The following is a 50,071-nucleotide window of genomic DNA, read 5'->3' as shown; positions in this document are numbered from 1 at the left end:
TGTTGGAAGGTTTCAAGGTTTGAAAGTTGGCATCTTCTGATTGAATGGTTCAAGTCTCAAGACTTGGAGGGTACCATCTTCTTAAGAATTGGATTCAAATTTTCAGCTTGAGTGTTTGTTTACATGATGAATATAGAAATTTGGAAATGGTTAAGAATGATCAAAAAAGTAACGGTAATTAAGCTGTTTTTACTATTTTTGATAAGCTATCAACTTTAACTTGATTTAATTAAAGTAATGTTTGAATTCGACCCTAAAAAGAGTGAATTAAATAGAATTAAACATGGCATTGATTTTAATCAAGCGAAGCAATTATGGGATGATCCAAACAGGATAGTTATACCGGCAAAAACAGTAGATGAAAAACGCTTTTTATTAATTGCCAAATTCAATCAAAGTATTTGGTCGGCTATATTCACCATCAGGAATGATATTACAAGAATAATTTCGGTAAGAAAATCAAGAGAAAATGAAAGAGCAATCTATTACAGCAGCTGAATTTGACAAAAAGTTTGAGGATAATGAGGATTTATCAGGTTTTTTGAATCTAGAAAAGGCAAGCAGACCAGGATTAAAGCCTAAGCGAGTAAGTGTGGATTTTCCAGAATGGATGGTTCAGGAGTTGGATAAGTCAGCCCAACGATTAGGGATTACCCGACAAAGTCTTATCAAGGTTTTTATATCTGAGAAATTGAAGGAGACATAGAATTTTCACAAGACTCAATTCCTTTTACTCCTTTGGTTCAAGTCTCCGGATTTGGACCTCCCAGGGAGACCGAAGTCGGAAGACTGATGTAACGGACATCTCTGAATCCTGCCGTAAATTATTTTGAATTTACAATTCACCGGCATCATTGCGTGTATACAAATAAGAAAAAAACAGTTTAATAAGCTCAATCCGGAAACAGAAAAATCCTAATTAACACCTTTGATAATAAAACGATAACTTCCAAATAATATACTCCTCGCATGATTGGCTTAATTTCATGACTTGAAAAATAAACATCCAATCCAACCATGAAAAAATACATACTACTCATCGGACTCTCTTTGTTGAGTTTGTCTGGATATGGCCAAAACACAGTCACTGGCTACGTATATGAGGACCTCAATGCAAACGGAAAAAAGGATAGACGTGAAAAAGGACTCTCAAATGTATCCGTATCCAATGGGATAGAAGTAGTCAAAACAGATGACAAGGGTCAATATGTACTTCCAATAAAGGAAGACCAAACCATATTTGTGATCAAGCCGTCAGATTACGCCCTGCCAAAAACCGAAAACAACCTTCCCCGATTCTTTTACAGCCATAAGCCAAAAGGTTCTCCCACCAACTTGAAATATGCAGGAGTCAGTCCGACAGGAGCGTTGCCCAAATCAGTGGATTTCGGACTTTTACCGTCCACGTCCGAAAGCAACTTTACTGCTTTGGTATTCGGAGACCCGCAGCCTTACAACATGACTGAGATGGGGTATTTTGAAAAAGGGGTAGTCAATGAAGTCGCCGGCATTCAAGGAATCCGCTTTGGGATTTCGGTGGGCGATATCGCCGGAGATGACCTGTCCTTGTACCCGGCCTATGCAAATGCGATCGGAAAAGTCGGTGTGCCTTGGTTTTCGGTTATGGGAAACCACGACATGAACCTTGACGCGCCGACAGACGAGCTGACAGATGAGACTTTTGAATCCTTTTTTGGCCCCGCTACTTATGCTTTCAATGAAGGTGATGTCCACTTTATGGTGTTGGAAAATATCCTCTACCCTGATCCAAGAGATGGACAGGGATATTGGGGAGGGTTAAGGCCAGATCAGTTAAAGTTTGTCGAAAACAACCTCAAATTAGTCCCAAAAGACAAATTGGTTGTGGTATTCATGCACATCCCCTTGTTTGAAGAGGGAGAAAGCTACCGAGACGAAGACAGAGAAAAACTATTGGAACTGCTGTCGGATTTCCCAAATACTGTGTCGCTCTCCGCACATACGCATTATCAGAAGCAGACTTTCTTCGGAAAAGAGGAAGGGTACAACCAAAGCAAAGCCCATCACCATTATAACATCGGCACTCCCTCGGGAGATTGGTACAGCGGAAGGATGAGAGAAAGCGGCGTGCCCGAATCCACCATGCGTGACGGTTCGCCGAACGGTTATGTGTTCATGGATTTTGAAGGCAACCAATACAAAGCGAGATACAAGGCCGCCGGAAAACCCGCTACCTATCAGATGGAAATTTTTGCCCCGAAAGTATTGGAGAAGGGAAAAAGAACCTCCACGGGGATTATTGTTAACTTCTTTATGGGCACTGCCAATGATGAAGTCCGCTACAGGATCGACAATGGCGAATGGAGAAAAATGACCAACCTCACAGATTACGACCCTTCTTATTTGCTCAAAATCTTCGAATGGGATACCACCGAAACACTCCTTGACGGAAGAAGGCCTTCCAATGCCGCTCGCACGGACCACCTGTGGAGGGCTCCCATATCTTCAGGCTTAGAGTTGGGAGAGCACTCCATCGAGGTCGAGGCCACGGACATGTTTGGTCAAAAACATACCGGAACCAAAACGTTTAGGATTGCAGAATAAGGTTTCTCGAATCCATAGATCAATTCGATATTAATTGGAATTGGATATTGATTGATATTAGATATTAATTAAAATTGGATATTGATGGATATTAGATATTAATTGATACTGGTTCAGAAATCAGCGTTTAGTATAATTTTCATAGCTTCTTGCATTTGAGGGTATAATATTGATGGATACCTGCTGGTTGGATATTGATTGATATTGGATATTGATTGATATTGGATATTGATGGATATTATGAGGTGAATTTTAAGTTTAATACTAGAACCCATTGTCAATAATAATCTCAGATAATTGAAAATCGCCAAAAACACCCCAATCCTATTTGGGGTGTTTTTTTATTCCTCCAATGACTTGTTTGCGCCCGTCACACTTCTCCGCCGCGGCGGAGAAATGTCTCAGTTAAGAGAGATTCTTCACCTTCGCAGGCTACGGTTACCAATGACATCACCGGATCTTAGGATATCTTGATTCTGATTTCAATAAAACTTATTTTTTCGATTAAATTTCCTCCTGCTTTAGCTGGAGGGGAAATAAAAGCACCGATCTCCCCGGCTTTAGCCAAATCCTATCCACCTTCATAAATCCAATCTCATTGTTTTGGCTAAAGCCGATTTTTTGCTCGGCATTTATTTGTGAATGGGCTTATTCCTATTCAACCTCAATATTCCAAAATGTCATTCCCCATTCTGAACATTTTTAAAATTGTTAAAAACTCAGGATGACGGGAATTCGATCGTCATTCCTATTCTAAGCATTTTACAAATGTTGAAAACTCAGAAGGATGCTACAGGAAATTGTCACAGTATTTTTGAATTTCCGGGAAACCTTCATTTTTCTTCCTTTTTGGTATTGAAAATATGTTTAAATTATAAACATTAAAATGTTTATTAAATTGACATAGTATGGAAAGGAAGAGGAGTATTGTCCACATGGACCTGGATTCATTTTTTGTATCGGTAGAGCGGCTGTATGACAGCAGGCTGAATGGAAAGCCCATTCTCATCGGCGGTTCGGGAGATCGGGGAGTCGTGGCTTCCTGCAGCTACGAGGCGAGGAAGTTTGGTGTGCACTCTGCCATGCCCATGCGTACGGCACGGCAACTTTGCCCGGAGGCGCTGATCATCCGGGGTGATTTTGAGAAGTACAGCCAAAAATCCCATGAAATCACCGAGATCGTCCGGGAGGATGTGCCGCTGTTTGAAAAGTCCTCCATCGATGAGTTTTATATCGATTACACCGGTATGGACAGGTTTTTTGGTTGCTTCAAGATGGCACATGAACTCCGCCAAAGGATCATAAAGGAAAGCGGGCTACCGATTTCTTTGGGGCTTTCGGAAAACAAAACTGTCTCCAAAGTAGCCACCGGAGAAGCCAAACCCAACAATGAAAAGGAAATTCCCTATGGGATGGAAAAGCCTTTTCTTGCGCCATTATCCGTCCGCAAGATTCCTATGATCGGGGAAAAAACTTCGCACACCTTGTACAATATGGGAGTCAAAAAAGTGCATACCCTACAGGTCATGCCCGCCGAACTGCTGGAAGCCACTTTTGGTAAAAACGGCACCATGATCTGGGAAAAAGCCAACGGCATAGACCGCTCGCTCGTGACGCCCTATTCCGAAGCGAAGTCCATTTCGACCGAAAATACCTTCGAGCAAGACACCATCGATGTCAAGATGCTCGAAGCCAACCTCATCGCCATGACCGAGCAGATTTCCACCAAACTGCGCCAAAAGCAGCAGTTGACCGCCTGCGTGAGTGTGAAGATCCGGTACTCGGATTTTGACACACATACTGTACAGCAGCGCGTGCCCTACACTTCTGCAGACCATACACTGATCCCGATCGTGAAGGAATTGTTCAAAAAACTGTACAACCGCCGTATGCTGATCCGCCTGATCGGGGTGCGCTTCAGCCACCTTGTTCATGGCAATTACCAGATCAACCTCTTCGAAGATACGCAGGAGCAGATCCGACTTTACCAAGCCCTCGACCGCCTCAATACAAGGTACGGCGACAAAACCGTCTGCCGTGCCATTGGCATGTCCGTAGGCAGAAGGCGGTTCAATCCTTTTAATGGGGTGGCGATGTGAGGAATTCTTCTACTCCTAAGTAGTTAAATATTGTCTGAAAAAATAATCGGTTGTGGATTAGAACGGTTTGAAACTTTGATTCTTTATGAAGCTTTTCCTCCTAACCGAAAATAAACATGTAATTCTTCGATCGTAACCGAAAAATTACATGTTTAAAAGCGGATTAGAAACAAATTGGATGAATTGATCCTGCTTAGGATTTCAATTCTTCCTATTTAACTTTTTCCGGCTTTTCTTTATAAACCCGCACATAATCCACTTCCATTCTTTGCGGCCAAATATCCCCGGCAACACCTTTGCTGCCTCCCCAATTTCCCCCGACAGCAATATTCATGATCAGGTGAAATGGCATATCAAATGGCCATTCGGCGGTATTCTTTCCTGTATTCACAAAAGTGTGATACAGCTCTCCGTCGATATAAAAATCAATTTTCTTTTCCTGCCAATCAATGGCATAGGTATGAAATGCCTCGGAACAGGTAGGCACTGATTTGGTTGCTCCCATCTGGGTTCCAATCCTATGGTTGAATGCTTCGGTGTGCACGGTCCCGTGGACAGTCCCCTGGTCATAGCCTACATGCTCCATGATGTCGATTTCGCCGCTTTTGGGCCATCCACCGTATTTGCTTTCCTCGGGCAGCATCCATATCGCCGGCCACGTTCCCAAGCCGGAGGGTAGCTTTGCCCTGATCTCAATGTAGCCATATTGCCACGAGGCGTTACCTTTTGTAACCAATCGTGCTGAAGTGTAAGCCTTAGAAAACGTGCTGTCTTGATGAGCCTCTATGATGAGGTTGCCATTTTCAACCCTCGCGTTGGCAAGGGTTTCTTTGGTATAATATTGGAGTTCATTATTTCCCCAACCGTGATCACCGACATCATAGCCCCATTTTTTGGGGTCAGGAAGTCCCTCATTTTCAAATTCATCTGACCAAACAAGATTTTGATCTATATTATTAGATTCGCAGGCTAATAACAACAGAATTGGAATTGTTTTAATAACATTTTTCATGGTAAATATTTTATACTTTGTCTTTTGGAATGGTCTTTGTTTAATTTATTATATATTTTATGTTGAACCTAAACTAAAACTATCATGTCAGAGAACCTAAAGCTTAAAGGAAACTGGAACCAGTTAAAAGGTAAATTAAAAGAAAAATATGGGGAACTCACAGATGATGACCTTGTTTATGCTGAAGGGCAGGAAGATCAACTTCTCGGGAAGCTGCAAAAGAAAACAGGAGCTGCAAAAGACGAACTAACCCAATTCCTTTTTGGAAAAGACTGAAAAATACTAAATCAAGATAGAGCGGCACAAGCCGCTCTTTTTTTTTGCCCCGACTTTAATTCTAATCCACAAAGAATGGTATTTCATTTTTTCTAAATTTGCTGGATACATAAACCCAAATACAAATGGCTTACTACCACAGATTGGGGAATATTCCCCCAAAAAGACATACACAGTTCAGACAGCCCGAAGGCAGCCTATACAAAGAGGAGCTGGTCAGCTCCAAAGGATTCTCTGGTATCTATTCTAACCTTTACCATATCTACAATCCCAATGATGTCAAATCCATCGGTAAACCTACACCCTATTCATGGGAACCGGCCCAAGCCCATGGACTGCAACAGACGCATCTAAAAACCTCCGGAGTGGGCATTACCGGTAAGGATTACCTTTCAGCACGCAAAATGCTCATGATGAACAATGATGTCATGATGGGCATTTGCACACCCGAACAGCGTAAAATGGACTTTTTCTTCAAAAATGCGGATGGGGACGAATTGATCTATGTCCATGATGGGGAAGGTGTGATGTATTCCCAATTTGGAAAATTGGAAGTAAGACAAGGAGATTATATCGTCATTCCCCGTACTACGATTTACAGGTTTGAATGGAAAGAAGAAGGACCACTGCGACTATTGGTGATCGAATCTCAAGGTCCGATCGAAACTGTCAAAAGATATCGAAATGAAGTCGGGCAATTGTTGGAACATTCTCCCTACTGCGAAAGGGATATCCGCACGCCAAGTGAATTGGTGATCGAATCAGAAAAAGGTGATTACCTCGTTCAAATCAAAAAAGGAGGAATGCTCCATCCCTATACTTATGGACACAGCCCCTTAGACATTGTCGGATGGGATGGTTATTTATATCCTTATGCACTTTCGATCCATGATTTTGAACCCATTACAGGAAGAATCCACCAACCGCCCCCTGTACATCAGACTTTTCAGGCTTGGGGATTTGTGATCTGTTCTTTTGTTCCAAGGCTCTTTGATTACCATCCTTTAGCCATTCCGGCACCCTACAACCACAGCAATATCGATTCGGATGAAGTGCTCTATTATGCCGAGGGAGAATTTATGAGCAGAAAAGGAATTGACCGGGGTTCCTTCACCATCCATATGGGAGGACTTCCTCACGGCCCGCATCCGGGAACTGTTGAAAAATCCATCGGTGCAAAATCCACAGAAGAAATCGCCGTGATGCTTGACACTTTCAAACCTTTGCAGGTCACTACGCAAGGTCTTGAATTTGTTGATCCAAATTATCCTATGTCTTGGAAGGAGTAGGTTAATGGTTATTTGGTTAATTGGTTAAAGGTTAATTGAGTAGGTTTTGAAATCAAAACAGCTTCCCGTTAAAAATGGGAAGCTGTTCTTTTTTTTTGAAAATGATTAAATCTAAATATCCTAGTTATGTATTTACACTTTCTTTCCTTAACCATTTAAGACTCGGAGTTAGGTTCAATTGAAGTGGCTATGGACTGTCGACTGTGGTCTATGGACAGATATTATCCAAATATCCCAATATCTATCTTTTTAGATCATTTCTTATCCACTATTTCCAATATCGGCTGTCCGGTAGCACCGTTTGGAAGTCGGATATCAAGCATCATGGAAAGTGTCGGAGCGATGTCTGTCACGGTCGCATATCTTGAACTTTCCCCCTGTGGAACATTCCATCCCATAAATACGATAGGCACATGGGTGTCATAAGTATATCCTGTCCCGTGGGTCGTGCCTCTATATGAACTGCTCAACCAACCGGGTTCGAGGAGTAGCAACAAATCTCCTGAAGCTTTGTGGTTATACCCCATTTGGAGAAGTGACTTCCTTCCTGTCAAATAGTCCATTCTTCGCATATCTGTTGCAGTATAGACTTCTTTGATTCCCGGAAACTTCAACAAAAATTCAGCAAGATCCCTCTGCATTTCCTCGATGTTTACTCCTTTTTCCTTTGCGAGATCATAGTTTAGAAAAACCTGCTCATTGGAAAAATTTGAAATCCAATTGCCTTCACCATATTTCAAAATAGAAAATCCACGCATTTGGGTTAAGATATAGCGGGTGTTGAAATTGCCCGCAGGCACGTTTTCGCTCAACATATATTCCACTATATCCGCAACTCCATGGTCAGCTGTCAGGAATACGAGGTATTCATCTTTCCCGTATTCTTTGTCCAAGTATTTAAAAAATTGCTCCAACTCCCTGTCCAGCCTTAAGTAGTTGTCTTCCAATTCCACAGCCGTCGGTCCAAAACGGTGTCCGATGTAATCGGGTGAAGAGAAGCTTACCGCCAACAAATCGGTCTCTCCACTTTTTCCCAACTTCTCACCTTCGATGGCAGCATATGCCATGTCCAATGTAAGGGTATTGCCAAAAGGTGTAACCGAAATCAATCCAAATCCGCCGTTATTTTCCCTCAGACTTGGCAGGTCATATGGAAAAACTGTTTTCTCTTGTCCTATAAACGGCCCCTCAAAATCATTATCATCTGCAATGCTCTGCTTATAAGTATCTATTGGGAATAGGGTTTCCCATTTTTGGGATAGGTACTTGTCTGCTAACTTTCTTTCATTGAATTTTTGCACCCACGCCGGCAAAGAGTCATAATAATAGGTCGAGGTCATAAAATTACCGGTATTGCTATCAAACCAATAAGCATCTCCCAAATGCCCTGCAGGCAAAGATGCCCCCCTGTCCTTGATGGCAATAGCCACCACTTTGGACCTTTTGTTTGATGCAAATCTCAATTCATCCGAGATAGTGGTTGAATACATATTTCTTGGAGAAATTTTCCCATTCTCAACCGAACCTCCGACTGCATTGACAGTGCTGTCTTCAGCACAATAAATTGTTCTGTTCAATCTTCTTACATACCAATCATTGGCAATAACCCCGTGTGTAGCCGGTGTTGTCCCTGTATAGATCGACGCATGCCCTGGTCCGGTGTATGTTGGAATATAATTATAATGCGCATTTTTCATCATGAAGCCGTCTCTCATCAACCTCTTGAATCCACCTTCGGTATACCTGTCCTGAAACTTGTAAAAATACTCCTGCCGCATCTGATCCACCACAATCCCCACGACAATCTTAGGTTTGGAAGCAGGTGCATTTTTTTGGTTTTGGGCAAATGCCGGAAGGCTAAAAAGTACAAACATGAAAACGGCTATCAATTTTTTCATTCTCAAATGGATTTAAATTTAGGCGAATATAAGGATTTCAAATTTGGGAGCTTTTTACCTTTATGTTAAGAGGTATAGAATTGACAGGGATGTGACTCAATATTTCATGACTGGTTTACTTTTTGATAAAAGGGACCCTATATTTCCAGCTTAATCAAATGTTAACATTCAATGAAGAATAAATTCACCTTTATTTTCCTTTTTGCTTTAATTACTTTCCTTTTATCTGAAAACAACCTCATTGCCCAATCTTTTTTCAATGATGGCTTAAGCCCCGAATTCCACAAAGGCCGAAGGGAGGCTTTAAGAAATCTTTTGCCGGAAAACTCAGCTGCAGTTTTTTTTAACAATCCGGTCAAAAACAGGTCAAACGACACTGATTTCACCTACAGACCAAATTCCGACTTTTATTATTTCACTGGTTTCAGGGAACCAAATTCTGCCTTGATCGTCTTCAAAACACCTCAAACCATCGATGGCAAATCAGTCAGCGAAATCATCTATATCCAACCCAAAGATCCTGCAAAGGAACAATGGGACGGTGAAAGACTCGGTGTGGAAGGCGTCAAAGAAAATCTCGGATTTGAGCATGTATATCTTTATTCAAATTTTCTCAAAACTCCCGCAATAGACCTCAAGCAGTTGAAAAGTGTTTTTTCTTTTGACCTCGGTGAAATTGAAAGAAATGATTACAACAATCCTCTGAAAGCAATGGTCGCTGCATTGAGATCGGCCCATTCCACGCCTTTGAAGCCAGCTGACATAGCGCTGAACAATATAATGGAAAGATTGAGAGTGATCAAAACTGAGGAAGAAATCCAGATCTTACGAAAAGCAGTAGCCATCTCAGGCTATGGACATATGGAAGCCTTTCGTTCGATCCAACCCGGCACTACCGAAAGAGGAATCCAAGGTGTACACGAATTTGTGCACAAAGCCATGGGGGCAGAATATGTAGGATATGGCTCTATTGTCGGTTCGGGCAACAATTCTACCATCCTTCATTATGTAGACAATGGCGTGGTCGATCTTAAAGAAGGAGTTGTCTTGATGGATGTCGGAGCAGAATACAGAGGATATTCCGGCGACATTACCCGGACAGCGCCGGTAAAGGGTGTTTTCTCTCCTGAGGAAAAAGCGATTTATGAAATTGTCCTGAAAGCCTTAGAAGCTGGCACCAAGGCTTGTACAGTCGGCGGCGATTTCAGAGATGTCGGTGCCGCTGCCAGTGAGGTAATAGACGAAGGACTTATCAAGTTGGGCTTGGTCAAAGCCGGTGAACGCCATCCCTATTTTCCCCACGGTATCGGCCATCATCTTGGTTTGGATGTACATGACAGAGGTGCTTACGGTATATTGGAACCCGGTATGATTTTGACTGTAGAACCTGGTATTTACATTCCTGAGGGAAGTCCGGTAGATCCCAAATGGTGGAAAATCGGCATTAGGATCGAAGATAATATCCTGATCACCGAGGATGGTAATGAAAACCTGAGTGAATTTGTACCCAGAAAAATAGCTGACATCGAAAAATTGATGAAAGAAGATGGCCTCCTCCAAAAAACAGGACTTCCCGTTTTGAGTGGCACCAAGTAAAATAGCGAAAACCTAACGGCTTAAAATAAAGTTGATTGAGGTCAGGAATTTATCCAAGTTCCTGACCTTTTTCTCTTAATTTTGAACTATGAACGCCACAACCAAAGCCCAAAGACTTTCCTTTTGGAGTCTTCTCAAAATCAGCAGACCACTCAATCTGGTGATTGTGGCTTTTGCACAGCTGATGACGGCGTATTTTTTGGTAGAGACCACCCGACAGGGACTTCCTGTCCTACAAGATATCAACCTTTATCTGATCATTATCTCTACAGTCATCCTGACAGCTGCCGGTTATATGATCAATGACTATTATGATGTCAAAATAGACTATGTCAACAAACCTGATGAAGTCATTATTGGCAAGGGGATGAAAAGACGCATGGCTATTTTTCTCCATTCTATCCTCAATGTCACCGGCGTCGGGATCGGGCTGATTGTCAGTCCAAGAATTGCGTTGATCAACTTCATCGCTTCGTTCTTACTTTGGCTTTATAGTAATTCCTTGAAACGGTTGCCTTTTATTGGAAATTTCACCGTGGCATTGCTGACGGGGACTGCCATTTGGATGATAGGTTATTATTATCAAAAATCAGAATTATTGGTACTCACTTACGCCATTTTCGCTTTTTTCATCAACCTGATCCGAGAAATCATCAAAGACATCGAAGACCGGCAAGGCGATAGAAAACACGGTTGCCGCACGCTTCCAATTGTTTTTGGCTTCCGCAATACCAAAAGGATCATTTTTACGATCGCCTTTTGTTTTATCAGTGCTATTTTGATAGTTACTTTCAAGATCAATAATACCCAGCTTTATTTTTACTTTGGGGGCTTGAGCATCCTCTTTTTCATCTTTATGTACAAAATATACATGGCTGACCGCAAAGCTCATTTCACCCAACTGAGCATTCTTTCCAAAATGCTGATGTTCACCGGGATTTTGAGCATGGCTTTTTTGTAGGTTAGATTTGAGACGTGAGATTTGAGATTTGAGAAGCAAGACATTAGAAATTGTTTTGAGTTCAAGACAATTGTGGGTTAAAATTGTATTGGGTTCAGAACAATAATTATCAGAAAAAACCTGGGATGATTTATTCTAGGATTAAAAAGGAATTTTAGACACCAATCCTCTATTTTTACAGCTTCAAAAAAACCTAGCAACTTTGAAAAAAATAGCCATCCTTGCTTCCGGTAGCGGTACCAATGCCGAAAAGATCATGGAGTATTTCCAAAACTCCTCAAAAGGCCAAGTGGTCCTTGTGGCTTCAAACAAAAAAGACGCATTTGTATTGGAAAGGGCTAAGAAATTCCAGGTTCCTACAATCATTTTTTCAAAATCAGAACTTGAGGCCGGAATACTGACTGACCAACTCCAAGATTTGGGGATAGATTTGGTAGTCTTGGCAGGCTTCCTTCTCAAAATTCCTGACAATCTCATTCAAGCTTACCCAAATCAAATCGTCAACATCCACCCTGCCCTCTTGCCAAATTATGGAGGAAAAAGCATGTACGGTGCCCATGTACACCAAGCGGTGAAAGATGCAGGGGATGCCGAAACAGGCATTACCATCCATTTGGTAAATGAACATTATGACGAAGGAAAAATCATCTTTCAGGCCGCTGTATCGGTGAGTCCTACCGATAGCCCTGACGACATCGCCCACAAGGTCCACCAACTCGAGCACAAATACTTCCCAAATGTGATTGAAAGCCTGCTATAATCCCTTGGTTTTCCTACCTTTGCGACTTCAAAAAATTCTCCATATAACTCATCCTCTCTGCACACTATTTTCTTTTTGACTTAGTGTGTCCGTGGGATTTATTTAAACATGGCTACCAAAAAAATACAATCCGCCCTCATTTCGGTCTATTACAAAGACAATCTCGAACCTATCATTGCCCAATTGAAATCCCAAGGAGTAACCATATACTCCACCGGCGGCACCCAGGCTTTTATCGAACAACAAGGTGCTGAAGTCATCCCTGTGGAGGAACTGACGGGTTATCCTTCCATCTTTGGAGGTAGGGTTAAAACACTTCATCCAAAAATATTCGGAGGAATCCTCCACCGCAGAGACCATTCAGGGGATATTTCTCAAGCTGCTGAGTTTGATATTCCTGCCATTGACCTAGTGATTGTGGACTTGTATCCATTTGGAGAAACGGTCGCTTCAGGAGCATCCGAAGCTGATATTATCGAAAAAATAGACATTGGAGGAATTTCCCTCATCCGTGCTGCCGCTAAGAACTTCAAGGATGTCGTCATCATCGCCTCCAAAAGCCAATATGCTGAACTTGAGGAAAGACTAAGCCGACAAGATGGCGCAACGACTTTGGAAGATAGGCGTTATTTTGCAGCGCAGGCATTTCAGGTTTCCTCCAATTATGACACCCATATTTTCAACTTTTTCAACCAAACGGAAAATATCCCTGCCCTCAAAATCTCCGAAACAAAAGCAAAGGCTTTGCGCTACGGAGAAAATCCTCATCAAGCTGCTCATTTCTATGGAGACATGGAGGCATTGTTTGACCAATTGAATGGAAAAGAACTTTCCTACAACAACTTGGTGGATGTGGATGCAGCGGTGGCTTTGATTGCGGAATTTGAAGGAGAAACGGCATTTGCCATTCTAAAACATACCAATGCCTGTGGTGTCGCTACAGCAAACACTGTTCAGGAAGCTTACAAGAAAGCATTTGAAGCGGATACGACTTCTGCTTTTGGAGGAGTTTTGATCACCAACCAAAACGTGGACCTTGCGTCAGCAGAAGAAATGCACAGCCTTTTCTTTGAAGTGTTGATCGCTCCATCTTTTGACGAGGAAGCTTTGGCATTGCTCAAAGGAAAGAAAAATAGAATCCTTCTGAGGCAGAAAATACAGATCGAGGGCATGAAGCAAATCAAAACTTTGCTCAATGGCATCATCGAGCAAGACAAAGATTTGAAAACAGAAACCAAAGCCGACTTTAAGTTGGTGACCAAAATCACTCCAACGGACGAAGAACAGGACGCTTTGGTATTTGCTGCCAAAGTCTGCAAACATACCAAATCCAACACCATCATCCTGAGCAACAGTAACCAATTGTTTGCCTCGGGAGTAGGACAAACATCAAGGGTAGATGCATTGAGACAAGCGATTGAGAAGGCAAAATCCTTTAATTTTGAGCTGAAAGGAGCCGTGATGGCTTCAGACGCATTTTTCCCATTTCCAGATTGTGTGGAAATCGCACATGAAGCAGGCATCACGGCTGTCGTCCAACCAGGCGGATCCATCAAGGACCAAGACAGTATCGCCTTTTGCGATGCACATGGAATGAGTATGGTGATGACGGGTGTGAGGCATTTCAAGCATTAAGAGGCGAGAAGCGAGAGCCGAGAGGATGAACCCTTTAAACTTTAGTCAGTTTGAAGGGTTTTTCTTTTTTAGAACTATAGAAAATGTAATTTTTTTTCTTTTAAAATGCTTTCCTGCTTAATCCATGAACCACCAAAATTTTTTTTTTTCGTATATTTAAAATGAATTTCAAAAAATGAGTGGGTATGCAAACTTTAAATATTAAAGCGTTTACTAAAGATGATGCTCAGGTAAAAGCTATCAAAGAATTTCTAAAATCCCTGAAAATTGATTTTGAGGTAATCGATCAGAAAGAATATCAAGAATTCTTGTCAGAAGTCCAAAGCAGTTTAAATCAAGTCAACAAAATCCAAAAGGGTGAATTACCTAAACAGTCAGCAAGAGATTTTTTAAATGAAATATGAAGTTTTACTCACAGAGGATTTTAAGAGATACTTCAACAGACTTTTAAAAAAATATCCATCTCTTAAAAATGATTTGTCTCAACTTATTGAGTTACTTGAAATCAATCCAAAAAACGCAATTCCCTTAGGAAACGGCCTTTTTAAAATCCGCCTAGCGATCAAATCAAAGAACAAAGGGAAATCCGGTGGTGCCCGTGTGATTTATTTCTTGATTGCAAATAAGTTCGAAATCTACCTTATCCACATTTTTGACAAAAGTGAATTTGAAAATATACCGTTATCAATTCTCAGTGAAATGTTGAAGTCTGTGGGTTTGATTAAGTAAGGATTGTAAAATCGAATTCATTTGCCTTTGGAACAACAATAGCTTAATTAAACCCTTATCCCAACCCAATTCTTTTCATTCCCGATTTCTATTTTCTATTTTGCGTCCTCATTTTAAATACCTTTATTCTTTGGTATTCCGTACCCATCATATATGACCCATAATCTAAAAATCTACAACACTCTTTCCCGCAAGAAAGAAGATTTTGAACCGATCAACCCTCCCTTTGTTGGCATGTACGTCTGCGGTCCCACCGTATATGGTGATGCACACCTTGGCCATGCCAGACCGGCAATTACTTTTGATACTGTCATTAGATACCTTACCCATATTGGCTATCGAGTGCGCTATGTCCGCAACATCACAGATGTAGGACATTTGCAAGGCGATGCGGATGAAGGCGAGGACAAGATTGCCAAGAAAGCAAAAATGGAAAAGTTGGAGCCGATGGAGGTGGCGCAGCAATATACGGACACTTACCACCGTGATATGGAGGCGCTCAATACTTTGAAACCGAGCATTGAACCAAGGGCGACAGGACATATTCCTGAGCAGATCACCTTGGTAGAAGATATTTTAAAAGAAGGATTGGCGTATGTGGTCAATGGTTCGGTGTATTTTGATGTGTTGAAATACAATGAAACTTACGAATACGGAAAGCTTTCAGGCCGGGTTTTGGATGAGTTGATCAGCGGAAGCCGCGACCTCGATGGACAGGGTGAAAAAAGAAATTCTGTTGATTTTGCTTTGTGGAAGAATGCTTCTCCCGAACACCTGATGAAATGGGAATCTCCGTGGGGCATAGGCTTCCCGGGTTGGCATCTGGAGTGCACCGCAATGAGCTCCAAGTATCTCGGAAAGCAGTTTGATATTCACGGAGGCGGGATGGATTTGATGTTTCCGCACCATGAATGTGAAATCGCCCAAGGAAACGCCTGCAACCATCAGGATCCGGCTAAGTATTGGATGCACAACAATATGATTACCATCAACGGGCAGAAGATGGGCAAATCATTGGGTAATTTCATTACACTTCAGGAGCTTTTCACCGGAGACCACAAACTCCTGGAGCAAGCCTATAGCCCGATGACAATCCGGTATTTTATATTGACGGCACACTATCGGTCCACTTTGGATTTCTCCAATGATGCCCTGAAAGCCGCCCAAAAAGGTTATAAGAAAATTATCAATGGTTTAAGAATTGCGAAGAAACTGGAATTTTTAGCCGACGATACCATTGCTTTGGATACAGAACAGATCAAGCAGGTCCAAAGCAGCATCAGCAGCGCCTATCGTGCGATGGAAGATGACTTCAATACAGCGCAGGCCATTGGTCATATTTTCAATTTGTTGAAAAAAATCAATTCTGTCTATACAGGTCAGATGAATGTAGCCCTATTTGGCAAGGAAGTCTTTGACCAAATGATCCAGACTTATGTGATTTTTGTGGAAAAAATATTGGGTCTAAAAGAAGAAGTTGCCAATAACCAACATGGACTTTTAGATGTTCTGCTAAAGCTTTATACCGAAGCAAAAACCGCCTGCAATTATGCCAAAGTGGATGAAATAAGACTTGGATTGAAGGAATTGGGAATTGTGGTCAAGGATATGAAAGACAAAATCGATTGGGCTTATGAAGAGTAATTGGGGATTATACATTCTTGCAGTCATTTTCTTTTGGTCCTGTGGCGGTGACAAGACTACGGACACAGCGCAGGTCAAGGTTACCTATAAGCCTGTTCCTGATTTTGTGGCTGATTCTGCTTATGCCTACATCCAAAAACAAGTAGATTTTGGCCCAAGAGTTCCCAATACAGAACCGCATAGAAAAGCAAAAGAATGGTTTGTCCAAAAGTTTGAAAGCTTTGGATTGGAAGTTCAGACCCAGGATTTTCAGGCCAAGACCTATGACAACCAACTCTGGAATCTAACCAATGTCATTGCTTCCTATAATCCTTCAGCCAAGAAAAGAGTCTTATTGGCGGCCCATTGGGATACAAGGCGAATTGCCGACAAAGACACCGAAAGAATTGACGAGCCTATAGATGGTGCCAATGATGGCGGATCGGGCGTTGGTGTGCTTTTGGAGATTGCCAGGATTATCAGTATTTCTGAGCAAAAACCTGAAATAGGAATAGACTTTATCCTTTTTGATGGGGAGGATGACGGTGAACCAGAGCATACCAATAGGCCAAACAATTCCCAGATTTGGTGGTGCCTGGGTTCTCAACATTGGTCCAAAAATCCACACCAAGCAGGATATTCAGCTTATTATGGAATATTGGTGGATCTTGTTGGAGCCAAAGGGGCAAGGTTTTACAAAGAGGGCCATTCCATGCGATATGCCAAAAACATTGTAAACAAAGTGTGGAATTTCGGTTCAGAATTAGGATATTCAGACTTCTTTATCATGGAAAACGCTCCTGAAATCATCGATGACCATTTTTTTGTCAACCGTGACGCAGGGATTCCAATGATAGATATTATAGAGTTTTCTCCAAGGGCAGGATTCGGTCGTTACCATCATACCCATATGGACAATATGGAAATCATTGATAAAAGGTCATTGAAAGCCGTTGGTCAAACTGTCTTGTTTACAATTTATCAAGAATAATTACCCCATAAAACCCACCAACAAATCATGAAAAAAGGCCACCAGGTTACAATGAAAGAGATAGCCAAAAAACTTGGCGTGTCAGTCTCAACTGTTTCCCGGGCGATGAAGGACTCTCCCGAGCTTCATCCGGATACCAAAAAACGTATCGTGGATATGGCCAAAAGCATGAATTACCAATACAACCTATTGGCACAAAGTCTCAGGATCAGCCGAAGTAAGGTTTTGGGCGTGATAGTGCCGGAATTGACATCCCACTTTTTTTCGAGCAACATCAGCGGCATACAGGACACCGCTTACAAGCGCGGCTATAACATCATGATTTGCCAATCCAATGAATCCTTTGATCAGGAAAAAGCCAACATTCGGACTTTGGTTTCCTCTCAGGTTGACGGTCTGTTGATTTCTCTCAGCAGAGAAACCAAAACGTACGAGCACCTGCAGGACATTTATGACCGGGGAATTCCTTTTATCATGTTTGACAGGGTGACTGAAGAAATCCCTGTTTCCAAAATCACGGTTGACGATGCCCATGGTGCATATTTGGTGGTCAAGCACCTTTTGGATCAGGGATGTAAAAAAATTGCCTACTTCTCGGGACCGGAGGATTTATATATAAGTAAAAAGAGAAAAGAGGGATACTTGGAAGCCTTGGCGGAATACGGCATTTCAGAAAAAGACAGCAAAGTTTATTTTACAGATCTTACACTTGAGATGAACCGACAAGTCACATTAGATATGCTGGATAGCGGAGATTTACCTGATGCTATATTTGCCATGATTGATCCTGTGGCGGTCGATGTCATGATTGTGTTAAAAGAAAAGGGCATCAAAATCCCCGATCAAATCGCACTTGCTGGATTTACCAATAATCCTACCTCAGCTGTGGTTGAGCCGTCTTTGACGACGGTATCACAGCCAGGATATGAAATGGGCCAACTTGCTGCTAACCATTTGCTAGACCAATTGGAAGAATTAGTGTCGGATGATCCACAGTCATTTGTGTTATTGACCACTCTTGTTCCACGAAATTCTACCAAGAAAAAATCATAAAGCCTTAAATGGCTTTTTTTATATCCAAATTGAACCACTATGCAACCTTTATTAACCTCCAAGACATTTGGATTTACTCCCAAAGGAGAGGAAATCCACCTTTTTACTCTCAGCATTCCCAACCAAATTGAGATTTCTGTGATGAACTATGGCGCAACTTGGACCCATCTTTTGATCCCGGATAGAAATGGGAAAATGGAGGATGTGGTTTTGGGGTTCGATACCTTGGAGGGTTACCTTCAAAAAGATTATCAGGACCATTATTGCTATATCGGATCGACAGTAGGGAGGATTGCAGGAAGAATAACCGGAAACCAATTTCATTTAGATGGAAAAACCTATGAGCTCCCTGCCAATTTAGATGGCATTCACCTACATGGTGGAATGGAAGGATGGGATAGGAAGGTTTGGAAGACGGAACCATTTGAAACCCAAAATTCAGTAGGAGTTACCTTTTATTATCAAAGCCAAGATGGTGAGGAAAATTATCCCGGCACCATTGACATTTGGGTAACCTACACTTTGGATGAAACAGGGCGAATGGAAATAAGCTATCAAGCAAGTTCTGATAAGAAAACCATCCTCAATCCCACCAATCACGCATATTTTAATTTAACGGGTGATTTCTCCAAAACTATCGAGGAGCATGGATTCTTTGTGGATGCTGAAAATTACCTCCCCATGAATAAAAACAGCTTACCCACAGGTGAAATCGCAAACGTTGGCGGGACCCCTTTTGACTTTAGAAACCTGAAAACAATCCAAGAACCAATTCAGAGAGAACACCCTCAATTGCAAATTGCAGAAGGTATTGACCACTGCTTTGTACTGAAACAGCCTGAAGATTGTGCTGTACTTTACGACCCAGAATCAGGAAGAAAATTGACACTTTCCACTACCGAGCCGGGCATTCAGGTCTATACAGGAAATTACTTGGGGAATAATTTTAAGGGAAAAAATGGTGTGACTTATGGTAAAAGAACAGCCATATGTCTCGAAACGCAGCATTTCCCTGACTCCTGCAATCAGCCTGATTTTCCATCAATCCTGCTTATGCCGGAAGAAATATTCGAGTCTAGAACACAATTTGTATTTACAGCGGAGTGATTTTTTGAAATCAACTACTTTCTCTAACAATAAGGTTTGGTTTAATTATTTCAGTTTTATAAATGAAATCAATTTCCTCCTCTGAGTTGATTTCTTTCAAGATCAACCGTGCTGCAAGCTGACCTATCTCAAATGAAGGCTGGGCCATTGTGGAAATTGAAGGGCTGACATATTTAGTAATGTCATCATTGCCAAATCCGGCAATTGCCAAATCCCTAGGGATTTTTATTCCCAATTCTTTGGAGACGGCTAAAACTCCTATCGCAAGAATATCCGCAAAGCAAAAAACTGCATCAGGTTTGTTTTCTAATTTCCAAAGTTCCTTAAATGCCTCGCTTGAATTGTCAGTATTGAAATCAGAAATTTCAACAACCCAGTCTTGGTTAAATGGAAGGTTATTGTCTGACAATGCACTCTGATAGCCTAAAAATCTATCCATGCAGACAGTCAATGACAATGGTCCCCCGATATAGGCTATTTTTTTTCTACCCCTTTCTATCAAATGATTTACAATAGTTTTTGACCCAAAAAAATCGTCAGTTTTTACTTTGGAAAGTTGAAGAGCATCGCAAACCCGTTCAAAAAGTAAAACCGGGATTCCCCTATCAACAATATGCTCTATGTGGGCAAAATCCTGTGTTTCTTTTGAAAAGGCAATCAAAATTCCATCCACCATACTATTGGCAAGGATTTCCACAATTTCGACTTCTTTTTGGTAAGATTCCGCGGATTGGAATATCATCACTTTATAGCCTTTTTTATACGCGACACTTTCGATACCAGAAATAGAATTGGACCAAAATTGCCGGTTAATGGTCGGTACCACTACGCCTAGGACTTTGGATGATTTACTGATTAAACTTCTCGCCAAAAGGTTAGGATGATAATCCATCTCTTTGGCGATCTTCATCACTGCTTGCTTGGTTTCTTTACTTATTTCACTTGAATTTCTCAAAGCACGAGAAACAGTTGCAGTAGAAACATTAAGTTCCTTGGCAATGTCCTTAATGGTGATGCTTTTTTTCATGACCCAAGCAATTTGATGAATTAATTTAGAAATTTTACGGGAATAAAAAATTCGGAGTAATAATTACCCAGTAATACTATCTATTTTTTGCATCATTATCACCTTTTCGCAATGTATTTGAATGGTTACTCTCCTACGAAATAAAGTCAATCCACAAGAATTTACCCGAGAGAAGAAAAAATGGAAAAATTCCAATTATCAAATCATTAACAAATCGTTTAAATCATTGCCAAATTTTCAAATGTAAACGTTATCGGTAACGTTTACGATATAATAATTTATTTTTTTAAGATTTTTCATATTTATATTTTACCAAATGTTCATACATTGAAATATAATTCTGGTTTGTGCTTAAGTACATTTTCCCAGAACCTTAACAATTAACCTAAATGACCAAATTATGAAACAAAAATTACTCATGCTGATACTTATTTTAATAAGTATTGGTATCCACTCAGCCTCCGCCCAAGAGGTATTGGTGCGAGGTAAGGTGTTAGATGAAAAACAATTGCCATTGCCGGGTGCCAACATCCTGGTTAAAGGAACCACAGTAGGAACGGTCACTGATATTGATGGCAATTTTTCTATTAGTGCGCCCAATTCTTCATCGGTTCTTGTGATTTCTTTTTTGGGGTATTTTACCCAAGAAACAACCGTAAATAACAGGAATGCCATCTCTGTCTCCATGGTACCCAATCTGGATGAGTTGGGTGAGGTTGTTATCGTCGGATACGGTACCCAAAGGAAAATTGAAACTACAGGAGCAATTTCTTCGGTAAAATCTGCGGAAATCATGCAAACACCCGTTGCCAATGTCGCCCAAGGACTTCAAGGAAGGGTAGCCGGACTTCAAGTGGTCCAAAACTCTGCAGCACCTGGGGGAAATGTGAGTGTGAGGGTAAGGGGAACCAACTCGATTAGAGGAAGTTCAGAACCATTATTTATCGTTGACGGAGTACAGTTCAACAACGGAGGTGGAGTCAATGACCTAAGTCCCCTATCCACTATCAACCCAAATGACATTGCTTCAGTTGAGGTCTTAAAAGATGCCTCATCCACAGCTATTTATGGCGCAAGAGGTGCAAATGGCGTTGTTATCATTACTACTAAAAGGGGTAGCGCAGGTAGGACCGTATTTTCTCTAGACAGTTATTACGGTATCCAACAACCCACTAGGCAGATTGAAATGTTGAATGCATCCCAATTTGCAAGATTGGAAAATGAGATCTATAAAAGAGATGTATTCCCTAATCCCGACGCCGAGGGAGAAGGAACAAACTGGCAGGATATAATTTTTAGAAATGCCCCTATCCAAAGCCATCAACTTTCCTTATTGGGTGGAAATGAAAAAACCCAATTTGCCATTTCAGGTAACTTTTTTGACCAACAGGGAATCGTTATCAGCTCTGATTTCAGAAGGTATTCCCTAAGGATCAACCTTGATCATAAAATCAATGATAGGTTTAAAGTAGGTACCAGTATACTGGGAAGTCAAAACATCAACAACACCATTCCTACGGGATCAACAAGCTTGGACGGTGCCGCAATCACTACAAGCATAGTAGGCGCTGCCTTAGGTGCACCTCCGACACTAAAACCTTACGATGCCAATGGGAAATTATGGCCTTTTGGAGATCAGGTCGCAGGTGGCTACCGTGAAGTGACCAACCCATTGGGACTGGCAGAAATCCTGAACAAGACAAATATTCAGCAGGTTTTGACCAATCTTTATGTAGAGGCAAAGCTTGCTGAAGGCTTTACCTATACCGCTTCATTCAATGCTGTTTTGAGAAATGACCTGAACGATTTCTATTCCCCGATCTCAATAATTGCCCTTGGAGACAGGAATTCTACCTCGGGAAACGGAAGGAAGTTCAACCGGGATCAAAGCACTTTGCTGCATGAAAGTATCTTCAGCTATAGCAAGAGGTTTGGGTCGGACCATAGCCTGAGATTCACTGGATTATTCTCCACTCAATCGGACGAAGTAAGAACCAACCAAGCGACAGGGGCCGGATTTCCCAATGATGCAACCACCAATGAAGCACTTCAAGTTGCCACCATTTTTTCTTCAAGCAGTTTTCGAGCTACTGAAAGATTGGACAGTTATATGGCAAGGGTCAATTATGGCTACAAAGACAAATTGTTTTTTGACTTGACAGCACGGGCAGATGGATCAAGCAAATTTGGTAAAAACAACAAATACGGTTTTTTCCCGGCCGCATCAGGCGCCTGGAGAATCAGTGAGGAGTCATTTATGAAATCAAGCTCAGTCATATCTGATTTTAAACTTCGGGCCTCCTACGGAATTACAGGAAATTCAGGGGCTATTTCACCATACCAATCATTGGCAACTGTAGGACCAGGCTCTTCCTACAACATAGGCAATGCATTTGTAACAGGTCTTGCACCGACAGGAATCGCAAACCCTGATCTCAGGTGGGAAAAATCCTACCAATCAAACATTGGTATTGATGTGAGCTTTTTGGATGACAGGTTCAGTTTGGTCGCAGATTACTATAATAGGACCACAAGGGATTTGTTATACCTGAAAAATCTACCAATCAGTTCAGGCTACAGCTCTATTATTGGCAACTTTGCTGAATTGGAAAATGAAGGGTTTGAAATAGCCATCAATGCCAATCTCGTGAATAAAGCTTTGAGATGGGATGTTTCCGGAAACATGTCTTTCAACAGAAACAGGGTGGTCGGCCTTGATGGTGATGTGGACGAGCAGTTTGTCACTCCCTACAGTGTAGTTTCAGTCGGGTTGCCTCTCGGTGTATTCAAAACTTTTGTCTTTGACGGCATTCACCAAACAGGGGATCAGATATTGCCAGGTTCAGGTGGGCGAATTGGAGGGCATAAAGTAAAAGATGTCAATAATGACGGTGTGATTTCCAATCTTGACCAGGTCATCACAGGCGATCCAAATCCGGATTTTATCTTTGGATTTACGAGCAATTTCGCATACAAAGCATTTGACCTCAACTTCTTTGTCTCCGGCTCTGTAGGAAATGACTTGTATAACATCAGCAGGTATACTTTCGAAAACCCGCTCGGACAGCGAAATGTCCTCAGTGGCTTAGAGGACAGGTGGTCGCCTACCAATCCTTCCCAGGAATTTGTAAGTGGCTTCCAAGGAGGAAGATTGCCGATATCTGATCGTTTTCTGGAAGACGGTTCCTTTGTCAGGTTGAAAAATATCACATTGGGATATTCTCTTCTCAATCTCAAAGGCATTTCAAAACTGAGATTCTATGTGAGTGCCAACAACCTATTGACCATAACCGATTATAGCGGATTTGATCCTGAGGTCAATACATTTGGTGGTTCTAATACTGCTATAGGTATAGATAACCTCGTTTATCCAACAGCCAAATCGTTTATCGGGGGAATCCAAATCACATTCTAAATCACAAGACAATGAAAAAATTCATAATCCATACCTTTATTTCACTCATTGGAATCGGTTTGATTTCATGTGAGCTTGAAGAGGAAGTTTTTTCCAATATCACCACCGAAAACTTCTTTAAAACTCCCGGTGATGCAGAGACAGCCCTTATTTCTGCTTATGACCCAATTGCCACCATGTATAGTGCGGCTGTCCATGCGGTAGATTTCAGCACTGACCAGATTTATCCCAGACCGGTCGTTGCCAGAGATACTTACACCTTATTTACTTATGATCCAAATTTCTCTGCCCAGAAAAGCTTCTCCAGAGAATTCGAATCTCCTGTTCAAGTGTGGAGATCATCCTACACGGGGATAGAAAGGGCGAATTGGGTACTACTCAAAGTTCCTGAAATCACCATGAATGAAGCAAGAAAAACGGCCATTTTGGGTGAGGCACATTTTCTCCGTGCTTTTTATCATTGGATGCTGACCAAAAATTTTGGTGAGGTTATAATTAAAACAAAACCAAGTACAAGTGAATCCGAAGTTTATAATGGGAAAAGCACAATACCTGAAGTCTATGCCCAAATATATTCTGACCTAGATGCTGCTATGTTGGCTTTGCCCTCATTTAGTCAGCAAGTCCCTCAATTTGGGAGACCGTCCAAAGAAGCTGTCATGGCACTTTATGCCAAAGCAGCTTTGTATAATAAGGATTATCCCAAGTCCTTACAGATGGCTGAGTCAGTAATTAATGCAGGAACTTACAGGCTATTGGACAACATTGAAGATGTCTTTGATGCGACAAAAGAAACTTTGGCTAGAGCTGAAAACATATGGTCATTTGAAAGCATAAGGGCTGTCCCAGGTAGGACAGCTCAGGTTCATGCACTTTTTGGACCCCCAAATAGCGCAGGGGTAGAATACGGAAACGCTTCATTTGGATCTGCTTTTGCCTACCAAAAATTTTATAATTCTTTCGATCCGGCAGATGACAGGAGAAAACTTCTTGCAACCTCTTATATCAATAGAAGTGGCGTGGTAGTACCTCAGGCAGGCATCACTCCCATTACTACTGAAGGTGTTTTGGTCAGAAAATTCCGGGATCCAAACTCAATCGGAGGGGCTTACGAAACCAATTTGACGATTATCAGAATGTCCGATGTGTATCTTATCGCGGCTGAAGCTGAGGCCTTGGCTGCAAATGGAGCCACAGCAAAAGCATACAATTATATCAACACAGTTAGGAGAAGAGCAAAGCTTGGAGACTTAACTCCCGGTTTGACTATAACCCAATTTGTGGATGCGGTAATCCAGGAAAGATCATGGGAATTGTTTGCCGAAGCTGACAGGTGGTATGACTTGACAAGGACAGGGAAGTTTTTGACTTTGGTTCCTTTGGCCACAAACAATGTGTTTCCAACAAGGACACCCCAACCAAAGCACCGTTTTTTCCCAATTCCATTGGATGAGGTTATGGCCAATCCGAATTTGGAGCAAAATCCAGATTGGAATTAATCATTCAAAGTTTAAGCCCTGAGGTGAGATTTTTCCATCTCAGGGCTTCCTTTAAGGATTGTCTAACTAGGTTTCAATTCTGAAGCCTAGGAATTAAAAGCAAACAACCCAAAAAATGAAAACCAACCATTTCAGATTATTTCTTCTTGTCCTTATTTCTCTATACTTTTCTTCCAATTTCGCTTTTAGCCAAAATAAGAAGATTGATTCATTTTTAGATTTGAATGGCACTTGGGCATTCAAGATTGACCCTTACAATTCAGGGCTTGAAACCCAATGGTATCAACTCCAAGACTCAAGTAATGGGGCTTGGGATAATATGGAAGTCCCTGGCAATTGGGACTTAAGAAATGAATATGCCCATTATACCGGAAAAGCTTGGTATCAGAAATCTTTTGAAGTACCCACTGAATGGGAAAACAAAAACATCAAAATACATTTTGAGGCTGTTTCCCACGATGCTACGATCTGGGTCAATGGAAAAATGATTGGTATAAATGACAGTGGTTTTTTACCCTTCGATTTTGATATTACTCCTTTTCTCCTACGAGGTCAGGCAAATACTGTCACCCTGTTGGTGGACAATACCAAAAAGACTGGTGCCATTTGGAATTGGGGAGGTATACGGAGACCTGTTTACCTGACAGCTTCTGATGGAATCAGGTTGACAGGATATTTTGTAACTCCCAATTACGATTACAAGAAAAATTCTGCCATTGTACATTACAGGTTAAAATTTAAAAATCATACAGCCAAAAGCAGTGATGTCAAGGGAGAGATCCAGATCAAAAAAGATGGCGTTTTGATTAAAAAGATTCCTTTTGTCCATCAAACACAAGCAAATGGTGAAAATGAGATCCTATTGTCCACCAAATTAGAAGGCAAACAGGTGAAAGCTTGGCACTTCGATTCACCGCAGCTATACCATTCTGAAGTTATTTTCATTGATTCTGATATTCCGGTTGAGGTTCAGAGATTTGGTTTGAGGAAAGTAGAATTGGTTGAATCCAAAAAACAACTTATGCTCAATGGAGAATCCATCCGGGCGATGGGATTCAATCTTGTACCTGATGACAGGACTACAGGCAATACCCTGCCTCTGTGGAGAATCAAGGAAGATATCGATCTCATAAAAGAAGCCGGAGGAAACTTGGCTAGGCTTTCTCATCTTCCTTTGCCAAAAGAAGCATTGGACTACTTGGATGAAAGAGGAATCATGACTTTTTCGGAAATCCCTCTTTGGGGTTTTGACCCTTTGGCTGATCCGAATAGCAAAGTTTCAAGAGAATGGCTCATCAGGTTGATTGATTCGCAATACAACCACCCCTGCATCATCGGGTGGAATGTGGGAAATGAAATCGGTGATTACCCGGAAACCTATGCTTATGTGAGGCAGGCAATTGACATTGCCATATCCTTAGATTCTACAAGGCTGGCTACTGCGGTTTCCCACACTGCGCAGAGACCAAATGACTTTTTGGTACATTCCGATCTTGGCTTGATCAATAAATATGGGTCAAATCTCCTTCCGGTGACGGAAACCCAACACAAAAACTTTTCTAACAAAATCCTCTTCTATTCAGAATATGGGATCGCACAATTTGGTGAAAACCTTAATTCAGATTTTGATGCAAAATCATTGATTGATCCTCTGAGGAATCTAGACTATTTGATAGGCGCCTCACTTTGGACCTTCAACGATTACAGGAGCAATTATAATGGCACAAAGGAATTTTCTGAAAATAGATCTTGGGGTGTCGTAGATGTATATCGACGCAAGAAAAGGGCGTATTTCAGCATCAGAAAAGAACATGCTCCGGTAAAAAACCTTACGGTTTCAAGTATCTCAGATAGGAATGCAGAAATCACAATTATCCCAAGAGATGTCCTCGACCTTCCCTCATATGCGCTGCGAAATTACCGTCTTCTATGGCGCATTCAGGATCAGGAAGGCAAAATTTTGGAATCGGGATGGGAAAACCTTCCTAAAATCATTCCCGGATCAGCTACCCTGAAAAGAAGAATCGAATGGAAAATGGGAGATGGTCATAAACTGGAAGTGGCCCTTCTCACTCCACAGAATGATAATGTGATTGATACTTCGGTATATTTTAAGGTTCCAAATATGATTCCTCCTTTGGGCGTATTTGGAGGAAGAATGCTTCAAAATAACATTCGGCCCAATTCAGCGAACCTAAGGGTTTTCCTAGATGAAAATCCGACAGCTGACTTTCATTCCGCGAAGATTAAAATCGGCAATGAGGAGGTAGAGATCGGTCCTGTTTATGAAAACTTTCTTGATATCACTGACTTAGAATTCTCCACCCCTTATGAAGTGGAAGTTTTTGCAGTCAACTCAGCAGGAAAAACCTCTATCCTAAAACAAAAAATTGAGATGAATCCCAAAAAAATCATTCCTCCTGCTATCCGACATTTCGAAACTGCCAAAAATGGATTCTTTATAGGATATGCCACTGAAGCAGATGACTTTCAATTCCGGGTGAGATATTCTAAAGGAAAGGACTTAGGGAAGAATAGTAAAACAATCACCACTACCAATCCGGGTTTGATTTTCATACCCATTGCCAATGCGGATGTACCATATTACTTCCAAATTCAAAGGGTAAAAGACAATAACAATTACAGCGATTGGTCCACAACTTATGAGGTCCCACTTGATCAGGTTTTGAAACCCAAAGCGCCAATCATAAATGGCGTGACGCGGAAAGATAGGGCAGCTCTGGTTCATTTTGACCCAGTTAAAAAAGCAATAGGGTATGAATTGGAGTACAGGGTCTTAAATAAAAAAGACGCAGTTTGGTCAAAGTCCACTGTATCCAAAGCTCTTGCACAATATGTATTTGTCGAAGACCTAAACCCAAAAACAGAATATGAATTCAGGTTGTCTGCCATAACCCTTGAAGGAAAATCAGATTATTCACCTGTAATTCAAAAATAAAAAATCAGTTTAATATTTTGAAAATGGCTTTGAATCAATCGCATATCTCCTTGATCCATCTCATCGTCCTATCGATGGGGTTGGTTATGGGTTTGGTCCCAAAACCAAAAGTCTCTGCGCCCGATTTTAATATGGAGTCAATCCTTAAAGTAGAGACAGATTCTATTCGATATGAAATATGGCTGGTGTCTGATCCAAGCAATCAGCCGGATCATTATTATGGCGAGATATTCACTCCTGTATGCTACAGCCGGACGTGCTATCCTGTCTTTATTAATTACAGATGGGATCTATTGGGTAATTACGTGAAATATGAACTTTCTGAAGGTAGGATTTTAACTAAATCAGATCATGCAGAATTTGATAAAAAAGAGTACAAAAAGCTTGAGGAAATTTTATCAAATGAGAATTCAATCCTGAAAAATTACAGAGCAGATCAACTCGTCACAAGTACGGAAACGGTAAATCCAACCGGTGTAGATGCTGTCACCGGTGCCACCATCAAATCGATCCAAAGAGAAGTCATATCTGGGGCAGTGTATTCCTGTTATACGCTTTGGCACATAGCTCATGGTGATATCAGTGGAAAATTGAAACAGCATACTGAAAGCCTCTTGACAAGTGATAGTCTTTTGATTCAATTTTTGCAAAGCTCGAATCACCATTATCAATATTGGGCCATCGATAAAACCCTGATCGGCGGTCAGATAAAAGAAGAAAAGTATAAAAAGCCAATGCTGAGCATTCTCAATGGAGAAAATGTTTTTGCAGCCAATTACTTACTTAGAGAACTTCCTTCAGAAATCTTCAACGATAAAGACGAGCAGTCTTGGCTAATAGAAAGTTTTTTGGCTGCCCCCTATCCACTGCAGTTATCAATTCTAAAGAAATTTAATCAAATATATCTCTTTCAGGAAACCTCGGCAGCGCTTGTCTCTCACCTTCTTGAAACCAGCGATGAACAGAAGAAATTGATATTCGGCTTGCTGACCAGAGAAAAAGAACTTGATGAAGCCAGCCAAATAACCTTGACCAAATTCCTCCTTCAACCTAAATGGGAAGCAAATGCTTTTCGGATTCTCCGCGATCAAAATAGCCTTTTCCCTGCTATAAAAGGAGAATTAACCGCTTTTACGGAAAAAAACAAATCATTTAAATGAAATCCAAAACCCAAAAAATCATTGTCATGAAAAAATTCACATTCCTTATAATCCTTTTCTTCCTGGCAATATTGAGCCATGCCCAAGATAGAGTACTTGTTGAAGCAGAATCCTTTGACAATACAGGTGGATGGGTTGTAGACCAACAATCTTTTGATGTGATTTACTCCTCTTATCTAATGGCGCACGGGATGGGCAAAAAGGTTGCTGATGCTTCAACAAAAGTAGCTTTTGAGAAACCTGGAAAGTATCACATTTGGATCAGAACAAAGGATTGGGCTCCATTCCCCAAAGGTCCCGGAAGATTCACCGTACTTGTAGATGATATGCCTTTGGCAATTGAATTTGGAAGCAGTGGATCTGATGAATGGGATTGGTACTATGGAGGACAGGTAGAAGTTAAAAACCAATTCATTAATTTGAAAGTACAAGACTTAACAGGTTTTAATGGCAGGTTTGATGCGATCTATTTTTCAACCTCAAAAGAAGACACTCCTCCAAATCAACATGATAAATTATTGGACTTTAGAAAAAACCTCTTGGGATTGGAAAGAAATACCATAACCGAAGGTCAATTCGATTTGGTGGTTGTTGGTGGTGGCATAGCAGGTACAGCTGCGGCCATTTCCGCTTCAAGAATGGGCTTGAAAGTTGCCCTGATCCAAAATAGACCAGTTTTGGGTGGGAATAACAGTTCTGAGATTCGTGTCCATTTAATGGGGAGAGTGGATCAAAATCATTTCCCAAAATTAGGAAGGATAGTGCGTGAGTTGGATAATGGAGATCCGGGAAACGGAAATTGGGATGGAGACAGGTATGGTGATGCCCGCAAAATGGCGGTAGTACAGGCCGAACCGAATATCAAGCTGTTTATGAATACGCATGTCTACCAAGTAGAAATGGAAAAGAATAAAATCGTCGCTGTTTTAGGTAGAAATATTCGGACCAATGAGGAAATTAGGTTTACCGGAACCTATTTTTCAGACTGCACAGGCGATGGAACATTGGGCTTTTTGGCAGGTGCCGATTTCAGAATGGGTAGGGAAAGCCAAGCTGAAACAGGTGAATCATTGGCTTCAGAAACATCTGATGATTTTACCTTAGGCACTTCCAATCTATGGGCATCTTTGGAAAAAGAAAAACCTTCTGATTTCCCTCTTACTCCATGGGCTATCCAGTTCTCAGATGAATACCATATCGATGATGAAAAAGCCGATTGGCAATGGGAAACCGGTTTCGGAAATTTCAATACAATTACAGAAGCAGAAAAAATCAGGGACCATAACCTGAGGGCGATTTTTGGAAACTGGTCTTACCTTAAAAACCAGAAAAAAGACAAATACTCAAATCATGAATTGGCTTGGGTGGCCTATATAGGTGGAAAAAGGGAATCTAGAAGACTTTTGGGGGACCATATTTTGACACAGATGGATATTCAAGAAGGGATTATGTATCCTGATGGAACGGTGACTGCTACTTGGACTATTGACTTGCATTTTCCTGATGCCAAAAATTCTTTGTATTTCCCGGGAGAAGAGTTTTTTGCAGCTACCGAGCATATTCGGGTACAGCCTTACACCATCCCTTACCGATGTCTATATTCTAGAAATATCGACAACCTATTTATGGCAGGAAGAAATATCAGCACGACACATGTTGCTTTTGGAAGTACCAGGGTAATGAGAACGTGTGGCATGATGGGAGAAGCCGTGGGTTATGCTGCTTATGTCAGCAAGAAACACTCAAGTACTCCGAGAGGTGTCTATGAAAATCACTTGAGGGAATTTATGACTTTGATCCAATCTCCTCTAAGCAATGAATTGATTATTATACCACCTAAAAATTAATTACACATCTAGACAGACCTTAATCCCTTATTCCAATTTCAGTAAACCTCCATGCAACAACTTGATTATATTTCAATAGCAATCTTTTCGATGATAATTCTGATAGCAGGACTTTCTTTTGGCAAAAAAGGAACTGACATGAAGTCCTTTTTTGCTGCAGGAGGATCTGTGCCATGGTCCATGAACGGATTGTCATTGTTTATGAGTTTCTTTTCGGCAGGCACTTTTGTGGTTTGGGGTTCCATTGCATACAAGTTTGGTTTTGTTGCGATTACAATTCAAATGGCCATGTGTCTTGCGGGATTTATAATCGGGTATTTTATTGCCCCTAGGTGGTGGAATTCCAAAGCACTGACTGTTGCTGAGTTTTTGACCAACCGGTTTGGGAAGAGAATCCAACAATACTATACTTATATATTCTTATTTCTCTCCTTGGGCTATACCGGTGCATTTCTCTATCCTGTCGCCAAAATCCTAAATGTGACGACCGGTTTTGACATCAATTATGCCATTCTTCTGCTTGGAGGGATGATCATGGTGTATACAGCAGTTGGAGGATTATGGGCGGTAGTCGTTACAGACGTTTTACAATTTGTAATCCTTACTGCAGCTGTTTTGTTGGTAATTCCTCTTTCGCTCAAAGAGGTAGGCGGCTTAGGTAATTTCATTGATCAAGCCCCGGATCAGTTTTTCAATATTTTCAGTGGGGAATACACTTATGCATTTATCATTGCATTTACCTTTTACAACATCGTATTTATTGGAGGAAATTGGGCCTATGTACAACGCTACACTTCTGTCAAAGACAGTAAATCCTCAAGTAAAGTGGGCTATTTATTTGGGATATTGTATCTCATAAGCCCCTTTATTTGGATGCTCCCTCCTATGATTTATAGGGTACTAAATCCTGATTTGCAGGGTTTGGAAGCAGAAGGTGCTTACCTCATGATCTGTAAGCAAGTTCTTCCTGTAGGAATTTTGGGATTGATGCTCGGTGGGATGATTTTCGCTACGGCGAGTTCTGTGAATACCTCACTCAACTTGGCAGCAGCGGTTTTGACCAATGATGTATTCAAGCCACTTAGACCAAATTCTTCAGACAAAACCTTGATGCAAGTCGCAAGATTGGCAACGATTCTGTTTGGAATTGGGACGATTCTAGTCGCATTTATGGTGCCTATGGCCGGCGGCATAGTGGAAGTAGTATTGAGCATTGCTGCCATTACAGGCGGTGCCCTTTATGGACCTGCGATTTGGGCTTTGTTTTCCAAAAAACAAACGGGCAAATCAATCCTGGGCGTTACCGCAATAAGTTTGGTCATCAATATTTTCTTCAAATTCATCAGTCCTAAAGTCCTTGATTTTGCTCTGAATAGAACAGAAGAACTCATTCTTGGGGTAGGTATTCCATTTACTCTATTGTTATTGTATGAAATCTTTGCCTCAAATGCACTTATCCCCTTAACATCAACGAATTTAGCTTCAAATGTTGAACAGGAGAATCCTGATGACAATAGCCAAAACGAATTCGGAATTAAGGTATTGGCCTTTTCATTCATGGCTATCGGACTCATGTTTTGTGTCCTTTCTTTTTGGGGCGGGAGCTCAGCAATATATCTCATCATCATGGGGTCACTCATCATTGGATTAGGATTTTTTCTGAACAGGTACGTAACCAAACAATCGAAAAAATTTCCAAAAATTTTACCCATTTCATCAACATCAGATCAGCATTAATTTATGAAAAAGGAGGAATTCGTAAGCGGAAAAAGAAAGCTAAAAACGGAGAATATAACTTCAGATTTGATAATTGTGGGTGGAGGTCTTGCAGGAACATGCTGTGCGATCACTGCTGCAAGGCATGGGGTTAAAGTGACATTGGTCCAAGACCGACCTGTCCTAGGAGGAAATGGATCTTCGGAAGTCAGACTTTGGATTTTGGGGGCAACTTCCCACATGGGTAACAACAATCGTTGGGCAAGAGAAGGTGGCGTTGTAGATGAAATTCTAGTGGAAAACCTGTACAGAAATCCGGAGGGAAATCCTTTGATTTTGGACACAATATTGATCGAAAAAGTAAGCTTAGAAACCAATATCCGATTATTACTCAATACTGCTGCTTACGATCTAAACAAAAAAGGAGATGATCAGATTGACTCTGTTTTGGCTTTTTGCAGTCAAAATTCAACAGAATATTTACTCAAAGCACCTCTTTTCGTTGATGCTTCTGGAGACGGGATTTTAGGATTCCTCGCAGGAGCTGCTTATAGAATTGGTGCCGAATCCAAGGAAGAATTTGATGAAGGATTTGCCCCCGATCAGGCTTATGGGGAGTTATTGGGCCATTCCTTGTATTTCTACAGTAAAGATACAGGCAAACCAGTCAGGTTTATTCCCCCCTCTTATGCCAATACTGAAATCGCCAAATTACCAAGGTTTAAAAGTTTTAACCTCAAAGAACATGGATGTCGCCTTTGGTGGGTGGAATATGGCGGGCGGAAAGATACCATCCATGACAGTGAAGAAATCAAATGGGAATTGTGGCGGGTCATCTATGGTATTTGGAACCATATCAAAAATTCCGGAGAGCATCCTGAGTCAGAAAATCTTACCTTAGAATGGGTAGGGACGATTCCGGGCAAGCGCGAAAGCCGTCGATTTGAAGGGGATTATATGCTGACCCAAAAGGATGTGGTTGAGCAAAGACCTCATGTAGACGCAGTATCTTTTGGAGGTTGGGCCTTAGACCTTCATCCGGCCGAGGGAGTTTTTGGAGATAAAGATGGCTGCACGCAATGGCACAGCAAGGGGGTTTACCAAATCCCTTTCAGAACAATGTACAGCAAGAACATCAAAAATCTTTTTTTGGGGGGAAGGCTAATCAGCGCCACGCACGTTGCTTTTGGCTCATCAAGGGTGATGTCCACTTGTGCACATAACACCCAAGCTGTGGGACTTGCAGCTTCCATCTGTATTCAGAACAAACTTCTTCCTGCTGATCTGAAAGAAGGAAAGTGGATAGAGTTGTTACAACAAAACCTCATTAAATCAGGTCAATATATCCCTCATTTCCGACTGGAAGATGAGTTAGATTTGGTCAAAGAGGCTAAAATAGTGAGCTCTTCCGAGTTGGAATTCAAAGGGCTTCCCTTTGATGGACCTTGGTATCCAATGGAGTATTCTATCGCTCAGATGATACCTATCCATTCTGGAGTTGTTCCGGAATTGAAAATTCAGGTAAAATCTGATGCCAAATCGAAGCTAAAAATTGAGCTGGGAGTTAGCGATAAAACAGAAAATTATACACCGGAGGTTATTCTGGAACATTTAGAAATCGATGTTGAGCCCGGAGAGCATTTCTATTCTTTTTCTTTTCAGCCTTCCATTCCGACTCCTCAGTATGCTTTTGTCATTTTTGAAGCCAATCACAACCTGATGTTGAAATGCTCCAATACCCGGATCACAGGGTTGCTGTCTGTCTTCAACAAATTTAATAAATCTGTGGCGACAAGCAGTAGGCAGGAACCGCCGGCTGGAATCGGCATCGATTCTTTTGAATTTTGGGTTCCAGAGCGAAGACCAAAAGGGCATAACCTAGCCTTTGAATTAGGCCAAAGCCTGAGTCCTTTTTCAAAAGAAAATCTGAAAAACGGAATTTTCAGACCTACGATGCAACCAAATGCATGGGTGGCTTCTTTGGAGGATAGCAATCCTTCCTTGACTTTGGAATGGTCACAGGAGCAAGAAATATCTACTATTCAATTCTATTTTGATACAGACTTTGACCATCCTATGGAATCTACACTGATGGGGCATCCAGAAAGTGAAATTCCTTTTTGTGCCAAGTCGTTTATGATTAAAGATGATTCAGGTAGGGTGATTTATCAAAAGAAGGAAAATCATCAGACCATCCAAAAAGTCCAGTTCCCATCTCCAATCAGTACGCAGAAACTGACTTTCGAATTTGAAAAAAGAGTGGAATCTGTTCCCCTGAGTGTTTTTGGGATAAGCTGTTATAGTTTTTCTAGTAAACAAAATATGGAATGATAGATAAAAGAAAAATATGGAAAGATTTACGCTATTGCCAAAGAAATGGCCAAAAATCCATTGGTCTCGGATTTGAATATAAAAATGGCTGAAGGTTCAATCAAAAAGCTGCAAGCACTTGAAAGGCCGCAACTCTTCTTCGAAAATGGCAAACTAGTCGCCTTACTTTGTGCCGTCAACGAAACGCTGTAGCATTGATATAACGTACAGATACTGCTGAAATGGATTAAAAAAACAACATGGTTTTAAACCTATGAAAATACTCTCTATTTTAATTTGTGCCATTTTAATAAGTTGTCCCGGTATAAATCAGGCACAGATACAATATATAAAACAGACCGATTTTCGACCTGCTCAAATCTGGTCAGACACCAACGGTGTTCCGATCAATGCTCATGGCGGTGGAGTTCTCTACTACAAAGGTGTTTATTATTGGTATGGAACACATAAAATCGAAGGACTTTCTGAGAAAACATTTGCAGATGGCGGCATTCATTGTTATGCTTCAAATGACTTGATCAACTGGTCTGATAAGGGATTGGTTCTATCTCTTGTTTACGACGATGATAGTCACGACTTGGCATACGAGTGCAATTTTGACCGTCCCAAAGTGGTTTATAATGCCAAAACAAGAAAGTTTGTAGCCTTTTTTAAACTTTATTTGAAGGGGGAAGGGGTTACTACAGGCTATGTAGGCGTTGCTTTATCCGATAGCCCTTCGGGGCCCTTCGCTTACAGTCACAAATTTCTGGGTGCCGGCTCTCTGAATGGCTCCGGGGATTTCGCTATGTTTCAGGAGGAGAACGGAGACCTTTATCATCTTACTGTCAGAAAGCCGGATAAAGCTTTTGTGGTGGGCAAAATGAGCGATGATTACTATTTGCCCGAAGGAGAATATGTGGTTTGCGAAGGTATTACAGAAAAGACAGAGGCACCTGCCATTGTTAAACGAAATGGAATCTATCATTTATTAGGATCAGGGTCAACTGGTTGGGATCCTAATCCTGCGAGATACTTTACAAGTAAATCACTGACAGGACCCTGGATATCCCAAGGCAATCCATGCCGGGGAGTGAATCCCGAAAATGGGTTTGGGAAAGAAAAAACGTATGGCGGTCAATCTACTTTTATACTTCCTGTTGTGGGGAGGAAAGATGCCTATATAGCAGTTTTTGACATCAATAAACCTGAAAATCCAAATGATAGCAGGCATGTATGGCTTCCGGTGACTATTGAAGATGATAAATTTTTAATTACCTGGCGGGATAGCTGGGAGTTGAGCGTTTTTGAAAATAATACAGAAAATCTTATCGAAGGCCGTCAGGCAAGAGACATTCCCTTGTTTTTTGATCCGGCCTATGTTAGATATTGACAAACTCTAAATGAGATATTTAAAGTAAAGTTTGATTATAAAAATCAACAATAAAAACAACAAGTCTGCAGGTAAAGCTTCAGTGTCAGGTTGCATGTGAAAATTTAATAAACTCTCAAACGGCCCTTTCAACAATGAATAGTATTTCAAAAGTCTCGATTGCCTTTATAATAATATCAATTTTAAGCTGTACTTCCGGGAGGGATAACAAAGTTTATTTTGAAAATAACCAGATAATCATCCTCAGGGACGAAATTCCCTATCAGTTTCAGCCTTCTTTTTCAATCATTTACAGTGAAGAGAATCCGGATATGGCCATGAGGCCGGCCGGAATAGAGGGGGTTCCTTATAACATCATAACCTGGACGGCTTATGAGGGAAAAAGTGCAGATCTTGGAAAGGTAAAAAGAAGTGATAGCTCAATAGGAGATGGTTTTGATGATACTATCTTGGAAGGAGAGGCAGCCAAAAGAAGCTCCAATCCATTCAATGCAGGTACTGTATTTCCTATCAATGCCGCATCTTTGGAAATGAAGGAAGGCACGATTCAGATGATTTTTGATGATCATGAATTTTTTAATTTTTCAGCTGAAGTCTCTGATTTGGAAGGCAGACATCCATCTATCAAGTTTCGGATCACACCAAAAAAAGACGGTTTCTTTTCGGTGGGTTATACCGGTGCTCCTGAATTTATGCTTTCCCACGTGAAGGAAATATGGCAGCCGCTGATTTGGCAGGAAAAAAGATTTCCGGAAAGCCCTGTAATGACGTTGGCTTTTCGCTGTCCGATTCCTACCGCATTGGTCCATGATGGAACCCATTCCCTTGGGGTAATGGCTGCATCTGAAGAATTCCCTTTTGATCCTCTTCCGTTACCAACAAATAGTCGGTTTGGGGTTATGGTTAGAAATGAGGAGGGAAAAGCCCAGCCCCAATTATTTGCCCCGGTGCCAGGAGGAGAGGGATCCCAGATGAAGGTTGGAGATTCTTTTCAATTTAAATCCTTCCTTGTAATTGAACCCGGGGAAATCCATGAAGCTTTTGAAAATATTGCAAGAAATGACTTTGGGTTTAAAGATTATAGAAAAAATGAATCTATTTCGCTTAACCAAACATTTGAAAATATGGTGGACTATTCCCTGTCTGATTATGCTTGGTTTGTAGATTCATTAAAGGGTTTTGCCTATTCCACCGATGTTCCGGGTGCCGTAAAAAATGTCTCAAGTTTAAATCCTTTGGATTTGGCTATTGTGATGGATGATTCGGTAATGTTTGAACAAAGAGCTTATCCTACCTTGGAGTACATGTTGTCCAGAGAGAAATTTCTTTTTTCTCTGGACCCCGAACAAAAAATACAGCACCCTTCAAGAAGTATGGCCGGCCCAATAGCTCCTGTTTCCGAACTCACTTCACTGTATAATATACTCGGCCCATCCAATAATTTTTTTGTGGAGTTGGCAAAAAAGGAGTTTGGACGGAGTCGTATCCGGAACTTGGATGTAGTTGAAGATGGAAATTCTTGGGTCAATGCCATGCACATTTATAAGGCCACCAAGGATAAGAAATTCCTTGACTTGGCAATTTCTGGAGCAAATGAATACCTTCAAATAAGGGTCGAAACCAAACAAACTGATTTTAAGGATACTGATGCTCCTGGATTATTTTTTTGGAATGCTTTCACCCCTAAATGGGTGGAGTTGACAGAACTATATGAAATAACTCTAAACAAAAAGTACCTAAAGGCAGCACAAGATGGAGCTCGTAGATATACTATGTTTACTTGGATGTCTCCCTCAATTCCGGATACCAATATTTTGGTCAATAAGGATGGAAAAGCACCTCTTTATTGGTATCTAAAATCAAAAGGTCATGAGCAGATGTATTTTCCGGAAGAAAAAGTCGAAGCATGGAGACTTTCCGAAATCGGACTGACCCCTGAATCTTCAGGAACCAGTCAAGGTCACCGTGCCATTTTTATGGCCAATTATGCCCCATGGATGTTGCGTTTGGGTTATTACACGAATGATATATTTTTAAAGGAAGTAGCAAAGTCAGCCATTATTGGACGCTATCAAAACTTTCCTGGTTACCATATCAACACAGCACGTACAACAGCCTATGAGAAGGCAGATTATCCACTTCGTGAGCATAAAGCTTTAAGCATAAATTCCCTCCATTATAACCATATTCTGCCTATGGCAAGTATGTTGCTGGATTATTTGATCACTGATGCTTTTGTTAGGTCTGAGGGAAAAATCAATTTTCCTTCTGAATACATAGAGGGATATGCCTATTTGCAAAATAAATTTTATGGCAGTCAACTCGGAAAATTCTACGAAGATGAAGGGATCCAGCTGTGGATGCCCAAAAAATTATTGACAGTTTCACACCCTCAATTGAACTACATAGCTGGATACAATGAATCAGGAATATATTTGGCCTTTACCAATCAGTCAAAAGACCCTGTCAAATCCACTGTTATGGTAAATCCTGAATGGACCACCGGTTCTATTGGAAATATAGAAAATTGGGGTGACGGAAAAACCTCGATAACAGGTGCATTTTCCTATGAGGTAGAAGTGCCCGGCAATGGTATAGCAGCAATTAAAGTAGAAGGTCTTTCACCAAAAGTAGCATTTCAACAAAAAATATTGTCAAGAGGCCCATCTGCCAAAAATAGCCTTTATGAATTTGATTTTGGAAATACCCGCGCCATGATAATCGATTTAGGGGAATACGACCGACGGGCTTATTTTTATCTGCAGGAAGACGACTCCGATTTTTCAAGCGTTACTCTGTTTTATGAAGATGAGAAAGGTAATATCGAAAGCAGAATTGATGAAAATTACCCTTTTGAATTTACCATTCCCATCAAGGAAATGAAAGAAGGAAGTTCCTTTTGGTTTTCCGCTTCAAACATTCAGGGTAAGGTGGAGATTAGTGAAAAATATAAGTTTTAAGAAAGCCATCACTTAAAGCATGCACCCTTTCAACCCAAAAGCCATGAAACATTTAATTAATTGCCTGTTGCTCAGCCTTCTTTTTTCTTGTTCCATTTTACAAAATGAACCAGATTTCATTTTGGAGAATGACCACCTAAAAATTGCCTGGGAACTCAAAGACTGGGGTTATAAAATCAGTGAGGTTGCTATCAAGGTTGAAGGGAAATGGCAAACCCTACCCAATCCTTCGGGAGAATACACCTTGATCAGGTCGGAAACTAAACCGGAAGAAAAATCAGAGCAGCCTTACCAGACCACGACCGGACAGAAATTCCCAGAGGAAATTTATAAGTACCAAACGGAACATTGGAAGGAACAAGTCAATTCAGTTGCCCTCAATACAGCAGGAAAAACAATTGAATTTTTTCCCGACGAAGCTCAACCCATTGGAGAGAATAAAATCCAGTTTAAGAAAAAAACAGATTGGGGTACCGTAATGATTACATGGAGCCTTGACCCTAAGTTTCCTCAAGATATACTCATCGAGGAGAATCTTGAAGTTTCACAAGACGGTTTCTATTCCCTAAGCAGTCCAATTCTCCTTATTATTCCCGAAGCCGATCTAGAGTGGGCCGCGGTTCCCGGATATTTTCATGGAAATAAACTGGAAAGTAACCTAGTGTTGGGATACGGATATGGAAATGGGGTACCCTCCTCCCCTATTGTTTTCAGCGAAAAAACCGCCACTACCTTAAGCCCTATCATCAGCTCAAAGCAAGGATTTACTTTGGCACTAATCTCAAATCCTGAGTTAGGAAGGGATCCATGGAAAAAGGATCAAATGAGTCACAATGACTGTAATGTGGGATTGTCTCATATGAACCGCCAAGCTAAACTTACTCCGTCGATCTATTATCCTGTTTTGGGGGAATTTGGGTCGGAGAAGAAAACAGGAGAATCCTTGAATTTTGGTTTTAGATTCAGTTTATCGGATCGCGATTGGTTTGAGACCTTAAATCATGCAGTCTATAATGTTTTTGAATTTGAAAAAGGATTAAATCTGAGAAAAAACAGGCAGTCTTTAAGCAGCAGGGTAAACGAGATGTACGGTTACCTTACGGATCCAGAAACCTCCCTTTGGAGAGTGGAAGATTACGAAGGTGTAAAAATCGGTGCCCAAGCCTATCTCGGTGGCGTAGTCGGTTCGGATAAAGATGCCATGAAAAACGCAGATTATGGGGCAATGTGGATGTTGGCAAATGCCACTGGCAGTTCCTATTTGAAGGGAAAGGTTTTGCCATATGCGCTTAATTTCAAACTGGCTCAGCAACAAACTTCCGGAGGATTTTTTCAGGGTGCTGCCATTGGCCAATATTTTCTTTCGAAGCCTAAAATTTTTGTGGAAGAATGGGGCAAAATGGTAGAACCGATTGCCTTGACTTATTACATCATGCTGGATATCGGTAATATTCTTCTCTTCGAACCTGAGAATGAGGAATTGAAAAAAAGACTCACCTTGGGAGCAGACTTATTGCTAGACTGGCAAAAAGAAGATGGAAGTTGGGCGGTAGCTTACAGCAGGGAAGAAGAGGAAATATTCTTAGAATTGCAGGATTTTAGGCCAACTTTTTATGGATTATTGGTGGCTCATCGGATTTTAAAAGATCAAAAATATTTGGAGGCAGCCATTAGAGGTGCGGATTGGTATCTTGAAAACGGAGTCAAAAACGGTAGTTTTTTGGGAGTTTGCGGAGACATGAGGTATGCGCCTGATTTTGCGACAGGACAGACTGCACAAGCTTTTTTGGATCTTTTTGACATGACAGGAGATGAAAAGTATCAGGCTGCGGCTATTCAGGCTGCAAAAATTTACACCACTTATATTTATACCCATCCTATTCCAAGCAGAGAAATCAAAACTGTAAATGGAAAGCAAATTCAAGATTGGGAAATAGCCCAAGCCGGTTTGAGTTTTGAGCATGGAGGTACATTGGGTTCCGCTAACTTCCATGGGCCGATTCTTTTGGCAAGTCATGCCGGAATGTTTATCCGGATGCACCAGCTTACCGGCGAACGCATATTTGCTGACATGGCCCGGTCGGCCGCAATTGGCAGACATGCTTTTGTGGATGAAAAAACAAGCGTAGCCTCCTATTATTGGAAAGGGATGAATTCAGGTGCAGGGCCTTTCCCCCACCATGCATGGTGGCAGGTTGGTTGGATTACCGATTATCTTTTCTCAGAAATCGAGTTGAGATCAAATGGAAAGATAACATTCCCAAGAGGATTCATTACTCCCAAGGTTGGACCTCATCAGAGCTATGGTTTTGAGGCAGGAAAAATCTTTGGAGAAAAAGCATTCCAAAAAATAGTGCCTGATGCTGTGTCTGTTTCCAATCCCTCCATCGAATATGTGATTGCTTCCAGCGAAAAAGGGGATAAAATCTGGGTTACACTACTCAATCAAGAAAATGAAAGCCAGAGCGGGGATCTGAAGATTGATTTTACTCCTTTCCAATCAGGAAAACTTTTGAGCACGAAAGTCCTTGATTACAATGGGTCTGAAATTGAGAAGAAAGAAATAAAAGCTGAATGGGAAATTTCAGTTCCTGCTATGGGGCTTATTGTTCTTGAGTTTGAATTTGAGAAAAATCCATTATAACCTTTACCAACAAGAAAATGCTAATTATCAAATTGAATAAAATTGCTTTAGTTTTTTTACTCACCATTTTTGGTTTTGGCAAATCCGCTTTCGGACAAACCAAGAACAATCTTGCCTTGACAGGAGCTGCTACTGCTAGTTCCTTCATGGATGGTTTTGAGCCTGCCAAGGCAATTGACGGAAGGCTAAGTCTAGAAAACTCCTGGAAAAACGAAGCCTCAGAAGGTGAAACTTGGCTGTTGGTAAAGCTACCCGGTGCAACAGAAATAGTGGAAATTACCCTTAAAACTCTCCCTGAGTCACAGGCAATTTCTGATTTTAAAATTCAAACCATACTCAACGGTTCTTGGAGAAACGTCAAAGAAATCAGTTCTAATAAAGACCAAACAGTGACGCTGGCCTTTGATAAACCCATTTTAACAGATCGGATTCGGCTTTGGATTGAAGGTGAAAACCAAGTGACAGTTTCTGAATTTGAGATTTTTGGTCGACAGTATGTGGATTCCGCTGCCACAGAAGTCAAAAAAATCCTTGTCAACCAAAGCGGTTATAATCTCAATAGGCCAAAGCGCTTTTCGGCACCTGATATCGAAGAAAAAACACCCTTTGTGCTTGTACAGCAAGGCAATGAAAAAATTGTCTTCACCGGATCCATTGAAAATGGTATTGGAGATTTTACCGAATTCAATCCCGAGTCCGAGGAGGAATACATTGTAATCGCAAACAATTATAAATCATATCCATTTAGAATAGGGCCAAATTGGCTTGAAAGGGTAACCTATCGAAATATGATTGATTTTATGATTGGGGCAAGACATTATGTTGGCACCACCGATTTGATCAGACCCTTGTCATTTGAATGGCGGGATGGGGATTTTTTCAATTGGGCTTTGCAAGGGATGGTGGCGCTATACCTTTCCAATCCTGAAGCTTTTGAACGAATGGATAAAACTGTTTCCTATGTGCCTAATTCCTCTTTTCCTTCCCAATACAAAGGACTCTGGGGAGCGTTGGAACCTTTCAGTGAAGATGCTCCTGATCTTATCAAACTCATTCATTGGGATGTGGATGTGAAGATCTCCCAAGGATTGGAACATGAGATGCAAAAGGCCGAACTGGCACATTTCCTCTACGCTTGGCCTTATTTGGAAAAGTGGCTCCCTCAGCAAAATTTTGATCGGGTCTATGAATACACAAAGGATATATGGGGAAAATCCACTGTCAAACCTAGCTCAACCTCACAATATGACCTCAGTCCTGAGCATAATTTATTAGCTCTAAAAACCCAAATGGGGACTACCAAAGGAGAAATGCCTCCCGGGTATTCTGTGATTCCAAATTTGATGATGTACGATGTCACAAAGAAAACTGGAGGTAAAGATGCTGAGAAATACTTCGAAGCAGCTTACAACCAAATGGATTGGATGATCCAAAACCTCGATTGGAAGGATCCACAAGTAACCAAGGGTCAAAGAATGTCCGAACACATGACCATGAGGGCATTTGCTTATTTTCAGAATAACTTTCCGGATAAAGCTCCTCAGGGTTTGAAAGATAAAGTGACGGAATGGGCCAAAGTAGTTGTTTCGAGGTCAGACAATTATTGGGATTTCAGAAAATATTCGGACGACGAAGATTGGGTACCCCCGAGCTGGAATGAGACAGGAAATATCCTTGGGTTTCCTGCCGCGTTATTTGCTGCCATGTCTATGATCGAAGATAAATCCTTGTCGCAAAGGTTGGAAGTTTTGGCATGGTCACATTTTGACAATGCGTTTGGAAGAAATCCGGTAGGAAGACATTTTTCCTACAAAGGTCCTGATGAGATCGAAGGGGTGGATTTAGGATGGTATGATGCCCACAAAGGTGGAATTGGGCTGCTGGAGGAAGTGAAGTTTGTTTTTGATGGTTCTCCAAAATCCTTCCATTATCCCAATAATCCCGAAGTAGGGAATTTGGGTTGGACCGAAGGTTGGGTTCAATTTAATACTGCATTTAATGTAAGTATGGCCTACTCGGCAAATCATTATACTAATTTAGAATTGTCAGCAGCATCCAAAAACAAACTTGAAATTCGATTGGTCGCACCTTTAAATTTTGATCCAAATACGACAGAAAGCGTTTCTGTTAGGGTTCAAAATGAACAAGGCCAAAGCGTTTCAGTACTACTAACCGAGGAGTCTACCTATTCGGATACTTTAATAGGAAATCTCAGGATTACAAAATCAGGAATAACATCAGGTAAGGAGAAGATCAATTGGAAAAAAGGGGAAACTATCACGGTATCCTATGGTCTGGGATATTTTCAAAACGATGCTACTTATAAAAGAATAGATTAGCAGGCGACATTGCTGAAAAGATATTTTTATTCGATAATTCTATTTGTTTTATTGCATCGAATATGAAAAAATTAATAGAATCCACCTTCAAGGAATTGTTCCAAAAAGAACCTTTGACCGTATATTCTCCGGGAAGGATCAACCTGATCGGCGAACATACAGATTACAATGAAGGTTTTGTGATGCCGGCAGCCATCGATAAAAAGATGATTGTTGCTGTTGCGGCCAACCGTACACGACAAGCCAAAATATATTCAGTCGATTTTGAGGAAGAGTTCGCTTTTGATCTGGATTCTTTTGGTCCAAAGAAGGGTCATTGGGCAACTTACATCATGGGCGTCACTGCGCAATTGCAACAGGCCGGATACGCTGTTCAGGGATTTGATATGGTCTTTGGCGGGGACATTCCTGTAGGTGCGGGACTTTCCTCTTCTGCGGCCTTGGAAGCGGCTGTCGGATTTGCCCTGAATACTTTGTTTGGATTTCACATCCCCAACCGTTCCTTAATTCATTATGCACAAAAAGCAGAACATGTTTTTGCAGGCGTGCAATGTGGCATCATGGACCAGTTTGCATCTGTGATGGGCAAAAAAGGCCATGTCATCCGCTTGGATTGCAGGTCACTGGAATTCCAACATTTTCCTTTGAACTTACCCAATCACAGTATTTTGCTGATCGATACCTGTGTGAAGCATTCCTTGGCGGATTCGGCCTATAACCAAAGAAGACAGGAATGTCAAGAAGGAGTCTTGGCCGCCCAAAAAATTAATCCGGAAATAAAATCCCTTCGTGACATGGATTTGGCACTTTTGGATGCAATCAAATCTGATATCAGCCAAACGGTTTACAACAGATGTAAATACATCATTGAAGAAAACAACAGGGTTGTGATCGGATCTGGATTATTAGACCAAAATGACCTGAATGGTTTTGGAAAAAAAATGTATGGCTCCCACGAAGGTCTTTCTAAGCTGTATGAAGTGTCATGTGAGGAACTTGATTTTCTGGTTGATTTCACCAAGGAACTTGATTATGTATTGGGCAGCCGAATGATGGGAGGCGGATTTGGTGGCTGCACCATCAATATTGTCGAAAAAGCAAAAGTCAAAACCCTCAAAGAAAGCATTCAACCTGCTTTTGAAGCCCAATTTAATGTGACTCTAAAGTTTTATGAAGTGAGCTTGGAAGATGGGACTGGGTTGATCTAGAGCTTTTAAAGTGCCAAAACAAAGTCATTTGACTAGTTCCTCCAAATTTCACCCTACCATTCTCACTCCACCACCAAAACCCAATCCTGACCTTTTCCATTGGAAGGAGGTTTGACTGTATTTTTTCCTTTGGTCAAATTAGTGCCTGAATATGGAAAATTAACCCCGGTCCTCGGATCATACCAATTGGCTTTCAAAGCTTTGTTTTTCATTTTGGCCAAATCCACCTCCACGCTTTTTCCGGTAGGGAAATAAACCATTGCATAGGTTCCTTCCAAATCTCTTGTGGCTATGATAAAATGTTCATCTTCTTCCTGCTTACTCGTAACCATTTCATAATCAGGAATTCTATTGAAATAAGGTTTGGAAAGAATCAGGTTTTTGAGGTGCTTGACCTGATTGGCCATGGGTAAGTCCAAAGATACTTTCCAGGGTCTCAAGGGGGCATTTACTGGCTGACGGTCCAAAGTATACATCTGCCAGACGGCATGGCATCCATAAGTCTGTCCTGCACCTCCCGCAAACACATTCCAATACATGATTCTTCGGATATCGTCAGGATTGCTGTAGCCAAGCTCTTTGGCATTGAAGCAATTGGGATGCTCTTCATAGAGCGGTTCCCCATCGAGAGTCGGTTTGGTAGGATTCAATCCATAATCGTGACTGATGATTCTGTAGGTGGGTTGATTGGGGCAGTGTCCCGTTTGTTGCATGTTGAAATCCAACCAATCTTCTTGATGAAACCAAGTCGAAGAACCTGCCGGACGGTGTGGCTGTGGGTGAAAAGTCATTAAAATCGGGTTGTCTTTATTGGCTGAGGCCTGGATTCCTTTTGCCATCTGATTCCAGACTGACACGTCATCAACGTCTTTTCGGGGATTGCGGTCGCCTCCCAAAACCCAAATCAGGTTTTTCTCTCCAGCATATCTTGCTCCTATCCATTTCCCATAAGTGTAGGCATTCTCTTCATAGAATATTTCTGGGCCAATTCCCCAACTGTCTTTATACAGCTTGTCACCCCAAGTGGGAAGTAGGGCTATGTGAATTCCTTTTTGCGAAGCCAAGTCAATGATATAATCAACATGTTGCCAGTATTTTTCATTGGTGACCAAAGGAGTAATAGAGGTAAAAGGCATTTCCCCATAAGAATTCGGGGTATTCAATCCATCAATTTCTGCCAAAGCAACAGCCTGAACTACATTGAATCCCTGGGAGGCCCTTGTCTCAAGATAGAATTCAGCTTCATCTTTGTCAGTTCTATGAAACAATTCCCAAGCCGTATCCGCCATCCAAAAGAAAGGCGAACCGTCAGCTTGAGCTAAGAATCTTTTATTTTCAGACAATTTGATTGGGCTATTGACCTGTGAAAATCCTGAAAAAAGAATTTCAAAAAAGAAGATAATAAACAACGCTTTTTTCATACAGGAATTTACAAAACAAAAGACAAAAAAAAAGCAGCCCTTTCGGGCTGCTTAGAGTATTTAGTGTGCCGAAGCGCCAGCGGCGGCTTTTGAGTTTTTCTGCCAAATAAAAAAAATCGCAAACAACACTACCAGGATTGCCGGGAATGTTACCATTTTGGAGAGGGTAGCTTGGCCTGCAAGTAAATCTGTATCATGTATGGCTCTTGCTGTGTCGATCCATTTTCCAATAATTGGCTGGAAAATCGCTGTTGAGAACATTCCTACCCCACCAATGATGGACATACCCAATGCACCACTTAAAGGCACTCTTTGGGCAACAGCACCCACCATTACCGGCCAGAAATAACAAACTCCTATTGCAAAAACCACAGCAGCTAAATAGGCCATTGGACCAGTGACGGTACTAAACATATAAATGCCAAGCGTGGCAAAAATAGCTCCACCTAAAAGCACACCTGTTTGGCCTAATGTCTTAACAACAGGTCCGGCAAAGAATCTTCCAACTGCCATGATACCCGTGGTCAAGGCTAGGATCAACATACCGCTTGCTCCACTTTCGCTCATCACCACGTTTACCCATTGCTGTGGTCCAAATTCGGAAATGGCGGTAAGTGCCATACAGAAAAACAAGAAGATAAACACCGGCGAAAACATTGCTTTCACATTACTCGAAATAGAAGTAACTCCCTCCACCGTAGGTTTTGGAAAGGCTTTTCCAAAAAACAAGAATGCGTAAATCAATGTAGGTATCATCAATACCCACATCTGCATCTGCCAGCTGAGGCCTCCATCTGTCATAAACTTAGAAATCAAACTGCCTATAACAATACCGCCTGGGAACCACATATGGAACCTATTAAGCATTTTATTCATTTTGACTCCCGAATACATATCCGCAATCATCGGGTTACAGGCCGCTTCTGTACAGCCGTTACCAAAGCCAATAAATAGAGTAGAAATCAACAAACCGGTATAGCCTCCTGCATAAATTGTTAGGACGATTCCAAGCGTATGGGCGATAAATGCGATTTGCATGATTACTTTAGGACCTATAGTATGGTAAAAAAGTCCACCTAAAATCATAGAGATCGGGAATCCCAAAAACCACATGGAGTTGATAAATCCGAGCTGCTCAGCTGTTAGTCCAAATTCTTCTCCAAGTTGGGGAAGGATTCCGGCTCTTATTGCAAATGTGAAGGCTGTGGTGATTAAGGCAAAACAACTTGCGTTGAACAATGCCGATTTGTTTAAGTTTTCGTTCATGTTTGTTGGGTTTAAAAGGTTGTAATTGACTTTTAAAGTTGGGTTGATCTTTAATAAAGACGGAAAATATAAAAAATATCAGGGATAGCGATATCCTTTCATAAAAATTTATGGAAACATACTTTTTACCAAATAAAAATCAGGGCATTTCATTTTAATACCCTGATGGTTTGGTGTCTCCTTTTTCGCATTAAAGTAAAAACGGTAGTCAGGAAATTCAAAACATTTAAAAATATGCCATCAATCCACTGCCGTGACCGAGCTCCAAATGGATTTAGTTATATTCTCATAATTACTTTTGTAAATTATCTTAACTGCATACGTTCCGGGCTGAATGGTCTGACCATTAAAATCCCCGTACCATTCACATGATTCATTGCTTTTTGAGAGGTTGTGTTTATTGCACTGATAGACCAATTGGCCCCAATTATTATAAATCCAGACACTCACTTCATCCACCAAAGGATTGGAAAAAACTTTGAATGGCCTTTGGCCATCATTTGCCCTCATTCCTGTGGTATGTGTAACCATTACCTCGCATTCCACTTTAACTTCAAACGAAGCAGAATATGTACATCCCTCAAAGTTTGTAACAGTCAAAAAATAATTCCCAGCACTACTAGGTGAAAAGGTAGCTTCTTCACTTACCAATTTTCCATCCAAGCTCCATTCATAATTTTGAAAATTTCCGGGATTGATACCATTATCCCTCCCCAATGCAGGACAGATGGTGTAAGATTCCTCCACCTCAGGTCGGCTTTCATCCATACTTCTCATTACCATGATAGCATCCCTGCCCAAAAGACACCCATTGTTGTTGTATATTTCTATCTCATAAGTACCTTCTTTAGAAACCACAATTTCCTTTTGGCCTGAGAAATTTCTCAAAAAAGCCAGGTTCCCATTAAAATCCCTGACGTACCAGATGATTTTTGAAACTTGCGCAAAGTCAGTGGAAAATGACACGGTCACGTTTTCACCATCTGAACAAAAAGGAGTAGCAGTCAATTTACCTTCCAATTCCAGCACAGGCTTCAAAACCACAAATTCCTTTTTATTTGGCATCGGACACAATAAGCTACCCTTTGGCCGAACCTCAAGCGAAAATGTCCCGTAGGATTTTGGCGTTAATATTGGTTCCCTTCCTACCAACTCTCCTGTTTCGTCATACCAAAAGATATCAACGTCAGATGGGGTTTTTCCGAAAAGATTTGCTTCAAAAACGAATTTTCCTTCACAGGTTTGCTCCAATAATTTTGGTTCGAATATTATAGGAATGTTCCTTACAACTTTAA

Annotated in this window: 34 protein-coding genes and 1 pseudogene; 29 read left to right on the top strand and 6 right to left on the bottom strand. The window is 41.2% G+C overall.

All coding sequences use genetic code 11. The annotated features are described in order from the left end of the window. Nucleotides 1–237 precede the first annotated feature (237 nt). The 4 genes from M3O96_RS17335 to dinB all read left to right on the top strand — a co-directional run bounded on the left by M3O96_RS17335 (nt 238) and on the right by dinB (nt 4,682). Nucleotides 238–498: a BrnT family toxin gene (locus tag M3O96_RS17335; RefSeq protein ID WP_249722613.1), complete on the top strand. Its 261-nt coding sequence runs from the start codon at nt 238–240 to the stop codon at nt 496–498. Next, a complete protein-coding gene (brnA, locus tag M3O96_RS17330) occupies nt 470–706 on the top strand; it encodes a type II toxin-antitoxin system BrnA family antitoxin (RefSeq protein WP_241126102.1) in 237 nt (78 codons plus the stop codon). The genes M3O96_RS17335 and brnA overlap by 29 nt, the downstream gene beginning before the upstream one ends. Nucleotides 707–1,017: 311 nt before the next feature. Then, nucleotides 1,018–2,583: a calcineurin-like phosphoesterase C-terminal domain-containing protein gene (locus tag M3O96_RS17325; protein ID WP_249722611.1), complete on the top strand. Its 1,566-nt coding sequence runs from the start codon at nt 1,018–1,020 to the stop codon at nt 2,581–2,583. A gap of 908 nt (nt 2,584–3,491) precedes the next feature. Next, complete coding sequence (gene dinB / locus M3O96_RS17320; protein ID WP_249722610.1) at nt 3,492–4,682, top strand: DNA polymerase IV; 1,191 nt, start codon at nt 3,492–3,494, stop codon at nt 4,680–4,682. 211 nt (nt 4,683–4,893) lie between these two features. On the opposite strand, the gene M3O96_RS17315 is transcribed toward dinB, so the two are convergent. After that, complete coding sequence (locus tag M3O96_RS17315) at nt 4,894–5,694, bottom strand: glycoside hydrolase family 16 protein (RefSeq protein ID WP_249722609.1); 801 nt, start codon at nt 5,692–5,694, stop codon at nt 4,894–4,896. A gap of 84 nt (nt 5,695–5,778) precedes the next feature. Between M3O96_RS17315 and M3O96_RS17310 the strand changes: the two genes are divergently transcribed. Beyond that, the gene (locus M3O96_RS17310; protein WP_249722608.1) at nt 5,779–5,970 is read left to right on the top strand and encodes a CsbD family protein; all 192 of its coding nucleotides are present in this window, start codon (nt 5,779–5,781) and stop codon (nt 5,968–5,970) included. A gap of 125 nt (nt 5,971–6,095) precedes the next feature. Continuing rightward, nucleotides 6,096–7,259 (top strand): homogentisate 1,2-dioxygenase, encoded by a 1,164-nt coding sequence (locus M3O96_RS17305; RefSeq protein WP_249722607.1) that lies wholly within the window; start codon nt 6,096–6,098, stop codon nt 7,257–7,259. A gap of 254 nt (nt 7,260–7,513) precedes the next feature. Here the strand turns inward: M3O96_RS17305 and pafA are convergent, their stop codons facing one another. Then, nucleotides 7,514–9,157: an alkaline phosphatase PafA gene (gene pafA, locus M3O96_RS17300; protein WP_249722606.1), complete on the bottom strand. Its 1,644-nt coding sequence runs from the start codon at nt 9,155–9,157 to the stop codon at nt 7,514–7,516. Nucleotides 9,158–9,328: 171 nt separating this feature from the next. On the opposite strand from pafA, the gene M3O96_RS17295 reads away from it, so the two are divergent. From M3O96_RS17295 to M3O96_RS17250, 10 genes are all read left to right on the top strand, one after another. Continuing rightward, entirely contained in the window at nt 9,329–10,753 is a 1,425-nt protein-coding gene (locus M3O96_RS17295; RefSeq protein WP_249722605.1) for an aminopeptidase P N-terminal domain-containing protein, read from the top strand. Between the two features lie 88 nt (nt 10,754–10,841). Continuing rightward, the gene (locus M3O96_RS17290) at nt 10,842–11,714 is read left to right on the top strand and encodes a geranylgeranylglycerol-phosphate geranylgeranyltransferase (RefSeq protein ID WP_249722604.1); all 873 of its coding nucleotides are present in this window, start codon (nt 10,842–10,844) and stop codon (nt 11,712–11,714) included. A gap of 202 nt (nt 11,715–11,916) precedes the next feature. Next, complete coding sequence (purN, locus tag M3O96_RS17285; protein WP_249722603.1) at nt 11,917–12,474, top strand: phosphoribosylglycinamide formyltransferase; 558 nt, start codon at nt 11,917–11,919, stop codon at nt 12,472–12,474. Nucleotides 12,475–12,582: 108 nt separating this feature from the next. After that, nucleotides 12,583–14,109 (top strand): bifunctional phosphoribosylaminoimidazolecarboxamide formyltransferase/IMP cyclohydrolase, encoded by a 1,527-nt coding sequence (purH, locus tag M3O96_RS17280; protein ID WP_249722600.1) that lies wholly within the window; start codon nt 12,583–12,585, stop codon nt 14,107–14,109. Between the two features lie 185 nt (nt 14,110–14,294). Continuing rightward, a complete protein-coding gene (locus tag M3O96_RS17275; protein ID WP_249722598.1) occupies nt 14,295–14,513 on the top strand; it encodes a DUF2683 family protein in 219 nt (72 codons plus the stop codon). After that, nucleotides 14,503–14,838, top strand: coding sequence for a type II toxin-antitoxin system RelE/ParE family toxin (locus M3O96_RS17270; protein ID WP_249722597.1), 336 nt, complete (start codon nt 14,503–14,505; stop codon nt 14,836–14,838). Before M3O96_RS17275 ends, M3O96_RS17270 begins: the two co-directional genes overlap by 11 nt. Nucleotides 14,839–14,991: 153 nt before the next feature. Next, on the top strand, nt 14,992–16,482 hold the full coding sequence (cysS, locus tag M3O96_RS17265; RefSeq protein WP_249722595.1) for a cysteine--tRNA ligase: 1,491 nt from the start codon (nt 14,992–14,994) through the stop codon (nt 16,480–16,482). After that, a complete protein-coding gene (locus tag M3O96_RS17260) occupies nt 16,472–17,452 on the top strand; it encodes a M28 family peptidase (RefSeq protein WP_249722593.1) in 981 nt (326 codons plus the stop codon). Before cysS ends, M3O96_RS17260 begins: the two co-directional genes overlap by 11 nt. A gap of 27 nt (nt 17,453–17,479) precedes the next feature. Next, nucleotides 17,480–18,505, top strand: a complete 1,026-nt coding sequence (locus M3O96_RS17255) for a LacI family DNA-binding transcriptional regulator (protein WP_249722592.1) — start codon at nt 17,480–17,482, stop codon at nt 18,503–18,505. A gap of 39 nt (nt 18,506–18,544) precedes the next feature. After that, nucleotides 18,545–19,612: an aldose epimerase family protein gene (locus M3O96_RS17250; RefSeq protein ID WP_249722591.1), complete on the top strand. Its 1,068-nt coding sequence runs from the start codon at nt 18,545–18,547 to the stop codon at nt 19,610–19,612. Between the two features lie 10 nt (nt 19,613–19,622). On the opposite strand, the gene M3O96_RS17245 is transcribed toward M3O96_RS17250, so the two are convergent. Beyond that, a complete protein-coding gene (locus M3O96_RS17245) occupies nt 19,623–20,639 on the bottom strand; it encodes a LacI family DNA-binding transcriptional regulator (protein WP_249722590.1) in 1,017 nt (338 codons plus the stop codon). A gap of 400 nt (nt 20,640–21,039) precedes the next feature. On the opposite strand from M3O96_RS17245, the gene M3O96_RS17240 reads away from it, so the two are divergent. From M3O96_RS17240 to galK, 13 genes are all read left to right on the top strand, one after another. Continuing rightward, on the top strand, nt 21,040–24,054 hold the full coding sequence (locus M3O96_RS17240) for a SusC/RagA family TonB-linked outer membrane protein (protein WP_249722589.1): 3,015 nt from the start codon (nt 21,040–21,042) through the stop codon (nt 24,052–24,054). Between the two features lie 11 nt (nt 24,055–24,065). Continuing rightward, a complete protein-coding gene (locus M3O96_RS17235; protein WP_249722587.1) occupies nt 24,066–25,553 on the top strand; it encodes a RagB/SusD family nutrient uptake outer membrane protein in 1,488 nt (495 codons plus the stop codon). Nucleotides 25,554–25,668: 115 nt separating this feature from the next. Then, nucleotides 25,669–28,512, top strand: coding sequence for a sugar-binding domain-containing protein (locus tag M3O96_RS17230; RefSeq protein WP_249722586.1), 2,844 nt, complete (start codon nt 25,669–25,671; stop codon nt 28,510–28,512). Nucleotides 28,513–28,535: 23 nt separating this feature from the next. After that, nucleotides 28,536–29,672 carry a hypothetical protein gene (locus M3O96_RS17225; protein WP_249722584.1) on the top strand — a complete coding sequence of 379 codons (1,137 nt, stop codon included), beginning with the start codon at nt 28,536–28,538 and terminating at the stop codon, nt 29,670–29,672. 26 nt (nt 29,673–29,698) lie between these two features. Next, nucleotides 29,699–31,519, top strand: a complete 1,821-nt coding sequence (locus M3O96_RS17220) for an FAD-dependent oxidoreductase (RefSeq protein WP_249722582.1) — start codon at nt 29,699–29,701, stop codon at nt 31,517–31,519. Nucleotides 31,520–31,609: 90 nt separating this feature from the next. Further along, nucleotides 31,610–33,256, top strand: coding sequence for a sodium:solute symporter family protein (locus tag M3O96_RS17215; protein WP_249722581.1), 1,647 nt, complete (start codon nt 31,610–31,612; stop codon nt 33,254–33,256). A 3-nt stretch (nt 33,257–33,259) separates the two neighbouring features. Further along, nucleotides 33,260–35,566 (top strand): FAD-dependent oxidoreductase, encoded by a 2,307-nt coding sequence (locus M3O96_RS17210; protein WP_249722580.1) that lies wholly within the window; start codon nt 33,260–33,262, stop codon nt 35,564–35,566. Nucleotides 35,567–35,611: 45 nt separating this feature from the next. Next, nucleotides 35,612–35,758: a hypothetical protein gene (locus M3O96_RS17205; protein WP_249722579.1), complete on the top strand. Its 147-nt coding sequence runs from the start codon at nt 35,612–35,614 to the stop codon at nt 35,756–35,758. Between the two features lie 61 nt (nt 35,759–35,819). Next, nucleotides 35,820–36,938, top strand: a complete 1,119-nt coding sequence (locus M3O96_RS17200; protein ID WP_249722578.1) for a family 43 glycosylhydrolase — start codon at nt 35,820–35,822, stop codon at nt 36,936–36,938. Between the two features lie 134 nt (nt 36,939–37,072). Beyond that, nucleotides 37,073–39,898 carry a hypothetical protein gene (locus M3O96_RS17195; protein WP_249722577.1) on the top strand — a complete coding sequence of 942 codons (2,826 nt, stop codon included), beginning with the start codon at nt 37,073–37,075 and terminating at the stop codon, nt 39,896–39,898. A gap of 43 nt (nt 39,899–39,941) precedes the next feature. Next, complete coding sequence (locus M3O96_RS17190; RefSeq protein ID WP_249722576.1) at nt 39,942–42,542, top strand: prenyltransferase/squalene oxidase repeat-containing protein; 2,601 nt, start codon at nt 39,942–39,944, stop codon at nt 42,540–42,542. Between the two features lie 17 nt (nt 42,543–42,559). Next, entirely contained in the window at nt 42,560–44,881 is a 2,322-nt protein-coding gene (locus M3O96_RS17185) for a discoidin domain-containing protein (RefSeq protein ID WP_249722574.1), read from the top strand. Nucleotides 44,882–44,943: 62 nt separating this feature from the next. Further along, the gene (gene galK, locus M3O96_RS17180) at nt 44,944–46,089 is read left to right on the top strand and encodes a galactokinase (protein ID WP_249722572.1); all 1,146 of its coding nucleotides are present in this window, start codon (nt 44,944–44,946) and stop codon (nt 46,087–46,089) included. Nucleotides 46,090–46,151: 62 nt separating this feature from the next. Here the strand turns inward: galK and M3O96_RS17175 are convergent, their stop codons facing one another. The 3 genes and pseudogenes from M3O96_RS17175 to M3O96_RS17165 form a co-directional block, all read right to left on the bottom strand. Next, on the bottom strand, nt 46,152–47,510 hold the full coding sequence (locus M3O96_RS17175; protein ID WP_249722571.1) for a glycoside hydrolase family 140 protein: 1,359 nt from the start codon (nt 47,508–47,510) through the stop codon (nt 46,152–46,154). Nucleotides 47,511–47,570: 60 nt separating this feature from the next. Continuing rightward, the gene (locus M3O96_RS17170) at nt 47,571–48,776 is read right to left on the bottom strand and encodes an MFS transporter (RefSeq protein WP_249722570.1); all 1,206 of its coding nucleotides are present in this window, start codon (nt 48,774–48,776) and stop codon (nt 47,571–47,573) included. A gap of 240 nt (nt 48,777–49,016) precedes the next feature. Continuing rightward, nucleotides 49,017–50,071, bottom strand: a pseudogene (locus tag M3O96_RS17165) (hypothetical protein); the annotation flags it as partial.

This window comes from Aquiflexum sp. TKW24L (assembly GCF_023502205.1).
Classification (GTDB): domain Bacteria; phylum Bacteroidota; class Bacteroidia; order Cytophagales; family Cyclobacteriaceae; genus Cognataquiflexum.
This window is presented reverse-complemented; position numbering and strand designations above follow the sequence as displayed.

Bases quoted from the DNA above. Each gene is read 5' to 3' on its own strand.
- M3O96_RS17335 (WP_249722613.1), top strand. From the start codon at position 238: ATGTTTGAATTCGACCCTAAAAAGAGTGAATTAAATAGAATTAAACAT.
- brnA (WP_241126102.1), top strand. From the start codon at position 470: ATGAAAGAGCAATCTATTACAGCAGCTGAATTTGACAAAAAGTTTGAG.
- M3O96_RS17325 (WP_249722611.1), top strand. From the start codon at position 1,018: ATGAAAAAATACATACTACTCATCGGACTCTCTTTGTTGAGTTTGTCT.
- dinB (WP_249722610.1), top strand. From the start codon at position 3,492: ATGGAAAGGAAGAGGAGTATTGTCCACATGGACCTGGATTCATTTTTT.
- M3O96_RS17315 (WP_249722609.1), bottom strand. From the start codon at position 5,694: ATGAAAAATGTTATTAAAACAATTCCAATTCTGTTGTTATTAGCCTGC.
- M3O96_RS17310 (WP_249722608.1), top strand. From the start codon at position 5,779: ATGTCAGAGAACCTAAAGCTTAAAGGAAACTGGAACCAGTTAAAAGGT.
- M3O96_RS17305 (WP_249722607.1), top strand. From the start codon at position 6,096: ATGGCTTACTACCACAGATTGGGGAATATTCCCCCAAAAAGACATACA.
- pafA (WP_249722606.1), bottom strand. From the start codon at position 9,157: ATGAAAAAATTGATAGCCGTTTTCATGTTTGTACTTTTTAGCCTTCCG.
- M3O96_RS17295 (WP_249722605.1), top strand. From the start codon at position 9,329: ATGAAGAATAAATTCACCTTTATTTTCCTTTTTGCTTTAATTACTTTC.
- M3O96_RS17290 (WP_249722604.1), top strand. From the start codon at position 10,842: ATGAACGCCACAACCAAAGCCCAAAGACTTTCCTTTTGGAGTCTTCTC.
- purH (WP_249722600.1), top strand. From the start codon at position 12,583: ATGGCTACCAAAAAAATACAATCCGCCCTCATTTCGGTCTATTACAAA.
- M3O96_RS17275 (WP_249722598.1), top strand. From the start codon at position 14,295: ATGCAAACTTTAAATATTAAAGCGTTTACTAAAGATGATGCTCAGGTA.
- M3O96_RS17270 (WP_249722597.1), top strand. From the start codon at position 14,503: ATGAAATATGAAGTTTTACTCACAGAGGATTTTAAGAGATACTTCAAC.
- cysS (WP_249722595.1), top strand. From the start codon at position 14,992: ATGACCCATAATCTAAAAATCTACAACACTCTTTCCCGCAAGAAAGAA.
- M3O96_RS17260 (WP_249722593.1), top strand. From the start codon at position 16,472: ATGAAGAGTAATTGGGGATTATACATTCTTGCAGTCATTTTCTTTTGG.
- M3O96_RS17255 (WP_249722592.1), top strand. From the start codon at position 17,480: ATGAAAAAAGGCCACCAGGTTACAATGAAAGAGATAGCCAAAAAACTT.
- M3O96_RS17250 (WP_249722591.1), top strand. From the start codon at position 18,545: ATGCAACCTTTATTAACCTCCAAGACATTTGGATTTACTCCCAAAGGA.
- M3O96_RS17245 (WP_249722590.1), bottom strand. From the start codon at position 20,639: ATGAAAAAAAGCATCACCATTAAGGACATTGCCAAGGAACTTAATGTT.
- M3O96_RS17240 (WP_249722589.1), top strand. From the start codon at position 21,040: ATGAAACAAAAATTACTCATGCTGATACTTATTTTAATAAGTATTGGT.
- M3O96_RS17235 (WP_249722587.1), top strand. From the start codon at position 24,066: ATGAAAAAATTCATAATCCATACCTTTATTTCACTCATTGGAATCGGT.
- M3O96_RS17230 (WP_249722586.1), top strand. From the start codon at position 25,669: ATGAAAACCAACCATTTCAGATTATTTCTTCTTGTCCTTATTTCTCTA.
- M3O96_RS17225 (WP_249722584.1), top strand. From the start codon at position 28,536: ATGGCTTTGAATCAATCGCATATCTCCTTGATCCATCTCATCGTCCTA.
- M3O96_RS17220 (WP_249722582.1), top strand. From the start codon at position 29,699: ATGAAAAAATTCACATTCCTTATAATCCTTTTCTTCCTGGCAATATTG.
- M3O96_RS17215 (WP_249722581.1), top strand. From the start codon at position 31,610: ATGATAATTCTGATAGCAGGACTTTCTTTTGGCAAAAAAGGAACTGAC.
- M3O96_RS17210 (WP_249722580.1), top strand. From the start codon at position 33,260: ATGAAAAAGGAGGAATTCGTAAGCGGAAAAAGAAAGCTAAAAACGGAG.
- M3O96_RS17205 (WP_249722579.1), top strand. From the start codon at position 35,612: ATGGCCAAAAATCCATTGGTCTCGGATTTGAATATAAAAATGGCTGAA.
- M3O96_RS17200 (WP_249722578.1), top strand. From the start codon at position 35,820: ATGAAAATACTCTCTATTTTAATTTGTGCCATTTTAATAAGTTGTCCC.
- M3O96_RS17195 (WP_249722577.1), top strand. From the start codon at position 37,073: ATGAATAGTATTTCAAAAGTCTCGATTGCCTTTATAATAATATCAATT.
- M3O96_RS17190 (WP_249722576.1), top strand. From the start codon at position 39,942: ATGAAACATTTAATTAATTGCCTGTTGCTCAGCCTTCTTTTTTCTTGT.
- M3O96_RS17185 (WP_249722574.1), top strand. From the start codon at position 42,560: ATGCTAATTATCAAATTGAATAAAATTGCTTTAGTTTTTTTACTCACC.
- galK (WP_249722572.1), top strand. From the start codon at position 44,944: ATGAAAAAATTAATAGAATCCACCTTCAAGGAATTGTTCCAAAAAGAA.
- M3O96_RS17175 (WP_249722571.1), bottom strand. From the start codon at position 47,510: ATGAAAAAAGCGTTGTTTATTATCTTCTTTTTTGAAATTCTTTTTTCA.
- M3O96_RS17170 (WP_249722570.1), bottom strand. From the start codon at position 48,776: ATGAACGAAAACTTAAACAAATCGGCATTGTTCAACGCAAGTTGTTTT.